At 75.3% G+C, this 55,209-nt stretch carries 59 protein-coding genes (1 of these 59 only partly in view); 32 read left to right on the forward strand and 27 right to left on the reverse strand.

Annotated elements, in window-relative coordinates; all coding sequences use genetic code 11:
- Positions 1–204 precede the first annotated feature (204 nt).
- A complete protein-coding gene (locus tag ACI781_RS00005) occupies positions 205–1,833 on the forward strand; it encodes a CYTH and CHAD domain-containing protein (protein ID WP_456564012.1) in 1,629 nt (542 codons plus the stop codon).
- A gap of 70 nt (positions 1,834–1,903) precedes the next feature.
- Positions 1,904–2,548 carry an HU family DNA-binding protein gene (locus ACI781_RS00010; RefSeq protein WP_456564013.1) on the forward strand — a complete coding sequence of 215 codons (645 nt, stop codon included), beginning with the start codon at positions 1,904–1,906 and terminating at the stop codon, positions 2,546–2,548.
- Positions 2,549–2,575: 27 nt separating this feature from the next.
- Here ACI781_RS00010 and ACI781_RS00015 read toward each other — a convergent pair whose 3' ends face one another.
- The gene (locus tag ACI781_RS00015; protein WP_456564014.1) at positions 2,576–3,778 is read right to left on the reverse strand and encodes an FAD-dependent oxidoreductase; all 1,203 of its coding nucleotides are present in this window, start codon (positions 3,776–3,778) and stop codon (positions 2,576–2,578) included.
- A 147-nt stretch (positions 3,779–3,925) separates the two neighbouring features.
- On the opposite strand from ACI781_RS00015, the gene ACI781_RS00020 reads away from it, so the two are divergent.
- The 3 genes from ACI781_RS00020 to ACI781_RS00030 are packed head-to-tail and all read left to right on the forward strand — an operon-like array spanning position 3,926 to position 5,492.
- Positions 3,926–4,282: a YciI family protein gene (locus ACI781_RS00020; protein ID WP_456564015.1), complete on the forward strand. Its 357-nt coding sequence runs from the start codon at positions 3,926–3,928 to the stop codon at positions 4,280–4,282.
- Positions 4,283–4,290: 8 nt separating this feature from the next.
- Complete coding sequence (locus tag ACI781_RS00025; RefSeq protein ID WP_456564016.1) at positions 4,291–5,187, forward strand: RNA polymerase sigma factor; 897 nt, start codon at positions 4,291–4,293, stop codon at positions 5,185–5,187.
- On the forward strand, positions 5,184–5,492 hold the full coding sequence (locus ACI781_RS00030; protein WP_456564017.1) for a hypothetical protein: 309 nt from the start codon (positions 5,184–5,186) through the stop codon (positions 5,490–5,492). Before ACI781_RS00025 ends, ACI781_RS00030 begins: the two co-directional genes overlap by 4 nt.
- Before the next feature lie 26 nt (positions 5,493–5,518).
- Here the strand turns inward: ACI781_RS00030 and ACI781_RS00035 are convergent, their stop codons facing one another.
- Entirely contained in the window at positions 5,519–6,508 is a 990-nt protein-coding gene (locus tag ACI781_RS00035) for an LLM class flavin-dependent oxidoreductase (RefSeq protein ID WP_456564018.1), read from the reverse strand.
- 85 nt (positions 6,509–6,593) lie between these two features.
- Between ACI781_RS00035 and ACI781_RS00040 the strand changes: the two genes are divergently transcribed.
- From ACI781_RS00040 to ACI781_RS00055, 4 genes are all read left to right on the forward strand, one after another.
- Positions 6,594–9,437 (forward strand): AfsR/SARP family transcriptional regulator, encoded by a 2,844-nt coding sequence (locus ACI781_RS00040; RefSeq protein ID WP_456564019.1) that lies wholly within the window; start codon positions 6,594–6,596, stop codon positions 9,435–9,437.
- A gap of 53 nt (positions 9,438–9,490) precedes the next feature.
- The gene (locus tag ACI781_RS00045) at positions 9,491–10,348 is read left to right on the forward strand and encodes a class I SAM-dependent methyltransferase (protein ID WP_456564020.1); all 858 of its coding nucleotides are present in this window, start codon (positions 9,491–9,493) and stop codon (positions 10,346–10,348) included.
- Positions 10,349–10,409: 61 nt separating this feature from the next.
- Entirely contained in the window at positions 10,410–11,489 is a 1,080-nt protein-coding gene (locus ACI781_RS00050; RefSeq protein ID WP_456564021.1) for a DUF2855 family protein, read from the forward strand.
- 160 nt (positions 11,490–11,649) lie between these two features.
- Entirely contained in the window at positions 11,650–12,318 is a 669-nt protein-coding gene (locus ACI781_RS00055; RefSeq protein WP_456564022.1) for a hemerythrin domain-containing protein, read from the forward strand.
- A gap of 48 nt (positions 12,319–12,366) precedes the next feature.
- Here ACI781_RS00055 and ACI781_RS00060 read toward each other — a convergent pair whose 3' ends face one another.
- Positions 12,367–12,654 (reverse strand): hypothetical protein, encoded by a 288-nt coding sequence (locus ACI781_RS00060; RefSeq protein WP_456564023.1) that lies wholly within the window; start codon positions 12,652–12,654, stop codon positions 12,367–12,369.
- Between the two features lie 107 nt (positions 12,655–12,761).
- Here ACI781_RS00060 and ACI781_RS00065 point away from each other — a divergent pair, with 107 nt between their 5' ends.
- Positions 12,762–13,451, forward strand: a complete 690-nt coding sequence (locus ACI781_RS00065; protein WP_456564024.1) for an NADPH-dependent F420 reductase — start codon at positions 12,762–12,764, stop codon at positions 13,449–13,451.
- A gap of 300 nt (positions 13,452–13,751) precedes the next feature.
- On the opposite strand, the gene ACI781_RS00070 is transcribed toward ACI781_RS00065, so the two are convergent.
- The gene (locus tag ACI781_RS00070; protein ID WP_456564025.1) at positions 13,752–14,081 is read right to left on the reverse strand and encodes a hypothetical protein; all 330 of its coding nucleotides are present in this window, start codon (positions 14,079–14,081) and stop codon (positions 13,752–13,754) included.
- Between the two features lie 43 nt (positions 14,082–14,124).
- Positions 14,125–15,591 (reverse strand): protein adenylyltransferase SelO, encoded by a 1,467-nt coding sequence (locus ACI781_RS00075; RefSeq protein WP_456564026.1) that lies wholly within the window; start codon positions 15,589–15,591, stop codon positions 14,125–14,127.
- A gap of 166 nt (positions 15,592–15,757) precedes the next feature.
- Here ACI781_RS00075 and ACI781_RS00080 point away from each other — a divergent pair, with 166 nt between their 5' ends.
- Positions 15,758–17,992 carry a hypothetical protein gene (locus tag ACI781_RS00080; RefSeq protein ID WP_456564027.1) on the forward strand — a complete coding sequence of 745 codons (2,235 nt, stop codon included), beginning with the start codon at positions 15,758–15,760 and terminating at the stop codon, positions 17,990–17,992.
- Positions 17,993–18,001: 9 nt separating this feature from the next.
- On the opposite strand, the gene ACI781_RS00085 is transcribed toward ACI781_RS00080, so the two are convergent.
- On the reverse strand, positions 18,002–18,574 hold the full coding sequence (locus ACI781_RS00085; protein ID WP_456564028.1) for a TetR/AcrR family transcriptional regulator: 573 nt from the start codon (positions 18,572–18,574) through the stop codon (positions 18,002–18,004).
- Between the two features lie 122 nt (positions 18,575–18,696).
- On the opposite strand from ACI781_RS00085, the gene ACI781_RS00090 reads away from it, so the two are divergent.
- A complete protein-coding gene (locus ACI781_RS00090; RefSeq protein WP_456564029.1) occupies positions 18,697–20,124 on the forward strand; it encodes an MFS transporter in 1,428 nt (475 codons plus the stop codon).
- Between the two features lie 13 nt (positions 20,125–20,137).
- Here ACI781_RS00090 and ACI781_RS00095 read toward each other — a convergent pair whose 3' ends face one another.
- On the reverse strand, positions 20,138–20,758 hold the full coding sequence (locus tag ACI781_RS00095) for a TMEM175 family protein (RefSeq protein ID WP_456564030.1): 621 nt from the start codon (positions 20,756–20,758) through the stop codon (positions 20,138–20,140).
- A gap of 100 nt (positions 20,759–20,858) precedes the next feature.
- Between ACI781_RS00095 and ACI781_RS00100 the strand changes: the two genes are divergently transcribed.
- Positions 20,859–21,440, forward strand: coding sequence for a gamma carbonic anhydrase family protein (locus ACI781_RS00100; RefSeq protein ID WP_456564031.1), 582 nt, complete (start codon positions 20,859–20,861; stop codon positions 21,438–21,440).
- Positions 21,441–21,685: 245 nt separating this feature from the next.
- Here the strand turns inward: ACI781_RS00100 and ACI781_RS00105 are convergent, their stop codons facing one another.
- From ACI781_RS00105 to ACI781_RS00120, 4 genes are all read right to left on the reverse strand, one after another.
- A complete protein-coding gene (locus tag ACI781_RS00105; RefSeq protein ID WP_456564032.1) occupies positions 21,686–22,441 on the reverse strand; it encodes a succinate dehydrogenase/fumarate reductase iron-sulfur subunit in 756 nt (251 codons plus the stop codon).
- A 4-nt stretch (positions 22,442–22,445) separates the two neighbouring features.
- Positions 22,446–24,236 carry a fumarate reductase/succinate dehydrogenase flavoprotein subunit gene (locus ACI781_RS00110; protein WP_456564033.1) on the reverse strand — a complete coding sequence of 597 codons (1,791 nt, stop codon included), beginning with the start codon at positions 24,234–24,236 and terminating at the stop codon, positions 22,446–22,448.
- A 16-nt stretch (positions 24,237–24,252) separates the two neighbouring features.
- Complete coding sequence (locus ACI781_RS00115; RefSeq protein ID WP_456564034.1) at positions 24,253–25,083, reverse strand: hypothetical protein; 831 nt, start codon at positions 25,081–25,083, stop codon at positions 24,253–24,255.
- Positions 25,084–25,301: 218 nt separating this feature from the next.
- On the reverse strand, positions 25,302–25,592 hold the full coding sequence (locus ACI781_RS00120; RefSeq protein WP_456564035.1) for a hypothetical protein: 291 nt from the start codon (positions 25,590–25,592) through the stop codon (positions 25,302–25,304).
- A 106-nt stretch (positions 25,593–25,698) separates the two neighbouring features.
- Here ACI781_RS00120 and ACI781_RS00125 point away from each other — a divergent pair, with 106 nt between their 5' ends.
- Both ACI781_RS00125 and ACI781_RS00130 read left to right on the forward strand, forming a co-directional pair.
- Positions 25,699–26,028 carry a DUF6204 family protein gene (locus ACI781_RS00125; RefSeq protein WP_456564036.1) on the forward strand — a complete coding sequence of 110 codons (330 nt, stop codon included), beginning with the start codon at positions 25,699–25,701 and terminating at the stop codon, positions 26,026–26,028.
- A gap of 54 nt (positions 26,029–26,082) precedes the next feature.
- Positions 26,083–26,997 carry a DUF1028 domain-containing protein gene (locus tag ACI781_RS00130; protein ID WP_456564037.1) on the forward strand — a complete coding sequence of 305 codons (915 nt, stop codon included), beginning with the start codon at positions 26,083–26,085 and terminating at the stop codon, positions 26,995–26,997.
- A gap of 15 nt (positions 26,998–27,012) precedes the next feature.
- On the opposite strand, the gene ACI781_RS00135 is transcribed toward ACI781_RS00130, so the two are convergent.
- The gene (locus ACI781_RS00135; RefSeq protein ID WP_456564038.1) at positions 27,013–27,549 is read right to left on the reverse strand and encodes a PaaI family thioesterase; all 537 of its coding nucleotides are present in this window, start codon (positions 27,547–27,549) and stop codon (positions 27,013–27,015) included.
- Positions 27,539–28,051: a winged helix-turn-helix transcriptional regulator gene (locus tag ACI781_RS00140; protein ID WP_456564039.1), complete on the reverse strand. Its 513-nt coding sequence runs from the start codon at positions 28,049–28,051 to the stop codon at positions 27,539–27,541. Before ACI781_RS00140 ends, ACI781_RS00135 begins: the two co-directional genes overlap by 11 nt.
- Before the next feature lie 79 nt (positions 28,052–28,130).
- On the opposite strand from ACI781_RS00140, the gene ACI781_RS00145 reads away from it, so the two are divergent.
- Complete coding sequence (locus tag ACI781_RS00145) at positions 28,131–29,330, forward strand: thiolase family protein (RefSeq protein WP_456564040.1); 1,200 nt, start codon at positions 28,131–28,133, stop codon at positions 29,328–29,330.
- Positions 29,331–29,516: 186 nt separating this feature from the next.
- On the opposite strand, the gene ACI781_RS00150 is transcribed toward ACI781_RS00145, so the two are convergent.
- Genes ACI781_RS00150 through ACI781_RS00160 form a run of 3 tightly spaced genes read right to left on the reverse strand, consistent with a single transcriptional unit; the run spans position 29,517 to position 33,044 of the window.
- Entirely contained in the window at positions 29,517–30,341 is an 825-nt protein-coding gene (locus tag ACI781_RS00150) for a succinate dehydrogenase/fumarate reductase iron-sulfur subunit (RefSeq protein WP_456564041.1), read from the reverse strand.
- Positions 30,342–30,366: 25 nt separating this feature from the next.
- Complete coding sequence (locus ACI781_RS00155) at positions 30,367–32,313, reverse strand: fumarate reductase/succinate dehydrogenase flavoprotein subunit (protein WP_456564042.1); 1,947 nt, start codon at positions 32,311–32,313, stop codon at positions 30,367–30,369.
- A gap of 26 nt (positions 32,314–32,339) precedes the next feature.
- A complete protein-coding gene (locus tag ACI781_RS00160; RefSeq protein WP_456564043.1) occupies positions 32,340–33,044 on the reverse strand; it encodes a succinate dehydrogenase cytochrome b subunit in 705 nt (234 codons plus the stop codon).
- A gap of 179 nt (positions 33,045–33,223) precedes the next feature.
- On the opposite strand from ACI781_RS00160, the gene ACI781_RS00165 reads away from it, so the two are divergent.
- Together ACI781_RS00165 and ACI781_RS00170 are read left to right on the forward strand one after the other, a co-directional pair.
- Positions 33,224–33,832 carry a sulfite oxidase-like oxidoreductase gene (locus tag ACI781_RS00165; protein WP_456564044.1) on the forward strand — a complete coding sequence of 203 codons (609 nt, stop codon included), beginning with the start codon at positions 33,224–33,226 and terminating at the stop codon, positions 33,830–33,832.
- A gap of 118 nt (positions 33,833–33,950) precedes the next feature.
- A complete protein-coding gene (locus ACI781_RS00170; protein ID WP_456564045.1) occupies positions 33,951–34,601 on the forward strand; it encodes an FAD-binding oxidoreductase in 651 nt (216 codons plus the stop codon).
- 13 nt (positions 34,602–34,614) lie between these two features.
- Here ACI781_RS00170 and ACI781_RS00175 read toward each other — a convergent pair whose 3' ends face one another.
- Positions 34,615–36,078 (reverse strand): M1 family metallopeptidase, encoded by a 1,464-nt coding sequence (locus ACI781_RS00175; protein WP_456564046.1) that lies wholly within the window; start codon positions 36,076–36,078, stop codon positions 34,615–34,617.
- Between the two features lie 125 nt (positions 36,079–36,203).
- On the opposite strand from ACI781_RS00175, the gene ACI781_RS00180 reads away from it, so the two are divergent.
- The 4 genes from ACI781_RS00180 to ACI781_RS00195 all read left to right on the forward strand — a co-directional run bounded on the left by ACI781_RS00180 (position 36,204) and on the right by ACI781_RS00195 (position 38,852).
- On the forward strand, positions 36,204–36,722 hold the full coding sequence (locus ACI781_RS00180; RefSeq protein ID WP_456564047.1) for an N-acetyltransferase family protein: 519 nt from the start codon (positions 36,204–36,206) through the stop codon (positions 36,720–36,722).
- Between the two features lie 76 nt (positions 36,723–36,798).
- Complete coding sequence (locus ACI781_RS00185) at positions 36,799–37,701, forward strand: ATP-binding cassette domain-containing protein (protein WP_456564048.1); 903 nt, start codon at positions 36,799–36,801, stop codon at positions 37,699–37,701.
- Complete coding sequence (locus ACI781_RS00190) at positions 37,698–38,432, forward strand: hypothetical protein (RefSeq protein WP_456564049.1); 735 nt, start codon at positions 37,698–37,700, stop codon at positions 38,430–38,432. The genes ACI781_RS00185 and ACI781_RS00190 overlap by 4 nt, the downstream gene beginning before the upstream one ends.
- 45 nt (positions 38,433–38,477) lie before the next feature.
- Positions 38,478–38,852, forward strand: coding sequence for a nuclear transport factor 2 family protein (locus ACI781_RS00195; RefSeq protein ID WP_456564050.1), 375 nt, complete (start codon positions 38,478–38,480; stop codon positions 38,850–38,852).
- A gap of 19 nt (positions 38,853–38,871) precedes the next feature.
- On the opposite strand, the gene ACI781_RS00200 is transcribed toward ACI781_RS00195, so the two are convergent.
- Positions 38,872–40,026: a serine hydrolase domain-containing protein gene (locus tag ACI781_RS00200; protein ID WP_456564051.1), complete on the reverse strand. Its 1,155-nt coding sequence runs from the start codon at positions 40,024–40,026 to the stop codon at positions 38,872–38,874.
- 94 nt (positions 40,027–40,120) lie between these two features.
- Between ACI781_RS00200 and ACI781_RS00205 the strand changes: the two genes are divergently transcribed.
- Positions 40,121–40,471, forward strand: coding sequence for an iron chaperone (locus tag ACI781_RS00205; RefSeq protein WP_456564052.1), 351 nt, complete (start codon positions 40,121–40,123; stop codon positions 40,469–40,471).
- A 7-nt stretch (positions 40,472–40,478) separates the two neighbouring features.
- Here the strand turns inward: ACI781_RS00205 and ACI781_RS00210 are convergent, their stop codons facing one another.
- A complete protein-coding gene (locus ACI781_RS00210; protein ID WP_456564053.1) occupies positions 40,479–41,024 on the reverse strand; it encodes a DUF1990 family protein in 546 nt (181 codons plus the stop codon).
- 52 nt (positions 41,025–41,076) lie between these two features.
- On the opposite strand from ACI781_RS00210, the gene ACI781_RS00215 reads away from it, so the two are divergent.
- The 3 genes from ACI781_RS00215 (at position 41,077) to ACI781_RS00225 (ending at position 44,472) form a co-directional block, all read left to right on the forward strand.
- On the forward strand, positions 41,077–41,934 hold the full coding sequence (locus tag ACI781_RS00215; RefSeq protein WP_456564054.1) for a HipA family kinase: 858 nt from the start codon (positions 41,077–41,079) through the stop codon (positions 41,932–41,934).
- The gene (locus ACI781_RS00220) at positions 41,931–42,362 is read left to right on the forward strand and encodes a DUF3037 domain-containing protein (protein WP_456564055.1); all 432 of its coding nucleotides are present in this window, start codon (positions 41,931–41,933) and stop codon (positions 42,360–42,362) included. Before ACI781_RS00215 ends, ACI781_RS00220 begins: the two co-directional genes overlap by 4 nt.
- 145 nt (positions 42,363–42,507) lie before the next feature.
- The gene (locus ACI781_RS00225) at positions 42,508–44,472 is read left to right on the forward strand and encodes a PhoX family protein (RefSeq protein WP_456564056.1); all 1,965 of its coding nucleotides are present in this window, start codon (positions 42,508–42,510) and stop codon (positions 44,470–44,472) included.
- A 39-nt stretch (positions 44,473–44,511) separates the two neighbouring features.
- Here the strand turns inward: ACI781_RS00225 and ACI781_RS00230 are convergent, their stop codons facing one another.
- The 7 genes from ACI781_RS00230 to ACI781_RS00260 all read right to left on the reverse strand — a co-directional run bounded on the left by ACI781_RS00230 (position 44,512) and on the right by ACI781_RS00260 (position 48,725).
- Complete coding sequence (locus ACI781_RS00230; protein WP_456564057.1) at positions 44,512–44,805, reverse strand: 4a-hydroxytetrahydrobiopterin dehydratase; 294 nt, start codon at positions 44,803–44,805, stop codon at positions 44,512–44,514.
- 47 nt (positions 44,806–44,852) lie between these two features.
- Entirely contained in the window at positions 44,853–45,563 is a 711-nt protein-coding gene (locus ACI781_RS00235; protein WP_456564058.1) for a phosphoadenylyl-sulfate reductase, read from the reverse strand.
- Positions 45,560–45,736: a hypothetical protein gene (locus ACI781_RS00240; RefSeq protein ID WP_456564059.1), complete on the reverse strand. Its 177-nt coding sequence runs from the start codon at positions 45,734–45,736 to the stop codon at positions 45,560–45,562. The genes ACI781_RS00235 and ACI781_RS00240 overlap by 4 nt, the downstream gene beginning before the upstream one ends.
- A 10-nt stretch (positions 45,737–45,746) precedes the next feature.
- Positions 45,747–47,420 (reverse strand): nitrite/sulfite reductase, encoded by a 1,674-nt coding sequence (locus ACI781_RS00245; protein WP_456564060.1) that lies wholly within the window; start codon positions 47,418–47,420, stop codon positions 45,747–45,749.
- A 92-nt stretch (positions 47,421–47,512) separates the two neighbouring features.
- Positions 47,513–47,599: a putative leader peptide gene (locus ACI781_RS00250; protein ID WP_456564299.1), complete on the reverse strand. Its 87-nt coding sequence runs from the start codon at positions 47,597–47,599 to the stop codon at positions 47,513–47,515.
- 62 nt (positions 47,600–47,661) lie between these two features.
- Complete coding sequence (cysC, locus tag ACI781_RS00255) at positions 47,662–48,213, reverse strand: adenylyl-sulfate kinase (RefSeq protein WP_456564061.1); 552 nt, start codon at positions 48,211–48,213, stop codon at positions 47,662–47,664.
- Positions 48,214–48,263: 50 nt separating this feature from the next.
- Positions 48,264–48,725 carry an RrF2 family transcriptional regulator gene (locus ACI781_RS00260; protein WP_456564062.1) on the reverse strand — a complete coding sequence of 154 codons (462 nt, stop codon included), beginning with the start codon at positions 48,723–48,725 and terminating at the stop codon, positions 48,264–48,266.
- Positions 48,726–48,797: 72 nt separating this feature from the next.
- Between ACI781_RS00260 and ACI781_RS00265 the strand changes: the two genes are divergently transcribed.
- Positions 48,798–49,568 carry an NUDIX domain-containing protein gene (locus ACI781_RS00265; RefSeq protein WP_456564063.1) on the forward strand — a complete coding sequence of 257 codons (771 nt, stop codon included), beginning with the start codon at positions 48,798–48,800 and terminating at the stop codon, positions 49,566–49,568.
- Between the two features lie 81 nt (positions 49,569–49,649).
- Here ACI781_RS00265 and ACI781_RS00270 read toward each other — a convergent pair whose 3' ends face one another.
- Positions 49,650–49,820, reverse strand: a complete 171-nt coding sequence (locus ACI781_RS00270; RefSeq protein WP_456564064.1) for a CsbD family protein — start codon at positions 49,818–49,820, stop codon at positions 49,650–49,652.
- A gap of 356 nt (positions 49,821–50,176) precedes the next feature.
- Between ACI781_RS00270 and ACI781_RS00275 the strand changes: the two genes are divergently transcribed.
- From ACI781_RS00275 to ACI781_RS00295, 5 genes are all read left to right on the forward strand, one after another.
- Entirely contained in the window at positions 50,177–51,790 is a 1,614-nt protein-coding gene (locus ACI781_RS00275; protein WP_456564065.1) for a peptide ABC transporter substrate-binding protein, read from the forward strand.
- Between the two features lie 150 nt (positions 51,791–51,940).
- A complete protein-coding gene (locus tag ACI781_RS00280; protein ID WP_456564066.1) occupies positions 51,941–52,864 on the forward strand; it encodes an ABC transporter permease in 924 nt (307 codons plus the stop codon).
- Positions 52,857–53,828 carry an ABC transporter permease gene (locus ACI781_RS00285; RefSeq protein WP_456564067.1) on the forward strand — a complete coding sequence of 324 codons (972 nt, stop codon included), beginning with the start codon at positions 52,857–52,859 and terminating at the stop codon, positions 53,826–53,828. The genes ACI781_RS00280 and ACI781_RS00285 overlap by 8 nt, the downstream gene beginning before the upstream one ends.
- Entirely contained in the window at positions 53,825–54,877 is a 1,053-nt protein-coding gene (locus ACI781_RS00290) for an ABC transporter ATP-binding protein (protein WP_456564068.1), read from the forward strand. Before ACI781_RS00285 ends, ACI781_RS00290 begins: the two co-directional genes overlap by 4 nt.
- Positions 54,870–55,209, forward strand: the 5' portion of a protein-coding gene (locus ACI781_RS00295; RefSeq protein ID WP_456564069.1) for an ABC transporter ATP-binding protein. It continues 737 nt past the right edge of the window; only the first 340 of its 1,077 coding nucleotides appear in the window; its start codon is at positions 54,870–54,872; the stop codon falls past the right edge of the window. Before ACI781_RS00290 ends, ACI781_RS00295 begins: the two co-directional genes overlap by 8 nt.

A 55,209-nucleotide genomic window follows, 5' to 3' on the forward strand; every position in this document is an offset into this window, starting at 1 on the left:
CCCCCGCCCCACGCCCCCCCCCGCCCCCCCCCCCCCCCCCCCCCCCCCGCCCCCCGCCCGCGGCCCCCCCCCCCCCCCCCCCCCCCCCCCCCCCCCCCCCCCCGTGACTGCACATCGTCGGGGGCGGTGACGGCCCGCGGTGTCCGCGCAGGTCAGCGGGCCCGCTCCCAGTTTCTGTTCACCTTGATGCGGTACATCTTCGGTATGCCTGCCGTTCACCTGGAGATCGAGAAGAAGTACTCCGCGGACGACGCCTTCGAGCTCCCGCCGCTGATGGACCTCGTGGCCGGCGGCGACCCCGGCGCGGACGTGGGCGGCGGCGGGCCGGTCGTGGAGGCCGAGGCGCAGCAGCAGGAGCTCAAGGCGACGTACTTCGACACCGCCGACCTGCGCCTCGCGGCCGCCGGGCTGACCCTGCGCCGGCGCACGGGTGGGGACGACGCGGGCTGGCACCTCAAGGTCCCGGCCGGCCGCGGCGCCCGCTCGGAGGTGCGCCTCCCGCTGGGCCGGGCCTGGCGCACCGTGCCGGAGCCGCTGCGCCGGATGATCCGCGTCCACAGCCGTGGCGGCCTGCTGCAGCCGGTCGCCGAGATCGCCACCGACCGGACCGTGCACCGCCTGATCGACGCGACCGGCCAGGTGGTCGCGGAGGTCGCCGACGACCGTGTCCGCGCCCGCCGCCTGCTGACGGCCGGCGCGGCCGACAGCGCGGGGGCCGCGACGACCTGGCGGGAGATCGAGGTCGAGCTGGTCGGCGGCACGACCGAGCTGCTGGAGGCCATCGACGCGCGCCTGCGGGAGCGGGGGCTGCGCCCGTCGGGCAGCTCGTCGAAGCTCGCGCAGGTGCTGGACGGCGCGCAGTCGGGCCAGAAGGGCAAGGTCAACGGCAAGACCAAGGGCAAGGGCAACGGCAAGGCGAAGGGCGGGGCCGGGGACCGCGCCGCCGAGCTGACGGTCACGTCCGAGGCCGGCGCCGTCGTCCTGGCCCACGTGCGCGAGCAGGTGGACCAGATCCGCGCCCAGGACCTCCCGGTCCGGCTGGACGCCCCCGACAGCATCCACAAGATGCGGGTGGCCACCCGCCGGCTGCGCAGCGCCCTCACCACGTTCAAGCCGCTGTTCGACGCCGACGTCGCCCGGCCGCTGCGGCAGGAGCTGAAGTGGCTGGCCGCCGAGCTCGGCGCCGCCCGCGACGCCGAGGTGATGCGCGACCGGATCGCCGCCACCGTCCGGGCCGACGGCACCCCCGGGGACGCCGGGGCCGAGCGGGCCGTCGCCGACCTCGACCGGGTCTACCGCGAGGCGCACGACCGGGTGCTCGCCGAGCTCGACGGGGAGCGGTACCACCAGCTCGTGGAGCGCCTCGACGCGCTGGTCGCCACGCCGCCCGTGACGTCGCGCGCTGCCAAGGGCGCGGGCGAGGTGCTGCCGGCGCTGGTGGGCCGCAGCTTCGCCGTCGTCCGCGGGCTGGTCGAGGAGGCCCACTCCCACCCGGCCGGGCCGGAGCGGGAGGAGCTCCTGCACGACGCGCGCAAGGCCGCCAAGGCGGCGCGGTACGCCGGGGAGTCGGTGTCGCGCGTCTTCGGCGCGGACGCGGCCGCCTTCGCCGCCGCCATGGAGGCGGTGCAGGAGGCGCTGGGCGAGCACCAGGACTCCGTGTTCACCCGGGAGCGGCTGCGGGAGCTCGGGCTCTCCGCCACCTCGGTCGAGTCGGCCTTCCTCTACGGCCGCCTGTACGCCCTCGAGGAGGCCCGCGCCGAGCAGTTCCGCGACCGGTTCGAGGAGGCGTGGGCGGACGCGCAGCGCAAGTCCCTCCACCGCTGGACGCGCTGACCTCGGCACCACGCACGCACGAACCCCCACCCGCGCCACCGCGGCGCACACGACCTCGAGAGGTGCACACGTGAACAAGTCCGACCTCATCACGAAGATGACCGAGCGTCTCGACGGCGACCGGACGGCCGCCGTGGCCGCCGTCGACGGCGTCCTCGCCGAGATCCAGGGCGGTGTCGCGCGCGGTGAGCGGGTGTCGCTGACCGGGTTCGGCACCTTCGAGGGCCGCCACCGGGCCGCCCGCACGGCCCGCAACCCGCGCACCGGCGAGACCGTGCAGGTCGGGGAGGCGGTGATCCCGGTCTTCCGCGCCGGCACCGGCTTCCGGGCCCTGCTCAGCCGGGACGGCGCGCCGGCGTCCGCGGTCACGGAGGACGGCGCCCCGGCCGCGGAGCCCACCCCCGTCGCCGACACCCGCGCCGCCGACGCCCAGGCCACCGAGACCGCGGCCACCGAGCCCGAGACCGCGGCCGTCGAGACCGAGGTCGCCGGGCCCGAGGTCGCCGAGACCGTGGCGGTCGCGGCCCCCGCCGGCCGGGCGTCCGGGGCGAAGGCGGGCAAGGCGGCGAAGGCCAAGGCCAAGGCGGCCAGGGCCTCCGCGGTCGAGCTCGACAAGGGCAAGCTCGGCAAGGTCAAGCTGGACAGGACCAAGCTCGGCAAGGGCAAGCCGGAGAAGGCCAAGGCCGGCAAGAAGGCGGGCAAGGGCGCCCGCTGACCCGGCCCGCCGGTGGGGCGGGCGGGGTCAGACCCGCCCGCGGAGGATGCGGCGCCAGTAGACCTGCGGCAGCGCGTACCGGTCGAACCACCAGGTCGCGCGCCGGGGCCGCACCGGGTCGACGAACGGGACGGACGGCTCCGGCCGTCCGTCCCGGTCGACCTCGGTCAGCGACAGCACGTGGCGGCCGACGGTGATCGGCACGACCGTGTAGCCGTCGTAGCGCTGCAGCGGCCGCCCGTCCCGCGCCGCGGCGAGGTTGGCGGCGAGCACCGCCACCTGCTTGCGCAGCGCCCCGCCCGAGGGGCGCGTGCGCAGGTCCGCGGCGTCGCCGATCGCCCACACCGACGGGTGCCGGCGGTGCCGCAGGGTGGACGGGTCGACGTCGACCAGGCCGGGGTCGTCGTCGGCGGCGAGCCCGCTGTCGGCGACGAAGCGCGACGCCCGGTACCGCGGCACCAGGTGGGCGGCGGCGACGTCCTCCAGCACGACCGGCCCGGCGGGGGAGTCGACGGTGACGGCGTGCAGGTCGGCGTCCACGTCCGCGACCCGGCTCTCCCGCAGCACCTCGACGCCGTACTCCGCCAGCGCCCGCTCCAGGACGTCGTCGGCGCGCGGCACCCCGACCGCCGTCCGCCCGGGCAGCACGAGCCGCACGTCGAGGTCGCGCAGGACGCCGGTGCGCCGCCAGGAGTCGCAGGCCAGGAAGAGCGGCTTGAGCGCGGTCGGGCCGCAGGACGCCGGCTCGGGCGGCACGGTGAACAGCACCCGCCCCGCCCGCAGCCCCGACAGCAGCGGCCACACGCGCGGCGCGCTGCCCGGGACGTAGGTCGAGGCGGCCCACCCCTCGGCGTACGCCTCCTGCAGGCCGGGCGTCGCCGCCCAGTCCTCGACCAGGCCCGGGCACAACACCAGCGTCGCGTAGCGCAGGGTGCGCCCCCGCCGGGTCCGCACGGTCGACGACGACGGGTCGACGGCCGCGACCGCGTCCCGCACCCAGGTCACCCCGTCGGGCACGACGTCGGCCATCGGGCGCTCGAGGTCGGCCATGGTCGCCTGCCCGCCGCCGACGTAGTTCAGCAGCGGCTTGTACCGGTGCACCGGCTGCGGGGCGACGACGGTGACGCCGGTCGTCCCGTCGCGGACCAGCCGCGCCGCCAGGGAGATGCCGGCGTTGCCGCCGCCCACGACCAGGACCTCGTGCTGCTGCTCCGTGCCGTCGGCGTCCACCGGGGGACCGTTCCCCGCGGAGATCGGTCGCACACGACCCGTCGAGGACGGATCGGCGACGGCGATCCCGCCGCGGTGTCCGATCGCGGCGGCCTCGTTCGTCAAGGAGATGATCGCCACGACCAGCCGACCGAGAGGACGGACCCGATGGGCCGCTACGCGTTCCTGCTGTACGACGACGAGACCGGGTACGACGACGCCGACGAGCAGGGGGTCGCCGAGGAGATGCGCCTGCACGAGGAGTTCATGGCCGCCGTCACGGCCGCGGGGGCGAGCATCGTCGCCACCGAGGCGCTGGAGGGGCCGTCGACCTCCCGCACCGTGCGCCGCGACGCCTCCGGGGCGCTGGTCACCGACGGTCCCTTCGCCGACACCAAGGAGGCGCTCGGCGGTTTCTACGTCATCGACGCCCCCGACCTCGACGTGGCCGTGCGCCTGGCCCGGCTCTGCCCGGCGCCGACCGTCGAGGTGCGCCCCGTCATGGTCCTGCCCGACGGCGTCTGAGGACCCCGGTGGACGAGGTCTTCCGTGCGGCGTGGCCCGTCGTCGTCGCCTCGACGGCCCGCCTCACGGAGGACCTCGACCTCGCCGAGGACTGCACGCAGGAGGCGGTCGAGCGGGCGCTGCGCGCCTGGCCGGCCGGCGCGCCGGACAACCCCACGGGCTGGCTGACGACGACCGCCCACCGGATCGCCCTGGACCGGCTCCGCCGCGCGGCGACCCTCCGGCGCAAGCTCCCGCTGCTCGTGGAGCGGACCGGCGACGACCCGGGTCCCGCGCCGACGGACCCCCTCCGGCTGGTCTTCACCTGCTGCCACCCCGCGCTGCCCCTCGAGTCGCAGGTCGCGCTCACCCTCCGGCTGGTGTGCGGGATGGACGTCGGCCGGATCGCCGCCGTCCTCCTGGCGGGGGAGGCCGGCGTCGCCCGGCGGATCACCCGCGCCAAGGCGCAGATCGCGGCCGCGCGGATCCCGTTCCGGGTGCCGCCGGACGACGAGTTGCCGGCCCGGCTGGACGCCGTCCTCACCGTGGTGCACCTGCTGCACACCGCCGGACACCGCGGGTCGGCGGCCGGCCTGCACGACGCCGAGCCGGCCCGGCGCGCCACCGAACTGGCCCGCATGCTGGTCCGGCTGCTGCCCGGGGAGCCCGAGCCGCGGGCCCTCCTCGCGCTCGTCCTGCTCACCGAGGCCCGCGGGCCCGCCCGGACCGATGCCGAGGGGGACCTGGTGCTGCTCGCCGACCAGGACCGCTCGCAGTGGGACGCGCGCTCGTCCGGGAGGGGCTCGCGCTGGCCACCGAAGCCCTGCGGGACGGCGCGCGCGGGCGCTTCGCACTGCAGGCCGGTGTCGCCGGGCTGCACGCGGTGGCGCCGAGCTGGGCGCAGACGGACTGGGCGCAGGTCGTGACCACCTACGACGCGCTGATGCGGGCCTGGCCCTCGCCGGTGGTCGCGCTCAACCGGGCGGCCGCGCGCAGCCAGCTCCCGGGCGCGGATCTCGCCGCGGTGCTGAGGGAGCTGGACGGGCTGGCGCCGGCGCTGGTCGGCTACCCGTACCTGCCGGCCGCCCGCGCCGACGTCCTGGCCCGGCTCGGACGACCGGGGGAGGCCGCGGCGGCCTACGGCGAGGCGCTGGCCCTCACCGCGAACCCGGTGGAGCGGCGGTTCCTCGCCCGGCGCCGCGCCGAGCTCCCGGAGAGCTCCGGGCGCTGACGGCGCGGCCCCGTCCGGCGGCCGGGTCAGGGGCGCAGGGCCTCGAGCACGTACTCGAGCTCCTCCACCGGCCGGCCGGGAGGCAGCACGATGCCCGGCACGTCGGCGCCGGCGTCCGCCCAGCCCTGCACCGCCGCCCGTGCGGTCGCCGCGTCCCCCGCGACGAGCACCTCGTCCACCAGCACCCGGGCCTCCGGCGGCAGCACGGGGGAGCGCGGGGTCGGGTTCGCCGCCACCACCGCGTCGACGGCCGCGCCCAGGCCGAGCCGGCGCAGCGTGCCGGCGTACAGCGGGCCCATCCCGGTCAGGTAGGTGACCACCCACCACGCCGCGACCTGCTCGGCGGTGGCGGGGTCGGCGGCCACCGCGACCGGCAGCCCCGGGAGCACCGCGGGCAGCGGCCGGTCGGCCGGCATCGCGCCCGCCTGCAGCTGCTTCACACCGTCGGCCAGACCGGAGCGCGGCAGGAAGAAGGGGCACCAGCCGTCGGCGAGCTCGCCGGCCAGGCGCACCGACCGCGGGCCCAGCGCCGCCAGGTGCACCGGCACCTCCGCGTGCGGCGGGACGGCCAGCCGCAGCGGGCGCTGCCCGCCGGCCAGCGTCGGCGTCACCCGGCCACCGGCGAGCAGCGAGCGCACCTCGCGGGTCACCGACCCCAGCCGGGTCACCGGGGCCTCGAACCGCTGGTCGTGCAGCCCCTCGGCCAGCTGCGGGGAGCCGGCGCCCAACCCCAGCGTGAACCGGCCGCCGGACACCTCGGCCAGCGAGCCGGCCAGCATCGCGATCCCGGCGGGGCTGCGGCCCCACACGTTGAGCACGCCGGTGGCCAGCCGGATCCGCTCGGTCCGCGCGGCGATCGTCGCCAGGAGGACGGCGGCGTCGTGCGCCCAGCCCTCGGCGACGGAGAAGGAGTCGTAGCCCAGCGCCTCCGCCCGGCCCGCCAGGTGCAGGACGACGTCGGCGCGGTTCTCCATCGGGGTGACGCCCACGGAGAGGCGTCGCGGTGCGGTGTCCATGGTCAGCGCCTCCAGGCATCTGTCCTCGTCGTCGGGCCGCCGCTACTGTCGGCCGGGCCCGTTGCATCCCGATTGCAGGCCCGCGATGACAGGTGCAGGCACGGCCCAGGTCCGCATCCTCGGACCGCTGCAGGTGGAGGACGGCCACGGCCCGGTCGCCGTCGGCGGCCACAAGCCACGGACGCTGCTCGCCGTCCTGCTGCTCGCCGGCGGGGACCTCGTGTCGACCGACCGGCTGGTCGGGACCCTCTGGGGGGACGCGCCGCCGCCCGGCGCGGGCACCGCGCTGCGGGCCTACGTCTCCCGGCTGCGCGGCGCGCTCGGCGACGCGGTGGCGCTGCGCTACCGCCCGCCCGGCTACTGCCTGTCCCTGGACGGCGCGACGCTGGACGCCGAGGCCTTCGAGCGGCTGGTGGCCACGGCCCGGTCCGCCGCGGCCGCCGGCGAGCCCGAGCGCGCCCTGGCCGACCTCGACGCCGGGCTGGCGCTGTGGCGCGGCGACGCGCTCGCCGAGTTCGCCGACGAGGAGTTCGCCGCGGCCACCGCCGCCCGGCTGACCGAGCTGCGCACGAGCGCGACCGAGGACCGCCTCGAGCTGCTGCTCGAGCTGGGGCGGGCGGCCGAGGCGCTGCCGGAGCTCGAGGCGGCGGTGCGCCGCCACCCGACGCGGGAACGGCCCGCGGTCGCGCTGATGCGGGCGCTGTACGCCACCGGCCGGCAGGCCGACGCGCTCGCCGCGTTCCACGACCTGCGCACCCGCCTCGACGAGGAGCTCGGCGTCGAGCCGGCCGCCGCGGCCCGCGCCCTGTACCGGCGGATCCTCGTCCACGACCCGGCGCTGGCCGGCCGCCCGCCCCCGGGCAACCTGCCGCGGCGGGCGAGCGGGTTCGTCGGCCGCGAGCGGGAGGTCGACCGCGTCCTGGCGGCGCTGCGCGCCGGGCCCCTGGTGACGCTGACCGGGGTCGGCGGCGCCGGGAAGACCCGGCTGGCCGTCGAGGTCGCCACCCGCGACCGGGCACGGTTCGCCGACGGCGTGTGGCTGTGCGAGCTGGCCGCCCTCCCCGACGGCGGGCCGGTCGGGCACGCGGTCGCGGCGGTCCTGAACGTCCAGCAGCGGCCCGGGCTCTCGATCGAGCAGACCGTCGTGGAGTACCTGCGCTCGCGCACCGCGCTGCTCGTCGTGGACAACTGCGAGCACGTCCTGGCGCCGGCCGCCCGGCTCGTCGCCGCCGTGGTGGCGCACTGCCCGGACGTCGTCGTCCTGGCCACCAGCCGGGAACCGCTCGGCGTGGAGGGGGAGCAGCTGTGGCCGGTGCCGCCGCTGCCGGCGCAGGACGCGGCCGAGCTGTTCCTCCAGCGGGCCCGCGCCGTGTCCCCGGACCTGCGGCTGGACGCCGCCGACGCCGAGGCGGTCGCCACCGTCTGCGCGCGGCTCGACGGCCTGCCGCTGGGCATCGAGCTGGCCGCCGCCCGGATCCGCGTCATGACCCCTGCGGAGATCGCCCGGCGGCTGGAGGAGGCGCCGCTCGTGGGCGGCGGTCGCGGCGCCGTGGCGCGGCACCAGAGCCTGGGGCAGGCGATCGACTGGTCCTACCGCCTCCTCCCGGAGGCCGAGCGGCGGGTGTTCCGCGGCCTGTCGGTGTTCGTCGGCGGCGCGGACCTGCGCGCCGTGCACCGGGTGGCCGACCCCGAGGCGACGGGGGACGAGGCCCTGGACCGCCTCACCCGGCTCGTCGAGCGCTCGATGGTGGCCGCCGTCAACGGCGGGGCGCACAGCCGCTACCGGCTGCTGGAGACCCTGCGCGCCTACGGGCGCGCCCGGACCGAGGCCGACGGCAGCGGCGGCGCGCTGCACCGCCGGCACGCCGCCTACTACGTGGACCTGGCCGAGCGGGCCGCGCGCGGGGTGCAGGGCCCGGACGAGCGCGCCTGGGTGCAGGAGGCCCTCGCCGAGACCGACAACCTCCGGGCGGCGTTCCTCCACACGTGCGCGGACGGCGACCGGGACCTCGCGCTGCGGCTGACGGCGGCCGTGCCCGAGGTGATCAGCCTGCGGATCGGGTACGAGGCCGCGGCCTGGGCCGAGCGGGCGGTGGTCGGCGCCGACCCGGCGCACCCCCGGTACGTCGCCGTCGTCGGCGCCGCCGCCCGGGGCGCGTGGAACCGCGGGGACTTCGCCCGGGCCACCGCGCTGGCCGCCCTGGCCGAGGGCCGCCGGCCGCCGCCGGGCACGGCCCGCATCGCCCACCCGGGGGACGTGCTCGCCGACGTCGCGCTGTACCAGGGGGACGCCGCGTCCGCGCTGCGGCACTACGCCGCCGAGTCCGGGCACGCCCGGGCCGACGGCGACCGGATCCGGCTGGTCTGGACGCTGTACTACGTCGCGGTCTGCCACGCCGTGCTCCGGCAGCCGCAGCACGGCCTCGCCGCGGCCCGGGAGAGCCTCGACGTCGCGGAGGGGACGGCGAACCCGACGGCGCAGTCGATGGCCCGCTACGCGGTCGGCCTCGTGGTCAAGAAGTCCGACCCCGAACGCGCGCTGGGCCTGTTCGACGCCGCGGGCGGTCTCGCCGCCGACGTGCGCAACTTCTGGTGGCACGGCGTCGCGCTCATGGAGGCCGCGGCCACGCGCGGCGTGCACGACGCCCCGGCGGTCGCCGCACGCGCGTTCCTCGTCGTCCTGGACCACTGGGACCGCGTCGGCGACGCCACGCAGCAGTGGCTCGCCCTGCGGTACGTGGCGCGGCTGCTGCACCGCGTCGGCGCCGAGCCCGACGCCGCCGCCCTGCACGCCTGCCTCGTCGCGGCGGGCAAGCCCTCCCCGCTCGGGCCGCCGGCCCCGCCTCCGGCGCCGGTCGCCGGCGGGCCGGGGCAGCTCCTGGGGCGGGCGGTCGCCGCCGCCCGCGCGGCCCTGCACCGGATCGCGTGAGCGTGCAGCGGCGGTGCAACCGGGCTGCAACGGGCCGGGACCACCGTCGTCGCATGACGAACACCATCAGCAACACCACCGACACCACCGACGCAGCCGCCGCCGACCGCGCGCTGAAGACCCGGCACCGGGCGATGTGGGCCCTGGGGGACTACCCGGCCGTGGCCGCCGACGTCATCCCCGAGCTCGGGCCGGTCCTGGTCACCGCGGCCGGCGTCGGCGCCGGCGACCGGGTGCTGGACGTCGCGGCCGGCAGCGGCAACGTCGCCGTCCCCGCGGCACTCGCCGGTGCCGACGTGACCGCCTCCGACCTCACCCCGGAGCTGCTCGAGGCCGGCCGCCGCTCGGCCGAGCGGCAGGGCGCCCGGGTGCAGTGGGAGGAGGGCGACGCCGAGGCGCTGCCCTACGCCGACGGGACGTTCGACGTCGTCCTGTCCTGCGTCGGCGTCATGTTCGCCCCGCACCACCGGCAGGCGGCCGACGAGCTGGTCCGGGTGTGCCGGTCCGGCGGGACGATCGGGCTGATCAGCTGGACGCCGCAGGGTTTCGTCGGCGAGATGTTCGCGACGATGAAGCCCTACGCGCCCCCGCCGCCGCCGGGTGCCCAGCCGCCGCCGCTGTGGGGCGACGAGGAGCACGTGCGCGGCCTGCTCGGCGACCGGGTCACCGACGTCGTCGCCCGCCGGCAGACGATCACCGCCGGCGGCCAGCCCTCGCCCGAGGCCTGGGTGGACTACTGGAAGACCGTCTACGGACCCACGATCGCGGCCTACCGCGGCATCGCCGACGACCCCGCGCGCACCGCAGCGCTCGACCGCGACCTCGCCGCCCTCGTCGCCCGGTACGACTCGGGCACCGGGTCGGTCCGCATGGACTGGGAGTACCTGCTGCTCACCGCCCGCCGCGCCTGACCCGCCCGGCCGGGCCGCCCGGTCGGGCGGCCCGGCCCCACCCCCCCCCGAGGAGCACGAGATGACCGACGTCCTGGTCCGGCGCGACGACCCCCGGACGACCCGCGTCGACGACGGCGAGCCGGCGGCGACCGCGGTGGCCGAGGGCACGGTGCAGTTCGCCGTCGAGCGGTTCGGGCTGACCGCGAACAACCTCACCTACGCGGTGCTCGGCGACGAGCTGCGCTACTGGGACCTCTTCCCCGCCCCGGAGGGATGGGGACGGATCCCCGTCTGGGGCTTCGGCCGGGTCCTGGCCTCGGGGGTGGAGGGGATCACCGCGGGGGAGCGCTTCTACGGCTGCTGGCCGATGTCGTCGCGGGTGACCCTCGAGGTGACGCCCGCCGGGCCGGGCTTCGTCGCCTCCTCCGCCGCGCGGGCCGACCTGGCCCCGACCTACAACCGCTACCTGCGGGCGGTGCCGCGGACCGGGTTCCCGCCCGAGCTGGACGACGCCGCGGCGGTCGTGCGCCCGCAGTTCCTGACCGGCTGGCTGATCGCCGACCAGCTCGCCCGCAGCGGCTGGCACGGCGCGGACACCGTGGTGCTCACCTCGGCGTCGAGCCGGACCGCGCTGTCCACGGCGGCCGCCGTCCGGGAGCACGAGGGCGCGCCGGCCGTCGTCGGCCTCACCTCGCTCGGGCGCGTCGGCCCGACCGCCGCGACCGGGCTGTACGACCGGGTCCTGGACTACGACGAGATCGCCGGGCTGCCCCGGTCCGGCGGGCTGGTGCTGGTCGACGTCGCCGGCGACCCGGCGCTGCGCGCGGCCGTCCACCGGGCCACCGCCGACGTCCTGCGCGCCTCGGTCATGGTCGGGGCGACGCACTGGGAGCAGGCCAGCCTCGACGGGGACGGGCTGCGCGGCCCGCAGCCGGTGTGGTTCTTCGCCCCCGCCGTGGCCGACGAGCGGGCGGCCGAGCTGGGGCAGCTGCCGTTCGCCCGGCTGCTCGGCGCGGCGTGGGCCTCCTTCGCCGCCACCCGGCTGCCGCAGCTGGTCACCTTCCGCCACGAGACCGGCGCCGACGCGCTCACCGCTGCCTACGCGGCGCTGCTCAAGGGCGACGTCGACCCCCGCGAGGGGCTGGTCCTGTCCCTGTAGCCGGAGCGTGTGCGCCCACGCCGCGGGATCGGCCGCGAAGTGCGGCGTCGGCGCACACGCTCCGGGCGCCCGAGGCGGTCCAAGTCGTCTGCAAGACCGTTGCAGACGGCGGGCGCGAGAGTCGGACCGGCCGAGAACGGCCCGACCCGAGGAGCCCGCGATGACCGCCACCACCGGCACGATCGACACCCGTCAGATGAACACCGTCCACTCCCTCTTCCGGCGCGAGTTCCGCCTCGCCGGCGGCGTGGTCCGCCGGGTCGAGGCCGGCGACACGGAGCGGGCCCGGGTCGTCGCCGACCACCTCGAGCTGCTGACCCGCACGCTGCACCACCACCACACCGCGGAGGACGAGCTCATCTGGCCGCGGCTGCTCGAGCGGGTGCCGGAGGAGCTGGCGCCGGTCGTGCGGCTCATGGAGACCCAGCACGGCCGGGTCGACGCGCTCGTCGCCGAGCTCGACGAGCTGCGGCCCCGCTGGGCGGCCACCGCCGGCGCCGCGGACCGCGACCGGGTCGCCGACCTGCTCGACGAGCTCCACGTGCACCTCTGCGAGCACCTCGACGCCGAGGAGGAGCGGGTGCTGCCGATCATCGCCCGCACCATCACCGAGCAGGAGTGGCACGCGGTGGGCGAACGCGCCCGCACCAGCAACCGCCGGGACCAGGCGGCGCTGGTGCTGGGCATGCTGCAGTACGAGGGCGACCCGCAGGCCATCGCGATGATGTTGGCCGCCGCCCCGGCACCGGTCCGCTGGCTCGTGCCGAAGCTGTCGCGCCGGGCGTTCCGCAAGCACTCCCTCGTCGTGCACGGCACCGCGACGCCCTGACGGGAGGACCGGCCCGCGCGGCGGTCCTCCGGGCGCCGTCGTCGCGGCTCAGTGCAGGGCCGACAACCCGCGCTCGAGGTCCTCCAGGTTCATGCAGGGTGAGATGGTCACCCGGGCTCCCATCTGGAACAGGGGCTCGGAGACCACCGGCAGCTGGGCGGCGTCGGTCATGTCGATGACCGCCCACAGGCTGCGGCAGCCCTCGTCCCCGACGAAGTAGACGGCCTCGGGGTGCAGCCGCTCGACGGTCTCCCGGATCGTCTTCTCCATGCTGCCCTCGGCGAGGGCACGGTTGCCGCTCTCGGTGTCGACGACGGCCTTCAGCATCATGCGCATGGCGACCTCCTGGGCGTGGGCCGCCCAGGCTGGCCCGCGGCGTCCCCGGGGGCCAGAGGCGTTCGGCCCCGGGAATGCGGTCCGCGCCGCGCGACTTGGCGGGGGGCATGACGACTCTCGGACTCATCGGCAGCGGGCACATCGGCGGGACGATCGCGCGGCTGGCGGTCGCCGCCGGGCACGACGTCGTCCTCAGCAACAGCCGCGGACCGGAGACCCTCGCCGACCTCGTCGCGGAGCTCGGCCCGCGCGCGCGGGCGGCGACCCCGGCCGAGGCGGCCGAGGCCGGCGACCTCGTGGTGGTCACCATCCCGCTGAAGGCCTACCGCACCGTCCCCGTCGACCCGCTGCGCGGCAAGGTCGTGATCGACACGAACAACTACTACCCCGACCGCGACGGGCAGATCGCCGAGCTCGACGACGAGTCGACGACGACCAGCGAGCTGCTGCAGGCCCACCTCCCCGACTCGCGGGTGGTCAAGGCCTTCAACAACGTCTACTTCGCCCACCTCGCCACCCTGGGCCGGCCCGCCGGCTCCCCGGACCGGTCGGTCATCGCCATCGCCGGGGACGACGCCGACGCCAAGGCGACCGTCACGCAGTTCCTCGACACCCTCGGCTACGACGCCTACGACGTCGGCCCGCTCGCCGAGGGGTGGCGCTTCCAGCGGGACACCGCCGCCTACGCCGGCCTGTACCTCGCTCCCGGCACGGAGTTCCCCGGCCCCGGCCGCCCCGCGACGCCGGAACTGCTGCGGGAGAAGCTGGCGGCGGCGGTGCGTTACCGCGACATGTAGCGCGCCCGGTCCCGCGGCCTTGCGGAGATCGTGCGGAACGGCTGCGGCGACCCTGCGCCGCGACCGGCACAGTCGTCCTCGTCGCCGGGTCACGGGGGGACCGGCGACAGGGGGAACGCACCGCAGGAGCCCCGCTCGCGGCCTCGGGGGAGGGCCGTCGAGCGGGGCTCCTGCGCGTCCGGTGCCCCGGTCCGTGCTCGGTCCTGCGGTCTTGCTCGCGGTCTCGCGGTCCTGCAGCACCGCGAGACCGCGAGGAACACCGCAGGAGCGCACTGCACCCGCCCGTGGGCGGGCGAGGTGTCAGGCCGCGAGCGGGTGGTGGTGGCAGCGGCCGCCGCCGGTCGCCCGCGCCCCGCAGGGCGCCCCGGACCGGGTCAGCTCGCCGCTGTCGCCGCACCGCGCGGGGCCGGCCGCGGAGGGCGCCGGGGGAGTGGGGACCGAGCGCACGAACGGGAGGACGACGCCGTTCCCGGCCGGCGCGGCGGTCTCCGGGGTGGCGACTTCCGGGGCGGCGGTGGCCTCCGGGGCGGTCGCGGGCTCGCGGCGCCCGGCGAGGCGCTGCAGGGCGGCGGCGGCCGACAGGCCGGCCGTGAAGGCGGTCAGGGCGGTGGCGAGGTGGCTGGCGCGCATGCCCTCTCCATCGGCTGCCCGGAGCCGCAACGGGACGGCCCGGTCAGGTCCCGCAGAAGGTCCGGTAGGCCGCGCCGAAGTCGGCCGGCGCCGGTGCGGCGTACCGCTCCAGGCCGGGGCGCTCCTCGTACGGCCGGCCGACCGCCTCCAGCAGCCGCCCGAACGGGCCGAGGTCGCCGCCGGTGGCCGCCTCCAGCGCCTCCTCCACCAGGTGGTTGCGCGGGATGTAGGCGGGGTTCACCCGGTCCATCGCCGCGCCGTCCGGGCCGGTCGCCCGCCAGCGCTGCGCCCAGGCGTCGAAGCCGGCGAGGTCCAGGAACAGGTCCCGCGCCGGGGTGGCGTCCCCGCGCGCCGCGGCACCGAGCGCGCGGAAGAACGAGGTGTGGTCGACGTGGCCGGCCCGCAGGAGGGCGAGCAGGTCGTCGCTCAGCGCCGTCACCACGGCGTCGTCCACCCCGTCGGGGAGGCCGAGCTTGGCGCGCATCCCCGCCGTCCACGCGGCGCTGTACCGGGGGCGGAAGCCCTGCAGGGCCGCGACGGCGACCTCGACGGCGCGCTCCTGCTCCTCGGCCAGCAGCGGCAGCAGCGCCTCGGCGAACCGGGCCAGGTTCCACTCCAGGACCAGCGGCTGGTGGCCGTAGCGGTAGCGGCCGCCGGCGTCGATGGAGCTGTAGACGGTGTCCGGGTCGACGGCCTCCATGAAGGCGCACGGGCCGTAGTCGATGGTCTCGCCGGAGATCGTCGTGTTGTCGGTGTTCATCACGCCGTGCACGAAGCCGAGCAGCATCCACTGTGCGACCAGCGACGCCTGCGCGGCGACGACCGCCTCGTACAGCGCCAGGTAGGGGTTCTCCGCGTCGGCGGCGTGCGGGTGGTGCCGGGCGATCGCGGCGTCGGCGAGCCGCCGCAGCAGGCCGGTGTCGCCGGTGGCGCGCGCGTACTGGAAGCTGCCGACCCGCAGGTGGCTGCTCGCCACCCGGGCGAGGACGGCGCCGGGCAGGGCGGTCTCGCGGTACACCGGCCGGCCGGTGGCGACGACGGCCAGCGCGCGGGTGGTGGGGACGCCGAGCGCGTGCATGGCCTCGCTGACGACGTACTCGCGCAGCATCGGGCCGACGGCGGCGAAGCCGTCCCCGCCGCGGGAGAACGGGGTGGGGCCCGAGCCCTTGAGGTGCAGGTCGTGCACGCGGCCCTGGGGGTCGACCAGCTCGCCGAGCAGCAGGGCGCGGCCGTCGCCCAGGCGCGGGCTGTAGCCGCCGAACTGGTGCCCGGCGTAGGCCTGGGCGACCGGGCGCGCGCCGGCCGGGACGGCGGTGCCCACCAGCAGGCGCACGCCCTCCTCGGTGCGCAGCGCCGCCGGGTCCAGGCCGAGCTCGGTGGCCAGCGGCTCGTTGAGCGCCAGCAGCCGCGGGTCGGGGGCCTCCGCCGCCTGCCACGGCAGCGCCAGCTCGGGCAGCTCGCGGGCGAACCGGTCGTCGAGGCTCACGGTCGGCGCGGGGGCGGTGGTCACCCCCTCGACGGTACGACCCGCCCGCGTTGCGCACCGGGCGGCGGCCGTCGTCACGCCGGCCCCACCCGCCCCGTGTCGGCGCGCACGTGCCCGCTCGCGGCGTCCTGACCGGCCACGATGCCGCCGGGCGCCCGCTGGGGGCGAAGCCGCCGACCCCGGGAGAGCCGTGCCGACCCGCCCCGCCGTCCGTGCCGCACTGCTGGCCTGCGCCGTCCTCGGCGTCGGCCTCGTGCCCGGCGTCGCCGCGGCCGACCCGGCGGACACCGAGACCGTCACCGAGTGCACCGAGACCGCCCTGCGGGCCGCGATCACCGACGCGCCCGACGGCGGCACGGTGGAGATCGCCTGCGACGACCCGATCCTCGTCACCCCGGAGGGTGGCAGCACGATCGTCGTCCGCAAGACGCTGACCATCGCCGGCACGGTCCCCGGCGTGGTGGTCGACGGCGGCAACCGGACGTCGCTGTTCGTCGTCGAGCCCGGCCCCGACGTGCAGACGGCCGAGGACCTGCCCACGCTGACCCTGCGCGACCTCACCCTGACCCGCGGCTTCTCCACCGACCAGGGCCTGACCGGCGGAGGCGCGGTGTGGAGCCTCGGCAACCTCGTCGCCGAGCGGGTCGCGTTCACCGACAACCACTCCTACACCGTCGGCGGCGCGGTCCTCGCCATGGGACACGGGACGACGACCGTCGTCGACAGCACCTTCACCGGCAACACCGTGACCTGCCCGCTGGTCGGGTCCGGCGGCGGCGCCATCGCCGTCCGGCAGAAGGGGCGGACGACGATCACCGGGAGCACGTTCACCGGCAACGCCGTGGTCGGCATGGCCTCCGGTGGCGCCGTGCTGGCCTACGTCGGCTGGTACGCCGGCATGGCCGCCGAGCCGCCGCCGGAGCCGCTGCCGCCGCACGTGCTGAGCGGCCCGGTCGTGATCAGCGGCAGCACGTTCACCGGCAACGCCGTGTGGGTCTCGGGCATCACCGACCGGCTCCTCGGCGGCGGAGCGGTCGCGACCTTCGACCACCCGCTCGACGTCTCCGACAGCACCTTCACCGGCAACCACGTGGTCGCGCCGGTCGTCCCGGCCCACGGGGGCGCCGTCCTCGCCGCCTCGCTGCGGGACACCCCCACCTCCCTGACCACCGTCGACGTCCTCGACGGCGGGTTCCCCGACACCGCCGAGGCCTTCGGCGGCGTCGTGCCGACCGACGGCCGGGGCGGCGGGATCGCGCTGCACGGCACCCCGGCCACGGTCGAGGACACGGTCGTCGCCGGCAACCGCGCCCGGCTCGGGGGCGGCCTGCACAGCCGGGGCGGCCCGGTCGACGTCACGAACTCGACGATCGAGGGCAACACCGCCGGCGGGGCGGACGCCGACCCCGACGTCAACTCCGGCGGGGGGATCAGCACCTGGGGCCCGCTGACGCTCACCGACAGCCTGGTCCGGGACAACGCCGGCGCCTCCTGCGTCCTGTGGCCGGCCGGCCTGGGAACCGGGGACCCGGTGGCCGACGGCGGCGGCAACGAGGTGGACGCCCCCGGCTCCTGCTTCCGCCCGCCGGTCCCGGCCACGCCGCCCGCGTCCACCGGCGGACTCGGCGCGCCCGCGGCGCCGACGGTGCCCGGCGACCCCGTCGCGCTGGGCGGCAGCGGCTTCGCGCCGCACGCCCGGGTCACGCTCGCCGCCTACCCGCTGCTCGGGGCCGCCACGGCGCCGGGCACCGCGGCCGCCGCTCCGGCGCCCGTCGACCTCGGCACGACACCGGCCGACGCGGGCGGGGCCTTCACCGCCTCCCCGGTGCTGTCCGGCGCCGGGGTGTGGCGGGTGGTCGCACTCGGAGCCGGCCCCTCGGGGACCCCGGTGGCGCTCTCGGCGGTCGTGGTGGTCGCGGCCGCGGGTACCGACGTCGCCCCGGTCGTCACCGCGCAGCCGGCGTCGGCGAGCGGCGCGGTCGGGACCTCCGTCGTCCTCACCGCCGCCGCGGCGGGTGCCCCGGCGCCCACCGTGCGGTGGCAGCGGTCGGACGACGGCGGCGCGACCTGGACCGACGTCCCCGGCGCGACCGGTGGCACGCTGACCGTCCCGGTGACCGCCGGCGGCGGGTCGTTCCGGGCGGTGTTCACCAATGCCGCGGGGACGGCGACCAGCGGCGTCGCGCTGGTCAGCGGACCCGGCGGCGGGTCCGGAGGAGGCAGCGGCGGCACGGCCGGTGGCGGGGCCGACCCCGTGTCGGGCGGCGCCGCCGTGCCCGCGCCGGGAGGGCCGGGGTCCGGCGGGCTGGCGCTGACCGGCGCCGACGTCCTGCCCGTCGCCGTCGCCGGTGGGGTGCTCGTGCTCGCCGGTGCGGTCCTGGTGGCCGGCGCCCGGCGGCGTCGCACGGCCCCCGCGGCGGACTGACCGGCGCGGTCAGTCCGGCGCGTCGACCAGTGCCTGCACCGCGCGGGCGTAGAGCGCGACGACCCGCTCGCGGCCGGCCTGGTCGAGCACCGACTCGCTGATCGTCGGCCAGGCCTGCATGAGCCCCCCGACCTGGGCGGCGATCAGCTCCGCGCGGACTCCCGCGTCGGGCCCCTCGAGCCGGGCGGTCAGCCGGTCGATGAACTGCACGCGGGCGCTCGCGCGGAGGCTGGCGCGCACGGCGTCGTGCTCGGAGGCGCGGACCATCGTGGCGTAGGCCCGCCGCTCGCGCTCCCGGTCGGGGTGCAGGACGTAGGCGACGAGCGCCGCGCCGAGCGTCTCCAGCGGGCCGTCGAGAGCCGGCCCGTGGCCGCTGGCCAGGCCCATGACCTCGATGAACAGCTGCTCCTTGGACCCGAAGTGGCGGATCACCAGCGCCGGGTCCACGCCGGCCGCCGCCGCGATCGCGCGGACCGACGTCGCGGTGAACCCGCGCTCGTCGAACATGTCGCGCGCGCTGGCGGCGATGGCCGCGCGGGTCGCGGCGCCGGAGGAGGCGGCGGGCGTCCCTGTGGTGGTCACCCCGGCACGGTCGCACACGTGTCAACGTCGTTGACAACGGTCGGTCAACGGCGTTGACTGCCGCCCGGGTTCGTTGCTCCGAGCAACGAGTCGACCGCCGCCCGCACCCGAGGAGTTCCCGCATGACCACCGCGCAGACCGCACATGTGCCGGCCCGGGCGATCGACCCGCCCGCCCGGACCTGGCCGTGGCTGCTGTTCGTCGGCATCGGCGCGCTGGTCGTCTCGCTGGCCCAGTCCCTGCTCATCCCGGTGCTCGCCACGCTGCCGGCCGCCCTCGACGCCTCGGCCGACACCGTGCAGTGGCTGTTGACCTCGACGCTGCTGGTCGCGGCCGTCGCCGTCCCCCTCTTCGGGCGCCTGGGGGACATGTTCGGCACGCGGCGCATGCTGCTGGTCGCGATCGGCGCGCTGGTCGTGGGCTCGCTGCTCACCGCGACCACCAGCAACGTGCCGCTGCTGATCGTCGGTCGCGGCATCCAGGGCATCTCCACCGCGGCGATCCCACTGGGCATCAGCCTGCTCAGCCGGCTGCTGCCCCGCGAGCGGGCCGGCGGGGCGATCGCGCTGATCAGCGCCATGCTGGGCGTCGGCGGCGCCCTCGGACTGCCCTTCGCCGGCGTCATCGCCGAGCACTTCGACTTCCACGCCCTGTTCTGGATCTCCGGGGCGGTCGCGGCCGTGGCCTTCGCCGGCATCCTGCTCGTCGTCCCCGAGGCGCCCGCCCGCAGCGGTGGCCGCGTCGACGTGGTCGGGGCGGCGCTGCTGGGCGGCGCGCTGGTGTCGCTGCTGCTCCCGCTGGCCGAGGGCTCGGACTGGGGCTGGGGCTCCGGGCGGGTCGTCGGGCTGCTGGTGCTCGCCGCCGCGCTGTTCGCCGTCTTCGGCTGGTGGCAGACCCGCGTCGCGGACCCGCTGGTCGACCTCGCCACGATGCGCCGCCGCCCCATCGTGCTGACCAACGTGGCGTCGCTGCTGTTCGGCTTCGCGATGTTCGCCTCGTTGATCGGCACGGCGTCCTACGTCCAGGCGCCGCCGGCCAGCGGCTACGGGTTCGGCTCCTCGATCGTCGTCGGTGGCCTGGCGATGCTCCCCGGCGGCCTGGCCATGCTGGTGTTCGCCCCGCTGTCCGCGCGCCTCATCGCCCGGCGTGGCGCCCCGCAGGTCCTCGCGCTCGGCGGCGTCGTCGTGGCGCTGGGCTGGCTGGCCCGCATCGTGTTCACCGGGTCGCTGACCGAGGTGGTGCTGGGTGCGACCGTCGTCGGCATCGGCACGAGCATCGGGTACGCCTCCATGCCGGCCCTGATCAACGAGCACAGCCCCCGGGACGAGATCGCAGCCGCCAACGGGGTGAACTCGCTGCTGCGTGCCGTGGGCAGCTCCCTGGCCAGCGCGGTCGGAGGCTCGATCCTCGCCGCCGCCACGGTGACGCTCGGCGCGTTCGCGCTGCCGTCGCTGACCGCCTACCGGGTGCTGTTCGTGGTGTGCGGGGTGGCGGCCCTGGTCGCCGCCGCGGTCGCGCTGTGCATCCCCGCCCGCGCCCAGGGGGAGTGACCGGAGGCCGCCGTCAGCCGTCGCGTGCGGGCCGCTGTCCGGGGTGGTCCAGGCGGCGGCGGGCGGCGGCCTCCGCCGGACCGGTCAGGGTGAGCAGCAGCAGTCCCCAGTAGTTCACCGCCGGGAGGGCCACCCCGACGACCAGCGCCAGGGCGAAGGCGGCGACCGTGACCATCCCCGGCACCGGGTGGACGACGTCGGCGCCGGCACGACGCAGCGCCGGCCGTCGCCAGAGGAGCAGGCTGAGCGCGGAGAGCAGCGCCGAGCTCGCCGTCATCGTGCCGATGTACAGCGCGATCGCAGGCCGCTGCGTGCCGTAGACGGCGATCACCTGCGTCGCGAACGGCAGCACGACGATGGTGAGGATCCAGGCGAAGCCGAGCAGCACGAGGGTGCTGTCGTAGCTGCCGATCCGCTCGACCAGCCGGTGGTGGACGAGCCAGAGTCGCGCGATCACGACGAAGCTGAGCAGGAAGGCGCCGAACTGCCGCCACTCCTCCCGCAGCACGGTGCCCAGGTCGTCCTGCGGGGCGTCGAGCACCTCGACCAGCGGCAGCACCAGCAGGGTGATGGCGATCGCCACCACCGCGTCGAGGAAGGTGACCAGCCGGTCCAGGCCGCGCTCGGTGCGCACGCGCGGCACGGTAGCGGGCTGATCGGGACGTGGTACCTAGCGCAACGGATGTGATCCGCGCCACTCTTGCTCTCGCCGTGCAGAGGACCGGGAGGGCGCCATGGACAGGGACAACTACGTCGCCGAGCTGCCGTTCGGCCGGCCGGAGATCGACGACGAGGCCTTCGTCGCCCCGACCGCAGTGGTCGTGGGTGCGGTGACGATGGGGCCGAGGTCGAGCATCTGGTACGGCTCGGTCGCCCGCGCCGACGAGGAGGCGATCGTCCTCGGGCCCGGCACCAACGTGCAGGACGGCTGCGCGCTGCACTCCGACCCCGGGTTCCCGCTGGTCGTCGGGCGCGGGGTCACCGTCGGGCACCGGGTCGTGCTGCACGGGGCCCGGATCGACGACGACGTCCTCGTCGGGATGGGCAGCATCGTCATGAACGGCGCCCACATCGGCGGCGCGTCGATCGTGGCCGCGGGCGCGGTGGTCACGCCCAACACGGAGGTCCCGCCCTGGTCGGTGGTGGCCGGCGTGCCGGCCCGCGTCGTCCGGGCGGCCACCGAGGAGGACCTCGAGCACATCCGCGCCAACGCCGAGAGCTACACCCGCCGGCTGCCCGCCGCCCGCCGGGTCCGGCCGGTGGTCCGTCGTCCGCTGCCCGCGGCCGGGCTGGTCGCCGGAGACGGGATGTACTGACGCGGACGCCGACCCGGCCGGGACGCCGGCTGCGTGGGTGGGTCCGGGACGGGCTCGGGGCGGCTGGGGGACGGGCGGCTGCCCGCTCTGCCGGCGGGTTCCGCACCTTGCCGGCCGGATCGGCCCGGCGACGTCCGGAACCGGCCGGCAGAGTCGGCTCGACCGGCCGGATCGGCCCGGCGACGTCCGGAACCGGCCGGCAGAGTCGGCCCGGCCGGTGGCGTCCTCGGACGCGGCCGGGCCGGTCAGTCCCGGGGGCGGCGCCGGATCCTCGAGCCCAGCCAGGTGAGCGGGTCGTAGCGGCGGTCCACCACCCGCTCCTTGAGCGGGATGATCCCGTTGTCGGTGAGGTGGATGCCCTCCGGGCACACCTCGCTGCAGCACTTGGTGATGTTGCAGTAGCCCAGGCCGAACTCGTCCTGGGCCCGGCGCCGGCGGTCGACGGTGTCCAGCGGGTGCATGTCGAGCTCGGCGAGCCGGATCAGGAACCGCGGCCCGGCGAAGGCGGCCTTGTTCTCCTCGTGGTCGCGGATCACGTGGCAGGTGTCCTGGCACAGCCAGCACTCGATGCACTTGCGGAACTCCTGCGAGCGCTCGACGTCGACCTGCTGCATCCGGTGGTTGCCGTCGTCGTCGCGCGGGCGCGGGGTGAACGCCGGGACCTGCGCCGCCTTCTCGTAGTTGTAGGAGACGTCGGTGACGAGGTCCCGGATCACCGGGAAGGTCCGCAGCGGTGTCACCGTCACCGTCTCGTCCTCGGCGAAGGTGCTCATCCGGGTCATGCACATCAGCCGCGGCCGGCCGTTGACCTCCGCGCTGCACGACCCGCACTTGCCGGCCTTGCAGTTCCACCGGACGGCGAGGTCGCCGGCCTGGGTGGCCTGCAGTCGGTGGACGACGTCGAGCACGACCTCGCCCTCGTTCACCGGCACGGTGTACGTCTGCAGGTCCCCGCCGGAGGCGTCCCCGCGCCACACCCGGAACGTCGCGTCGTAGCTCATGGCGTCATCCCTCGAAGATCTCGGCGAGCTCGGGTGGCATCTGGGGGAGCGGCTGGCGGGTCACCGTCACCGAGCCGTCGGGGGCCAGCGTGCAGACGAGGTTGGTCCGCGCCCACTCGGCGTCGGTGGCCGGGAAGTCGTCGCGGGTGTGCCCGCCGCGGCTCTCCTGCCGCTCGAGCGCCGCCCGGGCGATGCACTCGCTGACGCGCAGCATGTGCGGCAGGTCCAGCGCCAGGTGCCAGCCGGGGTTGTACTGGCGGTGTCCCTCCACCGACAGGGCGGCCACCCGCCGTTTGAGCGCCTCGATCCGGTCGAGGGCCTGCTTCATCTCCGCGGCCGTGCGGATGATCCCGACGAGGTCGTGCATCGTCTGCTGCAGGTCCTGCTGGACGGCGTAGGGGTTCTCCCCGCCCTCCCGCTCGAACGGCGCGAGCGCGGCGCGGGCGGCCTCGGTCAGCGCCTCCTCCGCGAGCGCCACCGCCCCGGTCCGCTTCATCGCGTGCTCGGCCGCGGCGGCGCCGGCCCGCCGTCCGAACACGAGCAGGTCCGACAGGGAGTTGCCGCCCAGCCGGTTGGAGCCGTGCATGCCGCCGGCGACCTCGCCGGCGGCGAACAGGCCGGGCACCCGGGCCGCCTCGCTGTCGGGGTCGACCTCCACCCCGCCCATCACGTAGTGGCAGGTGGGCCCGACCTCCATCGCCTCGGCGGTGATGTCGACCTCGGCCAGCTCCTTGAACTGGTGGTACATCGACGGCAGCCGCTTGCGGATGTACTCGGCCGGGCGGCGGGAGGCGATGTCGAGGAAGACGCCGCCGTGCGGGCTGCCGCGGCCGGCCTTCACCTCGCTGTTGATGGCCCGCGCGACCTCGTCGCGGGGCAGCAGCTCGGGCGGGCGCCGGTTGTTCTTCTTGTCGTCGTACCAGCGGTCGGCCTCGTCCTCGGTCTCCGCCGTCTCCTTGCGGAAGAAGTCGGGGATGTAGTCGAACATGAACCGGTTGCCGGCCGAGTTGCGCAGCACGCCGCCGTCGCCGCGCACGCTCTCGGTCACCAGGATCCCGCGCACCGACGGCGGCCAGACCATGCCGGTCGGGTGGAACTGGACGAACTCCATGTTGACCAGGGACGCCCCGGCCTGCAGCGCCAGCGAGTGGCCGTCGCCGGTGTACTCCCAGGAGTTCGACGTGACCTTGTAGGACTTGCCGATGCCGCCGGTGGCCAGCACCACCGAGGGCGCCTGCCAGGCCACGAACCGGCCCGACTCCCGCCAGTAGCCGAACGCGCCGGTCATCCCCTCGGCGTCGGTCAGCAGCCGGGTGACCGTGCACTCCATGTACACGTCGACGCCGAGCGCGACCGTGCGCTGCTGGAGGGTGCGGATGAGCTCCAGCCCGGTGCGGTCTCCCACGTGCGCCAGCCGGGCGTAGCGGTGGCCGCCGAAGTCGCGCTGGCTGATCAGCCCGTCGGGGGTGCGGTCGAACAGCGCGCCCCAGTCCTCGAGCTCGCGGACCCGGTCGGGGGCCTCCTGCGCGTGCAGCTGGGCCATGCGCCAGTGGTTGAGCATCTTCCCGCCGCGCATGGTGTCCCGGAAGTGCACCCGCCAGTTGTCCTCCGGGTAGAGGTTGGCCATCGCCGCGGCGATGCCGCCCTCGGCCATGACGGTGTGCGCCTTGCCCAGCAGCGACTTGCACACCACCGCCGTCCGCGCGCCCTGCTCGTGCGCCTCGATCGCCGCCCGCAGGCCGGCGCCGCCGGCCCCGACGACCACGACGTCGTACTCGTGCCTCTCCAGCTCCATCAGCGGGGCCCCATCTCTAGAAGAAGCGGAGGTCGGAGATCGTGTCGGTCGCCAGCAGGAACACGTAGAGGTCGGCGAAGGCGACCCCGAACAGCGAGATCCACGCGAACGTCATGTGGCGGGCGTTCAGCCGCGACACGACGGTCCAGAACCGGTAGCGCAGCGGGTGCCGGGAGAACGCGTTGAGCCGGCCGCCGACGATGTGCCGGCACGAGTGGCACGACAGCGAGTAGAGCCACAGCAGCGCGGCGTTGGCCAGCAGCACCAGCGTGCCCAGCCCCATGTGGCCCCAGGCTCCGGTCTCGTCGCGGAACGCGAGGACGGCGTCGTAGGTGAGGACCATGTTGAAGACGAGGCCGGCGTAGAAGAAGTAGCGGTGCACGTTCTGCCCGAGCAGCGGCAGCCGGGTCTCCCCGGTGTAGCGGCGGTGCGGCTCGGCGACCGCGCAGGCCGGCGGCGACAGCCAGAACGACCGGTAGTAGGCCTTGCGGTAGTAGTAGCAGGTCAGCCGGAACCCCAGCGGGAACACCAGGATGTAGATGGCCGGGGAGATCCACGACGGCCCGGTGAACAGCTCGGGGAAGGTGTCGCCCTCGCAGCCGGTGGTGATGCACGGCGAGTAGAAGGGCGAGATGTAGGGCTCGGAGAAGTAGTACGCGTCCTGGAACGCCCGGAACGTCGAGTAGGCGATGAAGAGCACCAGGACGACGACCGTGACGAGCGGCTGCAGCCACCAGCGGTCGGTGCGCAGGGTGCGGGCCGCGATGGCCGCGCGGCGGGGTGGGGTCTCGCTCGTGCCGCGCCCGGGGGTGACCGCCCCGGTTCTGCGCGGAGCGGTCGCGGTCACGGCGTGGGCCGCCGGCCGCGGAGGAGGGGGGTCCCGGCCGCGCCGGGGGCGTGGGCCCCGACGGCGACCTCCGACGACACGTCGTCCATGAGCGCCTCCAGCTCCGCAGCTGTCGCGCCGCCCGCATGGCGGTGGGGCGCATCCGACCACGGACGCCGCCCGGAGGGAAGGCCCCGCCGACCGGGCCCCGCCCGAGCGGCCGCCGTCACCGCGGGACCTCAGCGGAAGAAGGCCGAGACCAGGTCCAGGAACCCGTCGTGGGTCTGCGAGCTACGGCTGCCGCCGCCGACCCGCCGTCGCCAGTCCGAGGCCACCAGGAGGACGGCGGCGACGGCCCACAGCACCCCCGCCGCGCCGAGGGTGACCCGGCGGTCGACGGGCAGCACGAACTCCGCGAACAGCGCGACCATCCCGGCGGCGACGAGCCACCAGCCGACCCGTGCCCGGGTGCGCTCCCGCCGCGCCTGCCGCGCGTCGGCCTCGGCCAGTTCCCGCTCGTGCTCCTGCACCGTGCCTCCTCGTCCGGTCGTCCGCCCTCCGGCGGCCGCGGAAGGTAACAGCGCAGGGCACAAACCGGTGGCGTCCGGAGCGCGGGAGTCCCTAGGGTCGCCCGCCGTGTCCAGCCGCACCTACCGCGTCATCGTCCGCGGCGTCTTCGACCACCTCGACGACGCCCAGCGGGCCCACCTGCTCGAGCGCGTCGCCGAGCACGACCTGTTCGCCGCCGCCTTCACCGACGAGGGGACGCTCAGCTACGACACGTCGCTGTCGGCGTTCAGCCACCGCGTCGTCGTCCGCGTCGACCCCGGGCCCGGCGAGGAGGACGACGCGCACGCGGCCGGCCAGCTGAGCGCCATCGAACGACTGGACGCCGCCGGGCTGGGGTACCGGCGGCTGCGCTCGACGGTGACGTGCGTGGACGACGTCAGGGTCCGCCGCCGCTGACCCCCGCCCGCACCGGTGTTTGCCGCACCGCGGCGGGCGGGCAGGCGCGGGTGCGTGACCTACTCGATCATCGCCCGTGACCTGACGACCGGGGAGATGGGCGTCGCCACCCAGTCGCAGGCGTTCGCCGTGGGCAGCAGCGTCCCCTTCGGCCTGCCCGGGCAGGGCGTGGTCGCCAGCCAGTCGATGGCCGAGCCCATGTACGGCCAGATCGGCCTGGACCTCCTGCGCGGTGGCTTCACCGCCCAGGAGGTGCTGACCGCACTGCGCAGCGTCGACCCGCACCCCGAGCGGCGGCAGGTGGCGGTGCTGCACGTCTCCGGCGACCTCGCCGTCTACACCGGGGAGAACTGCGTCGACGAGGCCGGCCACATGGTGGGGGAGGGGTGCGTGGCCCTGGCCAACATGGTCACCTCGCCCCTGGTCTGGGAGTCGATGGTCGCGACGTTCGAGACGTCGCAGGGGGCGCTGGCGCACCGGCTGCTGCTCGCCCTGCACGCGGGCGAGGACGCCGGTGGGGACCTGCGCGGCCGGCGGTCGGCGGCGGTCTTCGTCGTCCGCGCGACGCCCACCGGCCGGCCGTGGCACGACACCGTGGTCGACCTGCGCGTGGACGACTCGGAGGACCCGGTCGGCGAGCTCGACCAGCTCGTGGTGCGGCTGGCCCGGTACCAGGACGTCGTCCGGGCGTTCCAGCAGGCGATCGGCGGTGACCCGGTGACCGCCGACCGCGTGCTGGAGGAGCTGCGGCTGCCGGACCCGCACACCGAGCCCGACCACGTGCTGTGGCGGGCCGTCGTCGCCGGGCTGGCCGGGCGGGAGGACGCGGCCCGGGCGCTGCTGGTGGAGCTGGCCGGGGTCGCGCCGCAGTTCGTCGAGGTCGGGCGCCGCTTCGGCGCCGCGGGGCTGGTGGACGCCGACCTGATGGCGCGGATCCTCCCGGAGGGCTCGGGGCCGGCTGCCGGGTGAGCGGCCGCGGCCGGCTCAGGCGGGCAGCGGGAAGACCAGCAGGGAACTGGTCGCCGTGGCCACGGTGCGGCCGGCGGCGTCGGTGACCTCGCCCTCGGCGAAGGCCACCCGCCGGCCCGGTCTGACCACGCGTCCGACGGCCCGCAGCGGCCCGCTGTCGGCGGTGACCGCGCGCAGGTAGGTCACCTTGATCTCGATCGACGTGTAGCCGGTGCCGCGCGGCAGCGTGGAGTGGACGGCGCACCCGGCGACGGTGTCCAGCAGCGTGCAGACCAGCCCGCCGTGCACGACGCCGATCGGGTTGTAGACCGACTCGTCCACCAGGCAGGAGAACTCGACCCGGCCCTCCTCGACCGCCAGGAGGTCCATCTGCACCAGCGGCACGATGGGGGGCGGGGGCAGGACGCCGTCCCGCAGCGCCTCGAGCGTCTCCAGGCCGGAGCGTTCGAGGGCGCCGGCGGCGGTGACCAGCGGGTCGAACCACGTGACGGTCCGCGACCGGGGCTCCCCCCACTCCACGGGTGCCGCCGTGGTCATCGGCTCAGCGGTCACGGTCGTCGTCCTCCTCGGTGGGCAGGCCGGACAGCAGCCGTCCGGACGGGGTGAGCTCGCGGGTGACCCGCGAGCCGGCGACCGGCTCGTCGCACGTGCGGCACACCCACTCGGCGTCGACCTCGTGGGCCTCGTGCCCGTCGGGCGCGTGCGTGAGCCGGACGGGCGGTTCGTCGGTCGCCCAGCGGTTGCCCCACTGCAGCAGGGCCTGCAGGACCGGCAGCAGGTCCCGGCCGGACGCGGTCAGGTGGTAGCCCGAGCGCGGCGGGGTGTCGCTGTAGGGCCGCTTCTCCAGCACGCCGGCCGCGACCAGCGCGTTGAGGCGGGCGGTGAGGCGGTCGCGGGGCGCGCCGGTGCCGCGGGCGATGTCGCTGAAGCGGTGGTTGCCCAGGGACACCTCGCGGATGACCAGCAGCGACCAGCGCTCGCCCACCAGCTCCAGGGCGGCGGCGATGGAGCACGGGCGGCCGGGCAGCTCGGCGAGGTCGACGACGGCGGTCACGGGACAAGGTTTGCACATCAAACCGACTCGCGCTAGCGTCGGCCGAGTCGGTTGGACATTCGAACTGAGGAGGCCCGCCATGCGGGACGCGGTGATCGTCGAGGCCGTCCGGACGCCGGTCGGCAAGGGCAAGCCCGGTGGCTCGCTGTCCGGGGTGCACCCGGTCGACCTGCTCGCCGGGGCGCTGGAGGCCGTCGTCGAGCGGTCGGGGATCGACCCCGCGCTCGTCGACGACGTGATCGTCGGCTGCGTCTCGCAGGCGGGGGAGCAGGCGGCCAACATCGCCCGGCGCGCCGCGCTCGCCGCGGGCCTCCCCGAACACGTCCCGGCGACGACGGTCGACCGGCAGTGCGGCAGCAGCCAGCAGGCGGTCTCCTTCGCCGCCCAGGGCGTCATCGCCGGCGCCTACGACGTCGCGGTGGTCGGCGGTGTCGAGTCGATGAGCCGGGTGCGGATGGGCAGTGCCGCGCAGGGCGCCGAGGACCTGGGCGGGGAGCGGTACGCCGCGCGTTACCCGGAGGGCGGGGTCAGCCAGGGGGTGGCCGCCGAGCTCATCGCGGCCCGCTGGGGGCTGTCGCGCACCCAGCTCGACGCCTACGCCGCCCGCAGTCACGCCCGCGCCGCCGAGGCCTGGGCGGCGGGCCTGTTCGCCGACCAGGTCGTGCCCGTCAAGGCCCGCGGCGCCGACGGCTCGCTGGCGCTGGTCACGACCGACGAGACGGTCCGGCCCGGCACCGACCTGGAGACCCTCGCCCGGCTGCGCCCGGCCTTCGCCGACGACGCCGTCGCCGCCCGCTTCCCGCAGATCACCGACTGGCGGGTGACCGCCGGCAACAGCAGCCCGCTCAACGACGGCGCGGCCGCGCTGCTGGTCACGACGAGCGAGCGGGCCCGCGAGCTCGGCCTGCGCCCCCGCGCCCGCATCCACACGTCGACCGTCGTCGGCGACGACCCGCTGATGATGCTGACCGCGGTCGTCCCGGCGACGGCGCGGGTGCTGCAGCGGGCCGGCCTGTCCATCGACGACATCGACCTGTTCGAGGTGAACGAGGCCTTCGCGTCCGTCGTCCTCGCCTGGCAGGCCGAGACCGGCGTGACCACCGACAAGGTGAACGTCAACGGCGGCGGCATCTCGATCGGCCACCCGCTGGGGGCCAGCGGCGCCCGGATCATGACGACGCTCGTCGACACCCTGCACCAGCGCGGCGCCCGCTACGGCCTGCAGACGATGTGCGAGGCCGGGGGCCTGGCCAACGCGACGATCCTCGAGCGCCTCTGACCCCCCCGGACCCCGCGAGGTATGGGAAGCGATCCCCACGTGCACCGCGCCGAGGACGTGGGGATCGCTTCCCATGCCTCGGGCGCCGGGGGCCGCAGGGGCCCGGGACGCACGACGGGCGGGGACCCTCGAGGGGTCCCCGCCCGGCGGCGGTCGGGAGGCGGCCCCGGGAGCGGGGCCGCCGGCTCAGCTCTTCGGCCGGGCCCCGGCGCGCAGGGCACCGAGCAGGTCGTGGTTGAGCCGCGAGATGGTCTCCATCGAGATGCCCTTCGGGCACGCCGCGGAGCACTCGCCGATGTTGGTGCAGCCGCCGAAGCCCTCGCGGTCCTGCTGCGAGACCATGTTCACCACGCGGTCGTTGCGCTCCGGCTGGCCCTGCGGCAGCAGCCCGAGGTGGGTGACCTTGGCGGCGGTGAACAGCATCGACGAGGCGTTCGGGCACGCGGCCACGCAGGCCCCGCAGCCGATGCAGGTCGCGGCGTCGAAGGCGGCGTCGGCGTCCTTCTTGGGCACCGGCGTCGCGTGTGCCTCGGGGGCGGTCCCGGTCGGCACGCTGATGTAGCCGCCGGCCTGGATGATCCGGTCGAACGCGCGCCGGTCGACGGCGAGGTCCTTGATCACCGGGAACGCCGTCGCCCGCCACGGCTCGACGTCGATCGTGTCGCCGTCCTTGAACGAGCGCATGTGCAGCTGGCAGGTGGTGGTCTGCACGGAACCCTCGTGCATCCCGTTGCCGTGCGCCCGCCCGTTGATCATGACGCCGCACATGCCGCAGATGCCCTCGCGGCAGTCGTGGTCGAACGCGACCGGGTCCTGCCCCTCCATGATCAGCTGCTCGTTGAGCACGTCGAGCATCTCGAGGAAGGACATGTCGGGGGAGACGTGGTCGAGCTGGTAGCTGACCATCTTGCCGCGGGAGGCGGCGTTCTCCTGACGCCAGACCCGCAGCGTGATCCGCATCGTGCGCTCCTGGTGGGGCGCCGTGGCGGCCCGGGGGCCGTCCTCAGTCATGGTCACTGGTTGCTCCGCTGGTTCGTCACTTGTAAGAGCGCTGGGCGAGGTGGACGTACTCGTAGACGAGGTCCTCGCGGTGCAGCACCGGGCCGGTGCCCTGCGGGGTCCACTCCCAGGCCGCCACGTAGGCGAAGTTCTCGTCGTCGCGCAGCGCCTCGCCCTCGGGGGTCTGGCTCTCGGCCCGGAAGTGCCCGCCGCAGCTCTCGCGCCGGTGCAGGGCGTCGATGCACATGAGCTCGGCCAGCTCGATGAAGTCGGCCACCCGGCCGGCGTGCTCGAGGTTCTGGTTGAACGAGCCCCAGGTGCCCAGGACCTTCACGTTGGACCAGAACTCCTGGCGGATCTCCTGGATCCGGTCGATGGCCTTGCGCAGGCCCTCGTCCGTGCGCTCCATGCCGCAGTAGTCCCACATCAGCTGGCCCAGCTCCCGGTGGAAGGAGGCCACGCTGCGGGTGCCCTGGATCGACAGCAGCTTGTGGATCTGGTCGGTGACGCCCTGGACGGCCTCCTGGACCGCGGGGTGGCTGTCGTCGACCTTGGGGAAGGGCCCGTCGGCGAGGTACTCGGTGATCGTCGACGGCAGCACGAAGTAGCCGTCGGCCAGGCCCTGCATGAGGGCGCTGGCGCCGAGCCGGTTGGCGCCGTGGTCGGAGAAGTTGGCCTCGCCGATCACGAACATGCCGGGGATCGTCGACTGCAGGTCGTAGTCGACCCACAGGCCGCCCATCGTGTAGTGCACGGCGGGGTAGATCCGCATGGGTGTCGCGTAGGGGTCCTCGCCCGTGATCTGGGCGTACATGTCGAAGAGGTTGCCGTACTTGGCCTCGACGGCCGGGCGGCCGAGCCGCTCGATCGCCTCGGCGAAGTCCAGGTAGACACCCAGGCCGCCGGGGCCGACGCCGCGGCCCTCGTCGCAGGCGTTCTTCGCCGCGCGGGAGGCGATGTCGCGGGGGACCAGGTTGCCGAACGCCGGGTAGCGCCGCTCGAGGAAGTAGTCGCGCTCGTCCTCGGGGATCTGCCGCGGGTCGCGGGTGTCGCCGCGCTCCTTGGGCACCCACACGCGGCCGTCGTTGCGCAGCGACTCGCTCATCAGCGTGAGCTTCGACTGGTACTCGCCGTGCACCGGGATGCAGGTCGGGTGGATCTGCGTGTAGCAGGGGTTGGCGAAGTACGCGCCCCGCTTGTGCGCCCGCCAGATCGCCGTGGTGTTGGAGCCCTTGGCGTTGGTCGACAGGTAGAAGACGTTGCCGTACCCGCCGCTGGCCAGGACGACGGCGTCGGCGTAGTGCGTGCTCAGCTCGCCGGTGACCAGGTCGCGGGCGACGATGCCGCGGGCGCGGCCGTCGACCACGATCAGGTCCAGCATCTCGGTGCGGGCGTGCTGCTCCACGTTGCCGGCGGCCATCTGCCGCTCCAGCGCCTGGTAGGCGCCGTAGAGCAGCTGCTGGCCCGTCTGGCCGCGGGCGTAGAAGGTCCGCGAGACCTGGGTGCCACCGAAGGAGCGGTTGTCGAGCAGGCCGCCGTACTCGCGGGCGAAGGGCACGCCCTGGGCCACGGCCTGGTCGATGATGTTGACGCTGACCTCGGCGAGGCGGTGCACGTTGTTCTCGCGGGCGCGGAAGTCCCCGCCCTTGACCGTGTCGTAGAACAGCCGGTGCACGCTGTCGCCGTCGTTGCGGTAGTTCTTCGCCGCGTTGATGCCGCCCTGTGCCGCGACGCTGTGCGCGCGGCGGGGGCTGTCCTGGTACCAGAACGACTTGACCTTGTAGCCGGCCTCGCCGAGGGTCGCGGCGGCCGCGCCGCCGGCCAGGCCGGTGCCGACGACGATGACGGTCATCTTCCGGCGGTTGGCCGGGTTGACCAGGCGCCCGCGGAAGCGGCGCTCGCTCCAGCGCTCCCCGATCGGGACGTCGGTCGGCGCCTTGGTGTCGGCGATGGGGTCGCCGACGCTGAAGAGATCGAGAGGCATGCCTGGAGTTCCTTAGTCGTTGAGACTTAGTCGATCAGACCGAAGAGGACGGAGAAGGGCGTCAGCAGGAAGCCGAGGGTGAGGACCGTGGCGATCGCCGTCGCGGCGTAGTTCACGGTGCGCTCGCGGCGCCGGTTGCTCTGGCCCAGGGTCTGCGTGGCGCTCCAGATGCCGTGCCGCAGGTGCATGCCGACCAGGATCACCGCGATCGCGTAGAAGATCGTCGAGACCGGGTTCTGGAAGCTGGCGAGCACGCGGTCGTAGGGCGACCCGTCGTGGCCCTGGCTGTTGACCGCCCCGAAGGTCAGGTCCAGCAGGTGCCAGATGACGAACGCGGCGATGATCACGCCGCCCCAGCGCATCGTCCGGGAGGCGTAGCTCTGTGCGTTGGCCTTCTTCGTCACGTAGGCCTGCGGCCGGGCGCGCTTGGCCTGCTTCCACAGCGAGACCGCGGCCCAGATGTGGGCGAGCACCGCCACCAGCAGGACGATGCGGATGATCCACAGCGCCGTCGCGCCCGGCAGTGCCGGGTTGCCGATCGTGCGGAGCCACTCCGAGTAGTGGTTGAAGTCCTCGCGGCCGGCGAAGGCCTTGAGGTTCCCGATCATGTGCGCGATCAGGTACAGCACCAGGATGATGCCGCTGACCGCCATGACCACCTTCTTGAAGACCGAACTGGTCTTCGCGGCCTTGGGCGCCCTGCGCTGGCCGGACTGCGTCGTCACCGTCACCACAGGCACGAAGGTAGGACCCCGGCTCCGTTGCGTCCAAGCAAACGCGCGGTGACACGGCTCTCGTAAGGGTTGCCTAACAGGCGCCGTACGCGGTGCAATCGTCGGTCGGTTCCCGAATCGTGACCTGACGGGTCGTCCTGGCACGCTGGGAGGGACCCGACGAGAGGACGACGACCGTGGCTGGACCCACCCGCGGCTTCCTGGGGCGCCGCCGCGAGCGCGACCCCCGGCTGCCTCCCGGGCAGTACGACGCCGGCAGCGACTGGCCGGTGCTCACCGCCGAGCCCACCCCGCGGATCGCCCCGGAGACGTGGAGCATCACCGTCGACGGCCGGGTCGAGCAGCCGACCACCTGGACCTGGGACGAGGCGCACGCGCTGCCCCGGTCGGAGTACCGCGGTGACATCCACTGCGTGACGACCTGGTCGAAGTTCGACACCTGGTTCGCCGGCGTCAGCGTCGACAGCCTGCTCGAGGCCGCCCGGCCCACGCCCGAGGCGCACTTCGTCATGGCGACGTCCAAGACCGGGTACACGACCAACCTGCCGCTGGAGGACGTCACCGGCGGCCGGGCGTGGCTGGTGTGGGAGTACGACGGCGGCCCGCTGCCGATCGAGCACGGCGGCCCGGTGCGGCTGCTGGTGCCGCACCTGTACTTCTGGAAGAGCGCCAAGTGGGTCACCCGGCTGTCGCTGCTCACCCGCGACCAGCCCGGCTTCTGGGAGCAGAACGGCTACCACGACCGCGGCGACCCGTGGCTCGAGCAGCGGTACCAGGGTGATTGACGAAGGACCCCGTTCTCCTCACCCCTCGCAGGTCCGGGGCGAGCCTCTGAACGGGGCCACGGGGGCCTGGGGCCGGCGGGTGCCTGCCGGGGGGTGGCGGACCGCGACCGTCCGCGAGGTGGACCGGCCGGTCCCGCGCACGGTGCGGCTGCGGCTGGAGGTCCCCGACCGGGCGGACCACCTGCCGGGGCAGCACTACGTCGTCCGGCTGACCGCCGAGGACGGCTACCGCGCCCAGCGGTCCTACTCGGTGGCGTCCGCGCCGGGGGACCCGCTGGTCGAGCTCCTGGTGGAGCGGCTGGACGACGGCGAGGTGTCGACCTTCCTGGCCGACGTCGTGGAGCCCGGCGACGAGCTCGAGGTCCGCGGGCCGCTGGGGGGCTTCTTCGTCTGGACGGGCGACGCGCCGGCGCTGCTGGTGGCCGGCGGCACCGGCGTCGTCCCCTTCGTGTCCATGGTGCGCGCGGCCCGGGACCTCGGTCGGCCGGAGCTGCTGCGCCTGCTCGTCTCCACCCGCACCCGGGCGGAGCTGCCCTACCTGGCGGAGCTGGAGGCCGCGGGGGCGGTGGTGCTCACCACGCGGGAGCCCTCCGGCATCCGGCCGGCGGCCCGGCTGACCGCGGCCGACCTCGTGCCGCTGTGGGAACCGGGGCAGGAGGTCTACGTCTGCGGGTCCGACCCGTTCGCCGAGGCGGCGGGCCAGCTGCTGGTCGGGCTCGGGGTGCCGGCGGCGAGCATCCGCCTGGAGCGCTTCGGCGCCAGCGGCTGACGGAGGACGGGGCCTACCCGAGGCTCTCCGGCCGGCCCGCCCCCAGCCACTCGGTGAAGAAGTCGTCGAGGTCGGCCCCGGAGACCTCCTCGGCGAGGGCGACGAACTCGTCGGTGGTGACCGCCTGCCCGGCCCGCTGGTTGAACCACGCGAGCAGCAGCTCGGCGAAGGCATCGTCGCCGATCTCGGTGCGCAGCGCCTGCAGGGTCATGGCGCCGCGCTGGTAGACCGCGTCGGAGAACAGGTCGCCGGTGTCGGGGCCCGGGTCGCCGATGGGGACGTCCCAGAAGTCGTCGCCGGCCGGCTGACGGGCCAGCCGGTCGAACACCTCCTGCGGGGTGGTGCGGCCCTCGTGCTCGGCCCACAGCCACTCGGCGTAGGTGGCGAAGCCCTCGTTGAGCCAGACGTGCTGCCAGCCGCCCAGCCGGACGCTGTCGCCGGCCCACTGGTGGGCGAGCTCGTGCACGACCACGTTCACGCCGGAGTCCTCGTCGGAGAAGAAGACCGGGGAGTAGACCGGCCGGGTCTGGTTCTCCAGGGCGAAGCCGAGCTCGGGGACGTCGTCGACGATGCCGCCGGCGACGTCGAACGGGTAGGGGCCGAACCACTCCGCGAGGAAGGCCAGCACCTCGGGCTGGCGGGCGAAGGCCGCGTCGACGACTTCGCCGGTCGTCGCCGAGCCGCGGGCGGGCTCCTCGTCCAGGGCGGGGTCGACGGCGTCCCAGTAGCGGATGCCGTCCTCCTCGCGCTCGGTGATGTCGAACTCCCCGATCGCGAGGGTCACCAGGTACGGCGCCATGGGCTGCTCGGCCGACCACTCCCACGTGGTCCGGCCGTCCTCGGTGGTGGACCCGACGAGCTCGCCGTTGGACACCGCCTCCAGCCCCTCCGGCACGCTGACCGACACCCGCACGGTGGCCGCGTCCGCGGGGTGGTCGTTCACCGGGAACCAGCTGGCGGCGACGTCGGGCTGGCCGACCGCCAGCGCCCCGTCGCCGGTCTGCAGGAACCCGGCGGCGCCCAGGCCGTCGTCCAGCGGCTCGGGCACCCCCTCGTAGCTGACGACGGTGGTGAACTCCCGCCCCGGCGCCAGCGGGGCCGGCGGGCGGACGACGAGCTCGCCGCCGTCGCGGGTGACCTCCGCCTCCTCGCCGTCGACGGTCACCGAGGGGACGTCGAAGCCGAACAGGTCCAGGTGGAACGAGCCCAGCCCCAGGGTCGCCGTCGCCACCACGGTGGCGGTGCCGGCGAGGGTGTCGGTGTCGGGGTCGAAGCGCAGGTCCAGGTCGTAACCGGTCACGTCGTAACCGCCGTTGCCGTCCAGCGGGAAGTACGGGTCGCCGATGCCGTCGGCCCCGGCCACCGCCGGGGTGGCGTCCCCCTCGACCGCGCGGGTGCACCCGCCCAGCAGCGCCGCGGCGACCACCGCACCGGTCCCCGCCGCGGCCCAGGACCGCGCCCGTCGCCCGCGTGCCACGCGTGCCCCCTCGTCCGTCGTGCGCCCTCCGCGGCGCGGACGGTCGGCGCAGCCTGCCTCACGGCGGCGCCCCTGCCCAGGGGGGCGCGCGCGGTGTCACCGTCGGCCGGAGGGAGGATCGGGGAATGCCGCACGCCGAGGTCGCCGCGCTCACCGAGGTGGACGACGACCTCCGGGCCGCCCTGCTGGCGCTGTGGACCGACGTCACCAACGCCGGCGGCGCCGTCGGCTTCGTCGCGCCGGTGACCCCGGAGGAGGTCGCGCCGGTCCTGGACGCACTGGTCGAGCGCGTCCACGCCGGTTCGCAGACCCTCTGCCTGCTGCGGGTCGACGGCGAACCGGCCGGCTTCGCGGTGCTGTCGACGTCGATCAGCCCGCTGCGCCGGCACTGGGCGACCGTGCTGCGGGTCCAGGTGCACCCGTCGCACCAGGGGCGGGGCCTGGGCCGGGTGCTGCTGCTCGGGGTGCACGAGGTGGCCCGGGCCCGCGGGCTGGAGTTCCTGCACCTCACGGTGCGCGGCGGCTACGACCTCGAGGGCTTCTACGAGCGGCTGGGCTACGAGGTGTTCGGCCGGATGCCCGGCGCCATCCGGGTCGCGCCCGGCGACGACCGCGACGAGGTGCTGCTCCTCTGCCGGCTGTGAGCGCCCGGCGGCACGCGGCGCGCGCGACCGGCCGCGCCTTCCCCGCGCGGCGCGGCCGGGTCGCCATCATCGCGGCGTGATCGAGCTCGCCGGCCTGACGAAGGTCTTCCGGGACCGCGTCGCCGTCGACGACCTCACCGTCCGCATCGAGCCGGGCCGGGTGACCGGCTTCCTCGGGCCCAACGGCTCGGGCAAGACGACGACGATGCGCTGCGTGCTGGGCCTGGCCCGGCCCACCTCCGGGACGGCGACGGTGCTCGGCGTGCCCTACCGCCGGCTGGACCGGCCGCTGCACCGCGTCGGCGCCCTGGTCGACCCGCGCGCCCGCCACCCCGGGCGGACGGCGCACGCGCACCTGCTGGCCCTGGCCCGGTCGGCCGGCCTGCCGCGGCGCCGCGTCGAGGAGGTGGTCGACCTGGTCGGCCTGGCGGAGGTGGCGCACGACCGGGTCGGCGGCTTCTCCCTCGGCATGGGGCAGCGGCTGGGCATCGCGGCCGCGCTGCTCGGCGACCCGGAGGTGCTGCTGCTCGACGAGCCGGTCAACGGCCTGGACCCCGAGGGCATCCGCTGGGTCCGCGAGCTGCTGCGCGGGCTGGCCGCCGAGGGGCGGACGGTGCTGGTGTCCAGCCACCTGATGAGCGAGATGGAGGACACCGCCGACCACCTGGTCGTGCTCGGCCGCGGCCGGCTGCTCGCCGACGTCCCGATGGCCGAGCTGCTCGGCGCCTCCGCCGCGGTCCGGGTGCGCACCCCCGGCGCCGGCCCGCTGGCCGCGCAGCTGCGCCGGGCCGGCGGCCGGGTCCTCGTCGAGTCCGACGGCGCCCTGCGGGTCGAGGGGCTGGACCCCGCGACGGTCGGCGACGTGGCCTTCGCCGCGGGGGTCCCGGTGCACGAGCTGGCCCGGGTGGTCCCCTCGCTGGAGGCCGCCTACCTGGGGCTCACCGGCGGCGAGGTCGAGTTCCGGGCGGGCACCCCGTGACCGCGGACGTGCTGGCCGGCTCCTGGGTGCGGCTGCGTTCGGTGCGCTCCACGTGGTGGTGCACCGCCGTGTACGTGCTGCTCACCGGTGCCCTCGGGTGGCTCGCGGCGGCGAGCACCCCGACCTCGTCGCGGGCGGACGTGGCCGTGGGCGTGGCGCTGACCGGCTTCGGCTTCGGGCAGCTGGTGCTGGTCGTCCTGGGGGTGCTCGCGGTCAGCGCCGAGTTCGGCAGCGGCAGCGTCGTCTCGACCCTGACCGCGGTGCCCCGGCGGACGGCGTGGCTGGCCGCGACGACCGTGGTGGTGGCGGCCTGGGCGGCGCTGCTCACCGCGCTGGTCGCGGCCGCCTGCGCCGTCGCCGCCCGGGTGCTGGTCGCCGTGCCCGGCGGGGTCTCGCTCGGCGATCCGGCGGTGCTGCGCGGGATCGGCCTGCAGGTGGCGGCGGCGGTCCTGGTGACGGTGCTGGCGGTCGGGCTGGGCGCGCTGCTGCGGTCCACCGCCGGCGGCGTGGGGCTGGGCATGGCGCTGGTGTTCGTGCTGCCGCCGCTGCTCGCGCTGGCCGGCGGGCGGTGGGGGTCGCTCGGCTCGCAGGCCCTGCCGGCGCTGCGGGTCGGGGAGGACGCGTTCCTCGCCGTCGCCAGCCCCTGGCCGGTCGGCCTGGCGGTCACCGCGGCGTGGGCGGTCGCGGCCTGGGCCCTGGGCGCGCTGCTGCTGGAGCGCCGGGACGTCTGACGAAGGGCCCTGGCCCGCCGCGCCGGTGCGGCCGACGCTGGGCAGGTGACCGAGGAGAAGGTGCTGGTGGACCTGCTGGCGGCGTTCAACGCGCACGACCTCGACCGGATCCTGGAGTTCCTCACCGACGACTGCGTCCTGGAGACCCCGCGCGGGTCGGAGCCCTGGGGGACCCGCTTCTCCGGGCGTGCGGCGGTCCGCGAGGGGCTGGCCGCGCGGTTCGCCGGGATCCCCGACGTCCACTACGGCGAGGACGAGCACTGGGTGTGCGGCGACCACGCGGTCTCCCGCTGGCTGCTGACGGGGACCACCACCGCCGGCGAGCCGGTGCGGGTCCGCGGGTGCGACCTGTTCGACCTGGCCCCGGACGGGCGGATCCGGCGCAAGGACTCCTACTGGAAGCTCGTCGTCCCGGGCTGAGCGGCGTCCCGGGCCGGCCTCACCGGGGGCCGAACACCGCGGCGCGGACGGCGTCGAACAGCGGCGGCGGCTGCGGGGAGCCCCACATCTGGTTGGTCAGCAGCACTGCCGTCGCCCCGGTCACCGGGTCGGTCCACCAGGAGCTGCCCAGGCCGCCGTCCCAGCCGTGCGAGCCGGCCGAGCGGCCGCCGGGCTCGTCCGCGCGGCGCACCCCGATGCCCAGGCCCCAGCCGCCGCCCTCGTCGTCGACCGGGCCGGCCTGCTCGGTCAGCATCGCGGCCACCGTCCCCTCGGCGAGCACGCGGCGGCCGTCGGGCGCGCGCCCACCGGCCGCCAGCATCGTGGCGAACGCGGCCAGGTCGTCGACGGTGGAGACCAGCCCGTCGCCGCCGTCGGGGAAGGCCGGGGGCCGGGCCCACTGGCCGTCGGCGGGGTCGAAGCACTCACGCCGCCCGTCCTCGTCCGGCGGCGCCCAGTGCGGGCCGAGCCGGTCGCGCGCGTGGCCGGGGACGCCGAACCCCGTGTCGCGCATGCCCAGCGGCGCCAGCACCCGCGCGGCGAGGAAGAGGGGCAGCGGCCGGCCGGTGGCCCGGGCCACCAGCACCCCCAGCACGCTCGCGCCCACGTGGTACAGCCAGCGCTCGCCGGGCTGGTACGCCAGCGGGACGGTGGCCACCCGCCGCAGCCACTCGTCCGGCGGGGGAGCGGCCTGCGGCTGGGGCGGGCCGGCGGGCAGGCCGGTGGCGGTCAGCGCCGCGAGGGTGGGGGTCGGCCAGGGGGCGGTGAAGTCGACACCCAGGCCCAGCCGGAACGTGAGCAGGTCGCGCACGGTGATGGGCCGGCGCGCGGGGACGGTGCCGGCCGAGGCGTCCGCGGGGTTGGCGAGCACCACCCGGTCGGCGAGCTCGGGCAGCAGCCGGTCGACCGGCTCGTCCAGCGCCAGCACCCCGTCGTCGACCAGCGCCAGGGCGGCGGCGGCCACGACCGGCTTGGTCGTCGACGAGATCCGGAACACCGCGTCCGGGCGCACCGTGTCGTCCCCGCCGGGGGTGTGCGTGCCCGCCGCGCCGCGGGCGACCTCACCGCCGCGGGAGGCCCACCACGCCGCGCCGGGCACCTGCCCGTCGGCGACCGCCGCGGCCACCACCGTCTCGACGTCCTCCGCCAGTCCCATGCCGCCTCCATGCCACCGGTGCCGTCCCCGTCCCTGGTAGGACGGGCCCGACCGCCGGGACTCATCGCCGGCCCGCCGTCCGAGGAGCCGCGCCGTGACCGCACCCACGACCGTCGAGGAGTACCTGACCGCCCTGCCCGAGCAGGCGCGGGCCGTGCTGACCGAGGTGCGCTCGGCGGTGCTGCGGGGGATGCCGGGGGCCACGGAGACCGTCCGCCACGGGATGCCGGCCGCGATGCTCGGCGGCCGGTACGGCCTGCACTTCGCCGCCTGGAAGCGGCACGCGGCGCTGTACCCGGTGCCGGTCCTCGACGGTGACCTGGAGGCGGAGGTGGCGCCGCTGCGGTCGGGGAAGGACGCCGTCCACCTGCCCTACGCGCAGCCGGTGCCGGTGGACCTGGTCGAGCGGATCGCGGCGGAGGTCGCCGCCCGGCGCGGGGCCTGAGCGGCGCTCAGCCGCGGGCGGCCGACCGCAGCGCGGCCAGGTACCGCCGGGTCGCCAGGCCCTGCGCCGCCCACGCGAGGGGCCCCGCCAGCCGCGCCGCCGGGGAGGCCAGCCGGGAGAACACCCGCAGCAGCACCGTGACCTCGCCGGAGGCGGCGATCCGGACGAGGAACGCCTCCTCGCCGCTCTCCGGGTGCCCCGGCAGCGTGCCGTAGGCGAAGCCGCGCTCGTCGCCGTCGGTGCGGGCCCACACGACCCGGCAGGGGATGTCGTAGCCGAGCCGGTCCAGGCCCGCGGTGAGGACGACGACCGTGCCCGGCTCGGTCGCGGGACCGCTCGCCCGCACCCGCAGGCCGACGCTGCGCTGCGCCCGCCAGGCGAAGACGGCGGCGACGGCCCGCTCGAACACCTCCCGCCCCGAGCCGACGACGACCGCGTGCTCGGCGTGCCGGTAGCCGGCGGGCAGCGCCGGCCCCGCGGTCGCGCCCACCTCGGCGTAGGTGAACGGCACGTCGGCGAGGTCGGCCGGGACGACGGCACGCAGGAGACCCATGGCCCGAGTCTGCGGTGTCCGGCCCGGCGCACCGGCTAGGTTGGCGCTCACTGTGCTGCCCGCCGTCACCGCCACCCGCTACGTCACCCCGCTGCGCGAGGGTGGCTCGCTGCCGGGGCTCATGGAGGCCGACGACCTGGGCACCTACGTCGTCAAGTGGCGGGCCGCGGGGCAGGGCGTGCGGGTGCTGGTCGCCGAGGTCGTCTGCGGCGAGCTGGCCCGGGCGCTGTCGCTGCCGGTGCCGGCCCTGGTCACCGTCGACGTCGCGCCGGAGCTGGCGGTGGGGGAGCCCGACCAGGAGGTGCAGGAGCTGCTGCAGCGCTCGGCCGGGCGCAACCTCGGGCTGGACTACCTGCCGGGCGCGCTGGACTTCGAGGCCGGGGTGGCCGAGGTCGACGCCGCCCTGGCCGGTCGGGTGCTGTGGTTCGACGCGCTGACCGGCAACGTCGACCGCTCCTGGCGCAACCCCAACATGCTGTTCTGGCACGGCCGGCTGCAGCTGATCGACCACGGCGCGGCGCTGACCTTCCACCACTCCTGGCCCGGCGCCCCGGCCGCCGTCGCCCGCCCCTACGACGCCGCCCAGCACGCGCTGGTGGAGTGCTCGCCCGACGTCCGTGCGGCGGACGCCGACTTGGGCCCGCGGGTCACCCGCCCGCTGCTGGAGCAGGTGCTGGCGCAGGTCCCCGACGAGTGGCTGGAGGGCCCGGACCCCGAGGAGCCCCCGGCCGCGGTGCGGCAGCGCTACGTGGACCAGCTGCTGGCCCGGCTCGCGGCCCGCGACGCGTGGCTGCCGGCCCTGGTGGCCGCGGCCGCCGCCGGCGGGACGGGGCGGCAGCGGCCCCGCGTGGGGCAGAACCGCCCGGCCTGGCTCGGGCCGCCGCCGCCCGAGGGGATGACCCAGCGGTGAGGGACGAACCGGAGCTGCGTGACCCAACGGTGAGCGGGGACCGGGACACCTTCGAGTACGCCGTCCTGCGGGTGGTGCCGCGGGTGGAGCGCGGGGAGTTCCTCAACGCCGGGGTGATCGTCTACTGCCGGCAGCGGGACTACCTCGGCGTCCGGCTGCACCTGGACCCCGCGCGGCTGCGCGCGCTCGACCCGACCGCCGACGCCGACGCGATCGCCCGGGCGCTGCAGGCGGTCGCCGACGTGTGCGCCGCCGACGGTGCGGCCGGCGCGGCGGGCCGGGAGGCGCTCGGCTCGCGGTTCCGCTGGCTGACGGCGCCGCGCAGCACGGTCGTGCAGACGGGGCCGGTGCACACCGGGCTCACCGCGGACCCGGAGGCCGAGGCGGACCGGCTGCTGCGGCTGCTGGTCCTGCCCGTCGCGCACTGAGCCGGCGCCCCGGCCGTACACCGCCGCGGTGAACGGCGGGTGGCCGCCGCCTTCACGTCCCCTGTGCCCGGTGGTCATCCCGGCGTCGATCGGCGTCCCTAGCTTCGGGCCGCACCGATCCCCCCAGACACCTGGAGCCATCCCCGTGACGACGCTGCACGAGCGCGCCGCCGAGCCCACCGACCCCGAGGACGTCCCGACCAACCCCACCACGGCCCCGCCGCTGCTGGCGGTCGCCGAGGCGCGGCTGAGCCGCCGCGGCGTGCTCGCCGGCGGGTTCCTCGCGGCGGCCGGGTTCCTGACCCTCGGCCTGGTCGACCCGCCCGCCGCCGAGGCCCGCCCCGGGAACGGCAACGGCAACGGCAACGGCGGCGGTCCGCGCGGGGGTCGCCTGGGCTTCGAGCCGGTCCCGCCGAGCACCGCCGACGCGGTCGTCGTCCCCCGCGGCTACACAGCGCGGGCGTTCATCCCGTGGGGGACGCCGCTGCTGGGCTCCTACCCGGCGTTCGTCCCGGGCACCCCGGGCGAGCCCGGCGGGCGGCCGGACGGCAACACCGCCGCCCAGCAGGCCGAGCAGCTCGGCATGCACCACGACGGGATGACCTACTTCCCGCTGCACGGCGGCCGGCGCGGCAACGAGAACGGCCTGCTCGTGCTCAACCACGAGTACACCGACGAGTTCTACCTGCACACCGGCGCCTACACGGCGGGCTACCTGCCGGCCACCGCGGAGGGCGTGCGCAAGTCGCAGAACGCGCACGGCGTCTCGGTGGTCGAGGTGCAGCGCCGCCGCGACGGGCAGTGGGAGCTGGTGCGCTCGCCGCGCAACCGGCGGATCACCGCGAGCACGCCGATGACCTTCTCCGGGCCGGCCACCGGGCACCGCCTGCTGCGCACCACCGCCGACGGCCAGGGCCGGACGCCGCTGGGCACGATCAACAACTGCGGCAACGGCGAGACCCCGTGGGGCACCTACCTGACCTGCGAGGAGAACTTCAACGGCTACTTCCGGGTCGACGGCACGCTCGGCACGGAGGACGCCGCCCTGGCCGGCCGCTACGGCGTGGGCGGGGACCGCAACAAGTGGGCCGCCCACGACCCGCGCTTCGTGGTGACCCCGCAGGACCCGAACGAGCCCAACCGCTTCGGCTGGGTCGTGGAGATCGACCCGTTCGACCCGGCGTCGACGCCGGTGAAGCGGACCGCGCTGGGCCGGCTCAAGCACGAGGACGCCACCGTCCACGTCACCCGCGGCAACCGGGTCGTCGTCTACATGGGCGACGACCAGGCGGGGGAGTACGTCTACAAGTTCGTCAGCGCCCGCAACTGGCGGTCGATGCAGGCGCAGGGGCTCAGCCCGCTGGACGAGGGCACCCTCTACGTCGCGCGGTTCGACGACGATGGCAGCGGGGAGTGGCTGCCGCTGGTGCAGGGGCAGGGTCCGCTGACCGCGGCCAACGGGTTCGCCGACCAGGGCGACGTCCTGGTCAAGACCCGGCTCGCGGCCACCGCCCTCGGCGCCACCCCGATGGACCGGCCGGAGTGGACGGCGGTCGACCCGCGCAGCGGCACCGTCTTCGTGACCCTGACGAACAACACGTCGCGGACGGCGGCCAGCGGGGCGAACCCGCGGGTGCCCAACCCGTGGGGCCACATCGTGCGCTGGGACGAGGAGGGCGGCGACCACGCCGCCACCCGCTTCCGCTGGGACCTGTTCCTGCTGGCCGGTCCGGGCGGCGGCGTCGACGGGTCGACGGTCGCGGCCGAGGACGCCTTCGGCTCGCCCGACGGCCTGTGGATCGACCCCGACAGCCGGGCGTGGATCCAGACCGACGGCTCGCAGCCGGGCGGGGCGAACAACCAGATGATGGTGGCCGACGCGACGGCGCCGTGGGGCGAGGAGCCCGAGGTGCGCCGCTTCCTCACCGGGGTGAAGGGCTGCGAGGTGACCGGCATCGCCAGCACGCCGGACCGCCGCACGCTGTTCGTCAACCTGCAGCACCCGGGGGAGAACGGCGGCAGCACCTGGCCGCAGGAGGACGGTCTGCCGACCCCGCGGTCGGCGACCGTCGTCATCACCAAGGACGACGGCGGTGTGATCGGCAGCTGAGGCGCGGCGCGGCCCCGCTCGTCCGCGGGCGGGGCCGCGTCAGCCCGGCAGGGCCGCGTCGATCCGCCGGGCCAGCTCCAGGTCGAGCTCGGTGACGCCGCCGGCGGAGTGGCTCACCAGGGCCAGGTGCAGCGTCCGCCAGCGGAGGTCGACGTCGGGGTGGTGGTCCATCGCCTCGGCGAGGAACCCGACGCGCACGAGCGCGGCGACGGCGTCGGGGAACGAGGGCAGCTCGACGCTGCGCCGCAGCCCGTCGGCGTCGCCGGACCACAGGGGCAGCCCGGCGAGCGCGGTGGCGACCTCGTCGGGGGACAGGCGCGGGGGTCGCGTCATGGTGGTCGGTCCTCTGCTCGGCCTCGCCCCCGGGACGAGGTCCTCTCTCAGGTGTGGAGGCCGCACTCCGTCTTGCCGCGGCCGGCCCAGCGCCCGGCGCGCGGGTCCTCGCCGGGGGCGACCGGCCGGGTGCACGGGGCGCAGCCGATGGAGGCGTAGCCGATCTCCTGCAGCGGGTTCACCGGCACCTGGTGCTCGGCGATGTAGGCGTCGACGTCCGCGTCGGTCCAGGCCGCGAGCGGGTTGACCTTGACCATGCCGCGCCTGGCGTCCCAGTCGACGACCCGGGTGCCGGCGCGGGTCGGGGACTCGTCCCGGCGCACGCCGGAGCCCCACGCGGTGTAGCCGGCCAGCGCCCGGGCCAGCGGCTGCACCTTGCGCAGCGAGCAACACAGGTCCGGGTCGCGCTGGTGCAGCTCCGCCCCGTGCTCGGCGTCCTGCTCGGCGACGGTCTGCGCCGGCGTGACGTCCACCAGCGTGATCGGCATGACCCCGCTGACCCAGTCGCGGGTGCCGATCGTCTCGGCGAAGTGGTAGCCGGTGTCGAGGAAGACCACGTGCACGCCGGGGACGGCGCGCGAGGCCAGGTGCGCGAGCAGCCCGTCGGCCATCGAGGAGGTGACGGCGAAGGACTCCCCGAAGGTCTCCCCGGCCCAGCCGAGCACGGCCAGGGCCTGCTCCACCGGGTCGGCGATCCCCGCGAACCGGGCGTCGGCCTCGGCGGCCAGTTCCGGCGTGGCCGCGATGGCGGTCGTCATCCCTGCGTCACTCCCGTCGCGATCAGGCGGACGGAGAACGCCCGCAGACAGGCGCCGCAGCGCCACCCGGAGGTCTTCTCGTCCTCGTACGGGGTGAGGTCCTCGTCCCCGCAGTACGGACAGTGGAAGACCGGCAGCTGTCGGGTTCTTCCCGCGCCGCCGTCCTCGGTCACCGCAGCACCGTCACAGCAGCCAGTCCTCCTCGGCCCGCGCCACGTAGTGCGCGAACGACTCGCCGTCGGTGCGGCGGTCGAGGAAGCCCCGCAGCACCCGCTCGCAGTAGTCGGCCGTCTCGGCCTTGGTCACCTTGTGGCCGCGGAACTTGCGCCCGAAGGTGCGCTCGACGCCGAGGTGGCCGCCCAGGTGCACCTGGAAGCCCTCGACCATCTCGCCCGCGTCGTCCTTGACCATCGAGCCCTTGAACCCGATGTCGGCGGTCTGGAACCGGGCGCAGCTGTTCGGGCAGCCGTTGACGTTGATGCCGATCGGCACGTCGAAGTCCGGCAGCCGCTTCTCCAGCTCCGCGTAGAGGTCCTGCGCGTGCTGCTTGGTCTCGACGATCGCGAGCTTGCAGAACTCCAGGCCGGTGCAGGCCATGGTGCCGCGGCGGAAGGCGCTGGGCCGGACCTGCAGGTCGTGCGCGGCCAGCGCGTCGACCAGCGCCTCCACCTTCTCGTCGGGGACGTCGAGGATGACGAGCTTCTGCTGCGTCGTCGTCCGGATCCGGCCCTCGCCGTACTCGTCGGCCAGGTCGGCGATGGTGGACAGCAGCGAGCCGCTGATCCGGCCGGTGCGCAGCGCGAAGCCGACGGCGTTGCGGCCGTCCTTCTGCCGGGAGACCCCGACGTGGTCGCGCTGGTCGTGCTTCGCCGGCGCCGGGGCGGGGCCGTCGGGCAGGGCGCGGTGCAGGTACTCGTCCTGCAGGACCTGGCGGAACCGCTCCGGGCCCCAGTCGGCCACGAGGAACTTGATCCGGGCGCGGTTGCGCTGCCGGCGGTAGCCGTAGTCGCGGAAGACCGACGTGACGCCGGCCCAGACCTCGGTGACCTCGTCGGGGCGGACGAAGACGCCGAGCCGCTGGGCGAACATCGGGTTGGTCGACAGCCCGCCGCCGACCCACAGGTCGTACCCGGCCTCGCCGGCCTCGTTGCGGACGCCGACGAAGGCGACGTCGTCGATCTCGGGCTCGGTGCAGTGGTCGACGCAGCCCGACATCGACGTCTTCCACTTGCGCGGGAGGTTGCTGAACTCGGGGTTGCCGACGTACTTCTCGACGGTCTGGGCGATGACGTCGGTGGCGTCGACGACCTCGTCCTCGAGGATCCCGGCGAGCGGGCAGCCCAGCATGACGCGCGGGACGTCGCCGCAGGCCTCCATGGTGCTCAGGCCGACGGTCTCCAGGCGGCGCCAGATCTCGGGCACGTCCTCGATCCGGATCCAGTGGTACTGGACGTTCTGCCGGTCGGTGACGTCGGCGACGTCGCGGCCGAACTCGGTGCTGATGCCGCCGATGACCCGCAGGGCGTCGCTGGTCAGCTGCCCGCTGTCGATGCGCACGCGCATCATGAAGTAGGAGTCCTCGAGCTCCTCGGGCTCCAGGACGGCGGTCTTGCCGCCGGGGATGCCCTGGGCGCGCTGGGTGTAGAGGCCCATCCACCGCATCCGCCCGCGCAGGTCACCGGGGTCGATCGAGTCGAAGCCGGCCTTCGCGTAGATGTCGATGATCCGCTGCTGGACCTCGAGCCCGTCGGAGTCCTTCTTCATGCGCTCGTTGGGGTTCAGCGGCTCGCGGTAGCCGAGCGCCCACTGGCCCTGCCCTCGCTGGGGCCGGTTGCTGGTTCGCGTGGGGGAGGACACGAGGGTGCTTCTTCCTGCGCCGTTCGCCGGGGCGGCCCCGGTCGGGAGGCGCTGCCAGGTCGGGACGCAGGGGGCTGCGAGGAGGACTGGTGTCAGCGCGCGGCGCGACACACGGCGCTGCTCACGCGCGCCAGGTCGATGTGCCGGCGCGCGACGAGGAGCACGCCACCACCGGTCACGCCCCTGATCGTCTCACACCGCCGGGCGCGCGCGGTGTGAGACAGGTGACTCGGGTCGCGCCTCAGGCGACGGGCGCGGGCTGCCCGTCCATCGCGGCCCGGATGCGCGCCACCGACTCGGCCAGCGGGGTGACGGAGGTGTCGATGACCAGGTCCGGCTGCGCGGGCACCTCGTAGGGGTCGTCGATGCCGGTGAACCCGGGGATCTCCCCGGCCCGTGCCCGCGCGTAGAGCCCCTTGACGTCGCGCCCCTCGCACACCTCGAGCGGGGTCGACAGGTGGACCAGCAGGAACCGGCCGTGCTGCTGCACCAGCTCCCGGGCCTCCTCGCGGGCCTTCTCGTAGGGGGCGATGGCGGCCACGACGACCGTGCCCCCGTGCCGGACGACCTCGCCGGCGACGAACCCGATGCGCCGGATGTTCAGGTCGCGGTGGGCCCGGCTGAAGTCCAGCTCGCTGGACAGGTGGGTGCGGACGACGTCGCCGTCCAGCACCGTGACCGGCTGCCCGTCGGCCTCCAGCTGGGCGACCAGGGCGTCGGCGATCGTGGACTTGCCCGCGCCGGAGAGCCCGGTCAGGAACACGGTGACGCCGGTGCGCGCGGGGGTGCCCATGCCGCCAGTCTCCCCGGCGTGCCCCGGTGGGCGGTCGGCCGGGGTCGGCGTCAGGTGCCGAAGGAGCGCCAGGCGTCCTCGACGGCGGCCAGCTCGGAGACCTCGGCGGGCAGCTTCCCGGCCACGACGTCGGCCAGCGTGACCTCCTCGAGCACCCGCCGGTAGGCGGCCCGCGCGGCGACCCACACGGCCGCCAGCGGCTCGGCGCTGCCGGGGTAGTCCACGTCCTCGGGGCGCTGCCCGTGCACCTCGGCGAGGAACCCCTGCTCGACGCGCATCACCCGGGCGATCGAGATCTCCGAGGCCGGCAGCGCCAGCCGGTACCCGCCCTCGCGGCCGCGCTGGCTGGTGACCAGCCGCGCGTGCTGCAGGTCGCCCAGGATGGCCTGCAGGAAGCGGGCGGGGATGTCCTGCGCGGTGGCGATCTCGGCGCAGGTCAGGGCGTCGGGCGCCGCGGCGGCCAGCTCGACGGCTGCGCGGACGGCGTAGTCGACCCGGGCGGTGATGCGCATCGCCCCATCTTGCCGGTTCCACGCTCCGCGGCAGCCGACCGGCGGGGCGACGTCGTCTGTCAGGGTGACGCGGTGCACCAGCTGCGATTCACCACGGTGGTCGAGGCGCCGCTGACGGTGGCCTTCGACGTCGCCCGTGCCCTCGGGCGCCCGTGGGGGGCGCCGCTGGCGGAGGTGGTGTCGGTGCGCCCGTTCCGCGACGTGTACGCGGCCGGCCCGCGCCGGGGGTGGCGGTGGCTGACCCACTCGCGCCGGTTCTCGGCCACCGGGGCCGGGACGCTCGTCGACGAGCAGGTGGACTGGGCCACGGCGCTGCCGGGCGTGCTGGGCGGCGCGGTGGACCAGCTGGTGCTGCGCCGCCGGGTGGTCCGGGCCATGCAGGCGCACCTGGACGCCTACGCCGCCGCGGCCGCCCAGCGGGCGGCGGAGGTCGTGCAGGTGGTGGGGGTGGCGCTCGTCGAGGGGGGCCGGGTGCTGGTCGCCCGGCGCTCGGGGGGCCTGTTCGACGGCTGCTGGGAGTTCCCGGGCGGCAAGGTCGAGCCCGGGGAGGCCGATCTGGAGGCGTTGGTGCGGGAGTGCCGGGAGGAGCTGGGGGCCGACGTGGCGCCCCAGGCGTTCCTCGGCGAGGTGCCGCTGGACGGCGTGGTGGGCGGGGGAGCGCCGGGGGCCTCGACGCTGCGCGTGTGGTGGGGCCGCGTGGCCGGGGGCGTCGTGACGCCGCGCGAGCACAGCGAGCTGCGCTGGGTGCGGGCCGGCGAGCTGGCGGGCCTGGACTGGATCCCGGCCGACCGGCCGCTGCTCCCCGCCGTCGTCGCCCTGCTCGCCCGCCTGCCGGGCGCCTGAGCCGAGACGCGGCCGAGGGGGTGCGGGCGGTGCCCGCACCCCCTCGGAGGTCGTCCGTGCCGGCCGGTCAGGCCGGCGGGGTCACTTGAAGACGTCCTTGATCTTCTCGCCCGCCTGCTTGAGGTTGCCCGCCGCCTGGTCCTTCTGGCCCTCGGCCTGCAGGTCCCGGTCGTCGGTCGCCTCGCCGAGCGCCTCCTTGCCCCGGCCGGACAGTTCCTGGGCCTTGTTGGACAGCTTGTCCATCCCACTCATCGCCGAGCTCCTCTCGTCGGTACCCGCTCCGGCATACCCCGCCGGACCTGCGACGACACCCTGCGTGATGCCGTAATCCGTCCGGGGGTCGTTCGATGCGGCCGCAACAGCTCCGGTCGGGGGCTCCGGTGCACGGAGAGCTTCCGGTTGCGCCTGTGGCATCGTGAGCCAAGGTCACAAAAGGACAACGCCGGTGGCGGCCCGCCCGCACCCTTCCTAGCGTTGTTGGACGTGCACGGAGAGGTCCCTCCCCGTTCACGCTCACGACAGCCGACCGTCCAGGCCGTGGGCCCAGAGCCGGCCCCTGGCCGGGACAGTCCGAGACCCGCCCGCGCGGGACGAGAGAGGCCCTCCACGTGAAGATCGACAAGCGCCCGACCGGGCTCGTCGCGGCGGCGGTCGCCACCGCGATGCTGCTGTCCGCCTGTGGCGGCGGCGACGACGGTGGCAGTGGGTCCGGCGGCGGTGACGGCGGCACGTTCACCGCCTACATCGGCGAGCCCAAGAGCCCGCTGGTCCCCGGCAACACCACGGAGAGCGAGGGCGCGAAGGTCATCGCCGCCCTGTGGACCGGCCTGGTCGGCTACTCCGAGGAGGGCGAGGTCGAGTACACCGGCGTCGCGGAGTCCATCGAGTCCGACGACAACCAGAACTGGACCATCACGCTCAAGGACGGGTGGACCTTCCACGACGGCACCCCGGTGGACGCGCAGTCGTTCGTCGACGCCTGGAACTACACCGCGAACCCGCAGAACGCCCAGGACGGCGGCTCCTACCTGTCCCGCATCGCCGGGTACCAGGAGCTGCAGGACGGCGCCGCCACGGAGCTCAGCGGCCTGGCGGTGACCGACGACCTGACCTTCACGGTGCAGCTCTCCACCCCGTTCGCCCTGTTCCCGGCGGTGGTCGGCTACGACGCCTTCAACCCGCTCCCGGACGTCTTCTTCGAGGACCCGGCGGCCTTCGGCACCAACCCGGTCGGCAACGGCCCCTTCCAGGCCGACAGCGAGTTCGTGCCCGGCCAGGGCATCACGCTGACCCGGTACGACGACTACGCCGGTGACGACGCCGCCCAGGCCGAGGGCATGGAGTTCGTCGTCTACGCCGACCAGGCCACCGCCTACACCGACGCCCAGGACGGCAACGTCGACATCGTCGACGTCATCCCGCCCGACGTCATCGAGTCGGCGCAGTCGGAGTTCGGTGACAACTTCATCAACACCGAGGTCTCCCAGATCACCTACCTCGGCTTCCCGACCTACGACCAGCGCTACTCCGACCCGCGCGTGCGCCAGGCCTTCTCGATGGCGATCGACCGGGACGCGATCTCCGAGGCGATCTTCTCCGGCACCCGCACCGCTGCCGACTCGTTCATCTCGCCGGTCGTCGACGGCTACCGCGAGGGGGCGTGCGAGTACTGCACCCTGGACGTCGACCGCGCCAACCAGCTGCTCGACGAGGCCGGCTTCGACCGCAGCCAGCCGATCGACCTGTGGTTCAACACCGGCGGCGGGCACGACGCCTGGGTGGAGGCCGTGGGCAACCAGCTGCGGCAGAACCTGGGCGTCGACTTCCAGCTCCGCGGCGACCTGGACCTCGCGCAGTACCTGCCGGTCGGTGAGAGCCGGGGCTTCACCGGCCCCTTCCGGTACGGCTGGAGCTTCGACTACCCGGCCGCGGAGAGCTACCTGACCCCGCTCCTCACGCCCCAGTCGTTCCCGCCCACCGGCTCGAACTACGCCTTCTACGACAACCCGCAGGTGACCGATCTGATCGCCCAGGGCGACCAGGCCCCCAGCGAGCAGGAGGCGATCGAGCTGTACCAGCAGGCCGAGGACCTCGTCGCCGAGGACATGCCGATCGCGCCGCTGTTCTTCACGCAGATCCAGACCGTGCACACCGACAACGTGGACAACGTCCGGATCGACCTGTTCCAGCGGCCGGTCTGGTCCGAGGTCACCGTCAACTGACCTGACGCCGGACACGGCCGACGCAGCACCCGCCGGGGGCGACCGTCTCGTTCGACGGACGCTCCCGGCGGCGCGTGTGCCGCCCGACCGGCACGATGGACACGGCGCCCCGGACCGACTCCCCGGGACGTCCTCACCCCGAGGGGGATCATGGGCCGCTACGTCGCGCGCCGACTCCTGCTGACGATCCCGGTGCTGATCGGCGCCTCGTTCCTCATCTTCGCGATGGTGTACGCCCTCCCCGGCGACCCCATCCGCGCGCTCGCCGGCGACCGTCCGGTCTCCCCGGCGGTCGTCGAGGTGCTCCGGGAGCGCTTCCACCTGAACGACCCGCTGTGGGTGCAGTACTGGGAGTACCTGAAGAACCTGCTGTCCGGTGACCTCGGCACCGACTTCCGCGGCCGGCCGGTCCTCGACACGATCGAGCGGACGCTGCCGGTCACGATCAAGCTCACCACCGTCGCCGTCGTCTTCGAGGCGGTCATCGGCATCACCGCCGGCGTCCTCGCCGGCATCCGCCGGAACAGCTTCTTCGACAACCTCGTGCTCGTCTCCACGACCGTGATCGTGTCGATCCCGATCCTGGTGCTGGCCTTCCTCGCCCAGCTGCTCTTCGGCCTGAAGCTCGGCTGGTTCCCGATCGCCGGCACCCGGGAGGGCTGGTACAGCTACGTGCTGCCCGGCCTGGTGCTCGCCTCCGGGTCGCTGGCCTACGTGGCGCGGCTGACCCGCACGAGCATCGCCGAGAACATGCGCGCCGACTACGTCCGCACCGCGAGGGCCAAGGGCCTGCCGCCGAGCCGGGTGATCATCCACCACACCCTGCGCAACAGCCTGATCCCGGTGGTGACGTTCATCGGGGCCGACATCGGGGCCCTGCTCGGCGGCGCCATCGTCACCGAGACGGTGTTCAACCTCCCCGGCATCGGCCGCGAGGTCTTCGACTCGGTCCAAGCCCAGGAGGGCGCGGTCGTCGTGGGCATCGTGACGCTGATGGTCTTCTTCTTCATCTTCTTCAACCTGGTGGTCGACGTGCTCTACGCCGTCCTGGACCCGAGGATCCGCTATGACTGACCAGCAGCAGGCCGACCTGCGCCACGACGAGGTCGAGGCCGGGACGACGACCGGCCTGGCCAGCCCCTCGGTGGACGTCACCAGCGACCGGCAGAACAGCCTGTGGTCCGACGCCTGGGGGTCGCTGCGCCGCAACGTGCTCTTCTGGATCGGCGCGTTCCTCACCGTGCTGCTGGTCCTGGTCGCCCTCTTCCCCGGCTTCTTCGCGCGCGGGGTCGACCCGCGGGCCTGCGACCTGGCCAACTCCAAGGCGCTGCCGTCGGCCGAGCACTGGTTCGGCTACGACGTGCAGGGCTGCGACTACCTGTCCAACGTCGTCCACGGCGCCCGGAACTCGCTGGTCATCGGCGTCGCCGCCGTGCTGGTCGTCCTGCTCCTCGGGGTGGTCGTGGGCGCGATCGCCGGCTACTTCGGCGGGGTCACCGACGGCGTCCTGTCCCGGATCGCCGACATCTTCTACGCGCTGCCGCTGATCCTCGGCGCCCTCGTCCTGCTGCGGGTGGGGCCCAGCACCGACCTGCCGATCATCAGCGAGCGCGGTCCGGGCGCGGTCGCGCTGGCACTGGCGCTGTTCGGCTGGATGACGGCGATGCGGCTGGTCCGCTCGCAGGTCATCGCGGTCAAGAGCCAGGACTACGTCGCCGCCGCCCGGGCGATGGGGGCCTCCAACCGGCGCATCCTGGTGCGCCACATCCTGCCCAACGCCGTCGCGCCGGTGCTGGTCTACACGACCATCACCATCGGCGTGCTCATCGCCGCCGAGGCGACCCTCACCTACCTGGGCGTCGGCCTGCAGCGGCCGGCGATCTCGTGGGGGCTGCAGATCGAGGCCGGCCAGGACTCGATCCGCACGGCCCCGCACCTCGTGCTCTTCCCGAGCATCCTCCTGACCCTGACCGTGATGGCCTTCATCATGATGGGCGACGCCCTGCGCGACGCCCTCGACCCGAGGCAGCGCGCATGACCCTCCCCGGCATCGACTCCACCGGCGCCCTGCCCGCCGTCCCCGGCGCGCCCCTGCTCGAGGTCGACGACCTGCACGTCGAGTTCCGCCAGCGGTCTGGGGTGGTGCACGCCGTCAACGGCGTCAGCTACACCCTCGCCGCCGGGCAGACCCTGGCGATCCTGGGCGAGTCCGGCTCCGGGAAGTCGGTCTCCGCCCAGGCGATCATGGGCATCCTCGACTCCCCGCCCGCGGTCGTCAGCGGCGGCGGGATCCGCTTCGAGGGTCGCGACCTGCTCACCATGACGGCCGAGGACCAGCGCCGGGTCCGCGGCCCCGGGATCTCGATGATCTTCCAGGACGCGCTGTCGTCGCTGAACCCCGTCTACAGCGTGGGCTACCAGATCGGCGAGATGTTCCGCGTGCACCGGGGCGCATCCCGCAAGGAGGCCAAGCAGCGGGCCGTCGAGCTGATGGACCGGGTGCGCATCCCCGCGGCGGCCGAGCGGGTCGACGACTACCCGCACCAGTTCTCCGGCGGGATGCGCCAGCGCGTGATGATCGCGATGGCGATCGCGCTGGACCCGCGGATCCTCATCGCCGACGAGCCGACGACGGCCCTCGACGTCACCGTCCAGGCGCAGGTGATGGACCTGCTCAAGGACCTGCAGCGGGAGACGGGGATGGGGCTGGTCCTCATCACCCACGACCTCGGCGTGGTCAACGAGGTCGCCGACGACGTCGCCGTCATGTACGCCGGGCGGATCGTCGAGCGCGGCACCGTGGACGACGTCTTCACCCGGCCGGCCCACCCCTACACCGAGGGCCTGATGGGCTCGGTGCCGCAGGTGGAGGCGAAGGGCGGGCGGCTGCGGCCCATCGGCGGCCAGCCGCCCAACCTCGCCGCCATCCCCGGCGGCTGTCCCTTCCACCCGCGGTGCGCCCGCCGCCGGCTCGGAGCCGCCGCGGCGCCCGGCCGGGAGTGCGCCACCGACGTCCCGCCGCTGCGCCTGGTCGTCCCCGGCCGCGAGGCGGCCTGCCACTACAGCGAGGAGGTGCTCGGTGTCTGACGTCAGCAGCGGGGCCACCGCGGCCTCGGGCGCCGCCCCGACCGCCGCCGGCCGCCGCGGGGAGACCCTGCTGGAGATCCGCGGCCTGCAGAAGCACTTCCCGCTCACCCAGGGCGTCGTCTTCAAGCGGACCGTCGGGCACGTGCGCGCCGTCGACGGCGTGGACCTGACCCTGCGCCGCGGCGAGACCGTCGGGCTGGTCGGGGAGTCCGGCTGCGGGAAGTCGACGGTGTCCAAGCTGCTCGTCGCGCTGGAGCGGCCGACGGCGGGCTCCATCGTCTACAAGGGGCAGGACGTGACCGGGCTGAGCGGGCGCGCGCTCAAGGCCTACC

It is taken from the genome of Blastococcus sp. SYSU D00695 (assembly GCF_054050555.1).

Excerpts from the sequence above, each read along its gene's own strand:
- ACI781_RS00285 (WP_456564067.1), top strand. The coding sequence starts at position 52,857 with ATGACTGACCAGCAGCAGGCCGACCTGCGCCACGACGAGGTCGAGGCC.
- ACI781_RS00065 (WP_456564024.1), top strand. The coding sequence starts at position 12,762 with ATGACGACTCTCGGACTCATCGGCAGCGGGCACATCGGCGGGACGATC.
- ACI781_RS00100 (WP_456564031.1), top strand. The coding sequence starts at position 20,859 with ATGGACAGGGACAACTACGTCGCCGAGCTGCCGTTCGGCCGGCCGGAG.
- ACI781_RS00090 (WP_456564029.1), top strand. The coding sequence starts at position 18,697 with ATGACCACCGCGCAGACCGCACATGTGCCGGCCCGGGCGATCGACCCG.
- ACI781_RS00045 (WP_456564020.1), top strand. The coding sequence starts at position 9,491 with ATGACGAACACCATCAGCAACACCACCGACACCACCGACGCAGCCGCC.
- ACI781_RS00110 (WP_456564033.1), bottom strand. The coding sequence starts at position 24,236 with ATGGAGCTGGAGAGGCACGAGTACGACGTCGTGGTCGTCGGGGCCGGC.
- ACI781_RS00055 (WP_456564022.1), top strand. The coding sequence starts at position 11,650 with ATGACCGCCACCACCGGCACGATCGACACCCGTCAGATGAACACCGTC.
- ACI781_RS00105 (WP_456564032.1), bottom strand. The coding sequence starts at position 22,441 with ATGAGCTACGACGCGACGTTCCGGGTGTGGCGCGGGGACGCCTCCGGC.
- ACI781_RS00230 (WP_456564057.1), bottom strand. The coding sequence starts at position 44,805 with ATGACGCGACCCCCGCGCCTGTCCCCCGACGAGGTCGCCACCGCGCTC.
- ACI781_RS00035 (WP_456564018.1), bottom strand. The coding sequence starts at position 6,508 with ATGGACACCGCACCGCGACGCCTCTCCGTGGGCGTCACCCCGATGGAG.
- ACI781_RS00200 (WP_456564051.1), bottom strand. The coding sequence starts at position 40,026 with ATGGGACTGGCGGAGGACGTCGAGACGGTGGTGGCCGCGGCGGTCGCC.
- ACI781_RS00260 (WP_456564062.1), bottom strand. The coding sequence starts at position 48,725 with ATGCGCATCACCGCCCGGGTCGACTACGCCGTCCGCGCAGCCGTCGAG.
- ACI781_RS00290 (WP_456564068.1), top strand. The coding sequence starts at position 53,825 with ATGACCCTCCCCGGCATCGACTCCACCGGCGCCCTGCCCGCCGTCCCC.
- ACI781_RS00145 (WP_456564040.1), top strand. The coding sequence starts at position 28,131 with ATGCGGGACGCGGTGATCGTCGAGGCCGTCCGGACGCCGGTCGGCAAG.
- ACI781_RS00180 (WP_456564047.1), top strand. The coding sequence starts at position 36,204 with ATGCCGCACGCCGAGGTCGCCGCGCTCACCGAGGTGGACGACGACCTC.
- ACI781_RS00005 (WP_456564012.1), top strand. The coding sequence starts at position 205 with ATGCCTGCCGTTCACCTGGAGATCGAGAAGAAGTACTCCGCGGACGAC.
- ACI781_RS00270 (WP_456564064.1), bottom strand. The coding sequence starts at position 49,820 with ATGAGTGGGATGGACAAGCTGTCCAACAAGGCCCAGGAACTGTCCGGC.
- ACI781_RS00050 (WP_456564021.1), top strand. The coding sequence starts at position 10,410 with ATGACCGACGTCCTGGTCCGGCGCGACGACCCCCGGACGACCCGCGTC.
- ACI781_RS00235 (WP_456564058.1), bottom strand. The coding sequence starts at position 45,563 with ATGACGACCGCCATCGCGGCCACGCCGGAACTGGCCGCCGAGGCCGAC.
- ACI781_RS00280 (WP_456564066.1), top strand. The coding sequence starts at position 51,941 with ATGGGCCGCTACGTCGCGCGCCGACTCCTGCTGACGATCCCGGTGCTG.
- ACI781_RS00020 (WP_456564015.1), top strand. The coding sequence starts at position 3,926 with ATGGGCCGCTACGCGTTCCTGCTGTACGACGACGAGACCGGGTACGAC.
- ACI781_RS00155 (WP_456564042.1), bottom strand. The coding sequence starts at position 32,313 with ATGCCTCTCGATCTCTTCAGCGTCGGCGACCCCATCGCCGACACCAAG.
- ACI781_RS00070 (WP_456564025.1), bottom strand. The coding sequence starts at position 14,081 with ATGCGCGCCAGCCACCTCGCCACCGCCCTGACCGCCTTCACGGCCGGC.
- ACI781_RS00210 (WP_456564053.1), bottom strand. The coding sequence starts at position 41,024 with ATGGGTCTCCTGCGTGCCGTCGTCCCGGCCGACCTCGCCGACGTGCCG.
- ACI781_RS00060 (WP_456564023.1), bottom strand. The coding sequence starts at position 12,654 with ATGCGCATGATGCTGAAGGCCGTCGTCGACACCGAGAGCGGCAACCGT.
- ACI781_RS00040 (WP_456564019.1), top strand. The coding sequence starts at position 6,594 with ATGACAGGTGCAGGCACGGCCCAGGTCCGCATCCTCGGACCGCTGCAG.
- ACI781_RS00150 (WP_456564041.1), bottom strand. The coding sequence starts at position 30,341 with ATGACTGAGGACGGCCCCCGGGCCGCCACGGCGCCCCACCAGGAGCGC.
- cysC (WP_456564061.1), bottom strand. The coding sequence starts at position 48,213 with ATGGGCACCCCCGCGCGCACCGGCGTCACCGTGTTCCTGACCGGGCTC.